The 55,517-nt window shown below is 62.7% G+C and carries 41 protein-coding genes and 1 pseudogene; 16 read left to right on the top strand and 26 right to left on the bottom strand.

The features are described from left to right. A partial coding sequence (locus tag CKW24_RS28045; protein ID WP_143501283.1) for an Ig-like domain-containing protein occupies window positions 1–3,488 on the bottom strand: 3,488 nt, incomplete at its 3' end. Window positions 3,489–3,713: 225 nt separating this feature from the next. Here CKW24_RS28045 and CKW24_RS28040 point away from each other — a divergent pair. From CKW24_RS28040 to CKW24_RS24085, 12 genes and pseudogenes are all read left to right on the top strand, one after another. After that, window positions 3,714–4,019, top strand: coding sequence for a hypothetical protein (locus CKW24_RS28040; protein WP_143501281.1), 306 nt, complete (start codon window positions 3,714–3,716; stop codon window positions 4,017–4,019). 400 nt (window positions 4,020–4,419) lie between these two features. Further along, window positions 4,420–5,583 carry a non-hydrolyzing UDP-N-acetylglucosamine 2-epimerase gene (gene wecB / locus CKW24_RS24135; protein WP_095170894.1) on the top strand — a complete coding sequence of 388 codons (1,164 nt, stop codon included), beginning with the start codon at window positions 4,420–4,422 and terminating at the stop codon, window positions 5,581–5,583. A gap of 355 nt (window positions 5,584–5,938) precedes the next feature. Continuing rightward, window positions 5,939–8,146, top strand: a complete 2,208-nt coding sequence (locus CKW24_RS24130; protein WP_095170893.1) for a hypothetical protein — start codon at window positions 5,939–5,941, stop codon at window positions 8,144–8,146. 18 nt (window positions 8,147–8,164) lie between these two features. Beyond that, window positions 8,165–9,808, top strand: a pseudogene (locus CKW24_RS24125) (glycosyl transferase family protein); the annotation flags it as partial. Between the two features lie 53 nt (window positions 9,809–9,861). Continuing rightward, the gene (locus CKW24_RS24120) at window positions 9,862–12,669 is read left to right on the top strand and encodes a tetratricopeptide repeat protein (protein WP_095170889.1); all 2,808 of its coding nucleotides are present in this window, start codon (window positions 9,862–9,864) and stop codon (window positions 12,667–12,669) included. A gap of 26 nt (window positions 12,670–12,695) precedes the next feature. Beyond that, window positions 12,696–13,691, top strand: coding sequence for a twin-arginine translocation pathway signal (locus CKW24_RS24115; protein WP_095170887.1), 996 nt, complete (start codon window positions 12,696–12,698; stop codon window positions 13,689–13,691). Between the two features lie 3 nt (window positions 13,692–13,694). Next, on the top strand, window positions 13,695–14,810 hold the full coding sequence (locus tag CKW24_RS24110) for a cell division protein FtsQ (protein WP_095170885.1): 1,116 nt from the start codon (window positions 13,695–13,697) through the stop codon (window positions 14,808–14,810). Then, window positions 14,800–16,380: an MBOAT family protein gene (locus tag CKW24_RS24105; protein WP_095170883.1), complete on the top strand. Its 1,581-nt coding sequence runs from the start codon at window positions 14,800–14,802 to the stop codon at window positions 16,378–16,380. Before CKW24_RS24110 ends, CKW24_RS24105 begins: the two co-directional genes overlap by 11 nt. Window positions 16,381–16,405: 25 nt before the next feature. Then, complete coding sequence (locus tag CKW24_RS24100; RefSeq protein WP_095170881.1) at window positions 16,406–16,651, top strand: acyl carrier protein; 246 nt, start codon at window positions 16,406–16,408, stop codon at window positions 16,649–16,651. Between the two features lie 35 nt (window positions 16,652–16,686). Beyond that, on the top strand, window positions 16,687–18,159 hold the full coding sequence (locus CKW24_RS24095) for an AMP-binding protein (RefSeq protein WP_095170879.1): 1,473 nt from the start codon (window positions 16,687–16,689) through the stop codon (window positions 18,157–18,159). Continuing rightward, a complete protein-coding gene (locus tag CKW24_RS24090) occupies window positions 18,156–18,821 on the top strand; it encodes an alginate O-acetyltransferase AlgF (RefSeq protein WP_095170877.1) in 666 nt (221 codons plus the stop codon). Before CKW24_RS24095 ends, CKW24_RS24090 begins: the two co-directional genes overlap by 4 nt. A gap of 8 nt (window positions 18,822–18,829) precedes the next feature. Then, complete coding sequence (locus CKW24_RS24085) at window positions 18,830–19,957, top strand: acyl-CoA dehydrogenase family protein (RefSeq protein ID WP_095170875.1); 1,128 nt, start codon at window positions 18,830–18,832, stop codon at window positions 19,955–19,957. Between the two features lie 18 nt (window positions 19,958–19,975). Here the strand turns inward: CKW24_RS24085 and CKW24_RS24080 are convergent, their stop codons facing one another. The 3 genes from CKW24_RS24080 to CKW24_RS24070 all read right to left on the bottom strand — a co-directional run bounded on the left by CKW24_RS24080 (window position 19,976) and on the right by CKW24_RS24070 (window position 21,657). Then, window positions 19,976–20,980 (bottom strand): DUF4434 domain-containing protein, encoded by a 1,005-nt coding sequence (locus tag CKW24_RS24080; RefSeq protein ID WP_095170873.1) that lies wholly within the window; start codon window positions 20,978–20,980, stop codon window positions 19,976–19,978. A 72-nt stretch (window positions 20,981–21,052) separates the two neighbouring features. Continuing rightward, a complete protein-coding gene (locus CKW24_RS24075; RefSeq protein WP_256585536.1) occupies window positions 21,053–21,337 on the bottom strand; it encodes a type II toxin-antitoxin system RelE/ParE family toxin in 285 nt (94 codons plus the stop codon). 20 nt (window positions 21,338–21,357) lie between these two features. After that, window positions 21,358–21,657, bottom strand: coding sequence for a type II toxin-antitoxin system Phd/YefM family antitoxin (locus CKW24_RS24070; protein ID WP_095170869.1), 300 nt, complete (start codon window positions 21,655–21,657; stop codon window positions 21,358–21,360). Between the two features lie 218 nt (window positions 21,658–21,875). Here CKW24_RS24070 and CKW24_RS24065 point away from each other — a divergent pair, with 218 nt between their 5' ends. Then, the gene (locus CKW24_RS24065) at window positions 21,876–22,448 is read left to right on the top strand and encodes a hypothetical protein (protein ID WP_095170867.1); all 573 of its coding nucleotides are present in this window, start codon (window positions 21,876–21,878) and stop codon (window positions 22,446–22,448) included. Window positions 22,449–22,451: 3 nt separating this feature from the next. Here CKW24_RS24065 and CKW24_RS24060 read toward each other — a convergent pair whose 3' ends face one another. The 14 genes from CKW24_RS24060 to CKW24_RS23995 form a co-directional block, all read right to left on the bottom strand. After that, window positions 22,452–22,631 (bottom strand): hypothetical protein, encoded by a 180-nt coding sequence (locus tag CKW24_RS24060; protein WP_095170865.1) that lies wholly within the window; start codon window positions 22,629–22,631, stop codon window positions 22,452–22,454. 89 nt (window positions 22,632–22,720) lie between these two features. After that, on the bottom strand, window positions 22,721–23,164 hold the full coding sequence (gene pgaD / locus CKW24_RS24055) for a poly-beta-1,6-N-acetyl-D-glucosamine biosynthesis protein PgaD (RefSeq protein ID WP_095170863.1): 444 nt from the start codon (window positions 23,162–23,164) through the stop codon (window positions 22,721–22,723). Further along, on the bottom strand, window positions 23,161–24,519 hold the full coding sequence (gene pgaC / locus CKW24_RS24050; RefSeq protein WP_095170861.1) for a poly-beta-1,6-N-acetyl-D-glucosamine synthase: 1,359 nt from the start codon (window positions 24,517–24,519) through the stop codon (window positions 23,161–23,163). The genes pgaD and pgaC overlap by 4 nt, the downstream gene beginning before the upstream one ends. A 1-nt stretch (window position 24,520) precedes the next feature. Then, window positions 24,521–26,521: a poly-beta-1,6-N-acetyl-D-glucosamine N-deacetylase PgaB gene (gene pgaB / locus CKW24_RS24045; RefSeq protein ID WP_095170859.1), complete on the bottom strand. Its 2,001-nt coding sequence runs from the start codon at window positions 26,519–26,521 to the stop codon at window positions 24,521–24,523. 12 nt (window positions 26,522–26,533) lie between these two features. Next, window positions 26,534–29,002 carry a poly-beta-1,6 N-acetyl-D-glucosamine export porin PgaA gene (gene pgaA, locus CKW24_RS24040; protein ID WP_095170857.1) on the bottom strand — a complete coding sequence of 823 codons (2,469 nt, stop codon included), beginning with the start codon at window positions 29,000–29,002 and terminating at the stop codon, window positions 26,534–26,536. Between the two features lie 235 nt (window positions 29,003–29,237). After that, window positions 29,238–30,749 (bottom strand): YdgA family protein, encoded by a 1,512-nt coding sequence (locus tag CKW24_RS24035; protein ID WP_095170855.1) that lies wholly within the window; start codon window positions 30,747–30,749, stop codon window positions 29,238–29,240. A 198-nt stretch (window positions 30,750–30,947) separates the two neighbouring features. Then, window positions 30,948–31,583 carry an NADH:ubiquinone oxidoreductase subunit N gene (locus tag CKW24_RS24030; protein WP_095170853.1) on the bottom strand — a complete coding sequence of 212 codons (636 nt, stop codon included), beginning with the start codon at window positions 31,581–31,583 and terminating at the stop codon, window positions 30,948–30,950. Between the two features lie 83 nt (window positions 31,584–31,666). Continuing rightward, the gene (locus CKW24_RS24025) at window positions 31,667–33,115 is read right to left on the bottom strand and encodes an efflux transporter outer membrane subunit (protein WP_095170851.1); all 1,449 of its coding nucleotides are present in this window, start codon (window positions 33,113–33,115) and stop codon (window positions 31,667–31,669) included. Then, complete coding sequence (locus tag CKW24_RS24020; RefSeq protein WP_095170849.1) at window positions 33,112–34,002, bottom strand: HlyD family secretion protein; 891 nt, start codon at window positions 34,000–34,002, stop codon at window positions 33,112–33,114. Before CKW24_RS24020 ends, CKW24_RS24025 begins: the two co-directional genes overlap by 4 nt. Next, the gene (locus tag CKW24_RS24015; RefSeq protein WP_095170847.1) at window positions 33,999–34,208 is read right to left on the bottom strand and encodes a DUF1656 domain-containing protein; all 210 of its coding nucleotides are present in this window, start codon (window positions 34,206–34,208) and stop codon (window positions 33,999–34,001) included. The genes CKW24_RS24020 and CKW24_RS24015 overlap by 4 nt, the downstream gene beginning before the upstream one ends. Then, on the bottom strand, window positions 34,205–36,286 hold the full coding sequence (locus CKW24_RS24010; protein WP_095170845.1) for an FUSC family protein: 2,082 nt from the start codon (window positions 36,284–36,286) through the stop codon (window positions 34,205–34,207). The genes CKW24_RS24015 and CKW24_RS24010 overlap by 4 nt, the downstream gene beginning before the upstream one ends. Beyond that, the gene (locus CKW24_RS24005) at window positions 36,283–36,711 is read right to left on the bottom strand and encodes a MarR family winged helix-turn-helix transcriptional regulator (protein WP_095170843.1); all 429 of its coding nucleotides are present in this window, start codon (window positions 36,709–36,711) and stop codon (window positions 36,283–36,285) included. Before CKW24_RS24005 ends, CKW24_RS24010 begins: the two co-directional genes overlap by 4 nt. 302 nt (window positions 36,712–37,013) lie before the next feature. Beyond that, on the bottom strand, window positions 37,014–37,259 hold the full coding sequence (locus tag CKW24_RS24000; protein WP_095170842.1) for a DUF2789 domain-containing protein: 246 nt from the start codon (window positions 37,257–37,259) through the stop codon (window positions 37,014–37,016). A 23-nt stretch (window positions 37,260–37,282) separates the two neighbouring features. Next, window positions 37,283–37,744 (bottom strand): aminoacyl-tRNA deacylase, encoded by a 462-nt coding sequence (locus CKW24_RS23995; RefSeq protein WP_095170840.1) that lies wholly within the window; start codon window positions 37,742–37,744, stop codon window positions 37,283–37,285. Window positions 37,745–37,924: 180 nt separating this feature from the next. Here CKW24_RS23995 and CKW24_RS23990 point away from each other — a divergent pair, with 180 nt between their 5' ends. After that, on the top strand, window positions 37,925–38,497 hold the full coding sequence (locus CKW24_RS23990; RefSeq protein ID WP_095170839.1) for an NfeD family protein: 573 nt from the start codon (window positions 37,925–37,927) through the stop codon (window positions 38,495–38,497). A 2-nt stretch (window positions 38,498–38,499) separates the two neighbouring features. Continuing rightward, entirely contained in the window at window positions 38,500–39,258 is a 759-nt protein-coding gene (locus CKW24_RS23985; RefSeq protein ID WP_095170837.1) for a slipin family protein, read from the top strand. Window positions 39,259–39,274: 16 nt separating this feature from the next. Here the strand turns inward: CKW24_RS23985 and CKW24_RS23980 are convergent, their stop codons facing one another. The 8 genes from CKW24_RS23980 to CKW24_RS23945 all read right to left on the bottom strand — a co-directional run bounded on the left by CKW24_RS23980 (window position 39,275) and on the right by CKW24_RS23945 (window position 50,297). Next, the gene (locus CKW24_RS23980; RefSeq protein ID WP_095170835.1) at window positions 39,275–40,750 is read right to left on the bottom strand and encodes an efflux transporter outer membrane subunit; all 1,476 of its coding nucleotides are present in this window, start codon (window positions 40,748–40,750) and stop codon (window positions 39,275–39,277) included. After that, window positions 40,747–41,817, bottom strand: a complete 1,071-nt coding sequence (locus CKW24_RS23975) for an HlyD family secretion protein (RefSeq protein ID WP_095170833.1) — start codon at window positions 41,815–41,817, stop codon at window positions 40,747–40,749. The genes CKW24_RS23980 and CKW24_RS23975 overlap by 4 nt, the downstream gene beginning before the upstream one ends. Window positions 41,818–41,843: 26 nt before the next feature. Next, window positions 41,844–43,382 (bottom strand): MFS transporter, encoded by a 1,539-nt coding sequence (locus CKW24_RS23970; RefSeq protein ID WP_095170831.1) that lies wholly within the window; start codon window positions 43,380–43,382, stop codon window positions 41,844–41,846. Window positions 43,383–43,511: 129 nt separating this feature from the next. Continuing rightward, window positions 43,512–44,435 carry a LysR family transcriptional regulator gene (locus tag CKW24_RS23965; protein ID WP_095170830.1) on the bottom strand — a complete coding sequence of 308 codons (924 nt, stop codon included), beginning with the start codon at window positions 44,433–44,435 and terminating at the stop codon, window positions 43,512–43,514. Window positions 44,436–44,490: 55 nt separating this feature from the next. Next, window positions 44,491–45,141: a TonB family protein gene (locus CKW24_RS23960; RefSeq protein ID WP_095170828.1), complete on the bottom strand. Its 651-nt coding sequence runs from the start codon at window positions 45,139–45,141 to the stop codon at window positions 44,491–44,493. 249 nt (window positions 45,142–45,390) lie between these two features. Beyond that, window positions 45,391–46,758, bottom strand: a complete 1,368-nt coding sequence (locus tag CKW24_RS23955) for an HlyD family type I secretion periplasmic adaptor subunit (RefSeq protein ID WP_095170826.1) — start codon at window positions 46,756–46,758, stop codon at window positions 45,391–45,393. Continuing rightward, window positions 46,748–48,904, bottom strand: a complete 2,157-nt coding sequence (locus CKW24_RS23950) for a type I secretion system permease/ATPase (protein WP_095170824.1) — start codon at window positions 48,902–48,904, stop codon at window positions 46,748–46,750. The genes CKW24_RS23955 and CKW24_RS23950 overlap by 11 nt, the downstream gene beginning before the upstream one ends. A 40-nt stretch (window positions 48,905–48,944) precedes the next feature. Further along, window positions 48,945–50,297: a TolC family outer membrane protein gene (locus CKW24_RS23945; protein WP_095170822.1), complete on the bottom strand. Its 1,353-nt coding sequence runs from the start codon at window positions 50,295–50,297 to the stop codon at window positions 48,945–48,947. 356 nt (window positions 50,298–50,653) lie between these two features. Between CKW24_RS23945 and CKW24_RS23940 the strand changes: the two genes are divergently transcribed. Further along, the coding region (locus CKW24_RS23940; protein ID WP_143501279.1) for a retention module-containing protein at window positions 50,654–55,517 on the top strand (4,864 nt) is incomplete at its 3' end.

Below are 55,517 nucleotides of genomic sequence, written 5' to 3'. Positions count from 1 at the left end.
GCATCAGCATCAGCATCGGCATCGGCATCGGCGTCGGCGTCGGCTTCGGCGTCGGCATCGGCTTCGGCATCGGCATCCGCATCCGCTTCGGCATCCGCATCCGCATCCGCATCCGCATCCGCATCCGCATCCGCATCGGCATCCGCATCCGCATCAGCATCGGCATCAGCATCAGCATCGGCATCGGCATCAGCATCAGCATCGGCATCGGCATCGGCATCAGCATCCGCATCGGCGTCGGCATCGGCATCGGCATCGGCATCAGCGTCGGCATCAGCATCGGCGTCGGCGTCCGCGTCGGCATCGGCATCGGCATCGGCATCAGCGTCGGCGTCGGCGTCGGCATCGGCATCCGCGTCGGCGTCGGCATCGGCGTCAGCATCGGCATCCGCATCGGCATCGGCATCGGCATCCGCATCAGCATCGGCATCCGCATCGGCATCCGCATCAGCATCAGCATCGGCATCAGCATCAGCATCAGCATCAGCATCGGCATCGGCATCGGCATCGGCGTCAGCATCGGCGTCGGCGTCGGCATCCGCATCAGCATCGGCATCGGCATCGGCATCGGCATCGGCATCCGCGTCAGCATCGGCATCCGCATCCGCATCCGCATCCGCATCGGCGTCAGCATCAGCGTCCGCATCGGCATCGGCATCGGCATCAGCGTCAGCATCCGCATCGGCATCAGCATCGGCATCGGCATCGGCATCCGCATCGGCATCGGCGTCGGCGTCGGCATCGGCATCCGCGTCCGCATCGGCATCGGCTTCGGCATCGGCATCGGCATCGGCGTCCGCATCAGCATCCGCATCCGCGTCGGCATCAGCATCAGCATCAGCATCAGCATCAGCATCAGCATCGGCATCGGCATCAGCATCAGCATCCGCATCAGCATCAGCATCAGCATCAGCATCCGCATCAGCATCAGCATCAGCATCGGCATCAGCATCAGCATCAGCATCAGCATCAGCATCAGCATCGGCATCGGCATCGGCATCGGCATCGGCATCGGCGTCGGCATCGGCATCGGCATCGGCATCGGCATCAGCGTCGGCATCGGCATCAGCATCAGCATCAGCATCGGCATCAGCATCCGCATCGGCATCGGCATCGGCATCGGCGTCCGCGTCGGCGTCGGCGTCGGCATCCGCATCCGCATCCGCATCGGCGTCGGCATCGGCGTCCGCATCAGCATCCGCCTCGGCATCCGCATCCGCATCCGCGTCAGCATCGGCATCGGCATCGGCATCAGCATCCGCGTCGGCATCGGCATCCGCGTCGGCGTCAGCATCGGCATCGGCATCGGCATCGGCATCAGCATCCGCGTCAGCATCGGCATCGGCATCGGCATCGGCATCGGCGTCAGCATCCGCGTCGGCATCGGCATCGGCATCGGCATCGGCATCCGCGTCAGCATCGGCATCCGCATCCGCATCCGCATCCGCATCGGCGTCGGCATCGGCGTCGGCATCGGCATCGGCGTCGGCGTCGGCATCCGCATCGGCATCGGCATCGGCGTCGGCGTCGGCGTCGGCGTCGGCGTCGGCGTCAGCATCAGCATCGGCATCCGCATCCGCATCCGCATCCGCATCCGCATCCGCGTCAGCATCGGCGTCGGCGTCGGCATCAGCATCAGCATCCGCATCCGCATCAGCGTCGGCGTCGGCGTCGGCGTCGGCGTCGGCATCAGCATCCGCATCAGCGTCCGCATCAGCATCCGTATCATCGATGTCCGGAGCAGTTACTTGGGTCGGGCCTGATTCGTTTTCTGCAGCGTCGGTCAGCGTTACCGCGATGGTTTCGCCGTTGACTTGTGGGGTGGTGAGCACGACTTCGAAGGTGCCGTCGGTGCCAACGGTGCCGGTGCCGATGACGTTGCCATCGGCATCCTTGAGGGTGACCGTGGTTTCTGGCTCGCCTTTACCGGTGACGGTGGTGCCATCGGCGCTCACCACCAGGTCGGTCGGTGGTGCAGGGGCGGTGGAGTCGTCCGCGACGACAGTCGCCGGGGCCGAGACGTTGCCTGCGCCATCGGTGAGTGTTGCGGTCAGGGTTTCGCCATTGGTTTGTGGCGTAGTCAGCACAACTGCGAAATTGCCATCGGGACCGACCGTTCCGGTACCAATGATGTTGCCATCGGCATCCTTGATGGTGACGCTGGTGTTGGGTTCACCTTTACCGGTGACGGTGGTGCCATCGGCCATGACAGCCAGGTCGGTCGGGGCATCGGGAGCTGTGATGTCCCGCTCTTCGACGACGACGGTGTGGGCGATGACGTCCGCTGGCGCGGACACGTTGCCGGCGGCATCGGTCAGCGTCGTGGTGAGGGTTTCACCGTGGTTTTTCGGGGTGTCGAGCGTAACCACGAAGGTGCCGTCGGCGCCGACTGTACCGGTGCCGATCACGTTGCCGTCGGCATCCTTGATGGTGACGATGGTGTTGGGTTCGCCTTTGCCGCTGACGGTGTTGCCGTCGGTGCTGACCGCAAGATCAGTCGCGGCCGCCGGAGCGCTGGTGTCGCTGGCGTCGACGCTGGCCGGTGGCGAGACGTTGCCCGCCGCATCGGTCAAGGTGGCCGTCAGGGTTTCGCCGTTGGTTTGCGCTGGGGTCAGGGTGACGACGAAGTTGCCATCGGCGCCGACGGTGCCGGTGCCAATCACATTGCCATTGGCATCCTTGATGGTGACCGTGGTGTTGGGTTCACCCTTGCCGCTGACGGTACTGCCATCAGCACTGACGGCCAGATCGCTCGGTGCGGCGGGGGCCGTGGTGTCGCCCGCGGTGATGGTGCCGGGAGCAGAGACGTTGCCCGAAGCGTCAGTGAGGCTGACCTCGACTGTTTCACCATTGGTTTGCGGGGTGTCCAGGTTGACCTGGAAGTTACCATCAGCGCCGACCGTGCCCGTGCCGATAACGCGGCCACTGGCGTCCTTGACTGTCACCGTCGAACCCGGTTCGCCGCGACCACTGAGTACCGCACCGGTGTTGTCGAAAGCCAGGCCGGTAGGGGCGTCTGGAGGCGTCGAGTCGGCGTCACTGCCACCGCCACCGCTGCCCCCATGTCCACCAAAGAATATTGCTGCGGCACCGCCAACACCCAGCAGGCTCAACCCCCACGCCAGCCAGTCTGGCGTGGTGCTGCCCGCCGCCGTAGCGGCCATCAGGTCTTCAAGGGTGCCGATTTCGCCAAAGGTAAAACCGGAATACGGCGAGGAGTAGCTCCCCAGGAACAGGGTTCCGTCGTTGTCCTCCAGGACCAATTGGTTGGGTTCGCCATCGCTGCCGACCACAAAGAAGTTATGGACCGTGACCGTGCCACCGGACTTCAGGGTGATGACCAGATTCTTGCCCGACTGCTGCATCGACTGGACGCTGCTCGGGCTAATGGGCACTTTTACAATACTGGTTCCGTTCAGGGCGACATTACCGAACGTTTGTTCGGTCGCCGCCCCCGTCGCCTTGTCGACAATTACAATATTCTTCATCGCACACCTGTTTTTTATTTCAGCTAGTCGAATCCCATAACAAAATCGACTCGAACGCGTGCGCAGCTTCTTAAACAGAGGCTGAGCATTCGTATAAGCGAAAGTTATGTAAAAGTTTTAATCCAGAAGTAGTACTCAACCCACACCGGAGCGCTCACTGGGTGCCAGGTGTTTAACCTGGCCAGCACGTGGGAAGTTGGACTTGCACAGGGGAGTTGCAGCGCCATGCTGCAAGGGCATCAAGCGGAGGAACCAGCGCTTGCGGAGGGGGTTGATCACCGTAGACGCTCCCTGTCTTTTGCCCGTCATCGGGAATCGCATCCTTTCGTAAAACGTATCCAGCACGCCTTTGAAAAGCTGCAAGAAGTAAGCAAAAACCGTCGTGATAGAACTTCCCAGCACACTGAAAACGGTTCGCTTACAAGGATACTAACCAGCAAAAAGTTGGCGTCAAAGAAAAAAGTTCACGCCGTCAATACCCACATTAAAACAACGGCGAAGAAGATTGGGCGCGAATGTTTCGAGAATTAAAAGGAGAAAATACTGGGTGATAATTTCATTATCATAAAATATTACTGAAGGAGATTTTCAATACCTTCGAAGAGCAAAATCATGCACAAAGCATTAAGCATTTAGACTTGTTACATTTGGAAATATATTTGTCGAGCGGTTCCAGGCCAGCACAGGACATACACTCGACCGCGCTGGCCGATCAGACCTCGAACCGACTCACCGTGCCCGCCCCAAAAAACCTTTCATGCTGCCTGCGGAACAAAAACCGTCCGGCGACCACCAACATAAGAAGGGCTGCGCAGCTCACGGAAGTAGCAGTCAAGCGCAGCAACAGGCGTCGTTTGCTTCGACCCTGACCATGGCGTACCCCAAGGGACGGCATGCCGGGGGTCATTCCCTGTATGGAGATAGAGAAAACATGAGAGTCCTGTCGTTGTTCGGCACCCGCCCCGAAGGCATCAAGATGGCCCCATTGGTCCATGGCCTGGCCGGTACCGAAGGCATCGAGAGCATTGTCTGCACCACCGGCCAACACCGGCACATGCTCGACCAGGTGCTGCAGTTATTTGATATCAAGACCCACCACGACCTGGACGTGATGCTCCCAGGACAAACCCTCAATGGCCTGTTCGCGCGCTTGATGACCCGGGTCGATGCCCTGCTCGAAGAGGTCAAGCCCGACTGTGTGCTGGTGCACGGCGATACCTCCACGGCAACCGCCTGCAGCCTGGCCGCGTTCCACCGGCGCATCCCGATCGGGCATGTCGAGGCTGGCTTGCGCACCGGCGACCTGACCCAGCCGTTTCCCGAGGAAATGAACCGGCGCGTGGTCGACGTCATGGGCAAATGGCTGTTCGCACCGACCGTGACCTCGCGCGACAACCTGCTCAAGGAAAACCTCGAAGGCCGTATCTATGTCACCGGCAACACGGTGATCGATGCCCTGGAGCTGACGCTGCGCAAACTCGACCACAACCCGGACATGGAGGCCAGCCTGGCCGCGCGTTATGCCTGGGTCGACCCGGCACAACGCCTGGTGTTGGTGACCGGTCACCGCCGCGAGAATTTCGGCGCTGGTTTCATCCAGATCTGCTCGGCCCTGGCGGAGCTGGCCAAGCGTGAGGATGTGCAGATCGTCTACCCGGTGCACTTGAACCCACAGGTGCGCGACGTCGTGATGTCGACCCTTTCCGGCCTGCCCAACATCCACCTTATCGAGCCGCTGGATTACCTGGATTTCGTCTGGTTCATGCGCCGTGCCTACCTGATCCTCACCGATTCGGGCGGTGTTCAGGAAGAGGCCCCGCACCTCGGCAAACCGGTGCTGGTGATGCGCGACACCACCGAGCGCCCGGAAGCGGTGAGTGCCGGAACGGTGACACTGGTCGGGACTCGCAAGGAACGCATTGTCAGCGCCGTGCAGACCTTCCTCGACGACGCCGAGCACTATCAACGGGTGGCTCACAGCGTCAATCCCTACGGTGACGGACACGCCACAACACGGATCATTTCGGCACTCACCGGCCGCCAATTCAGTGAGTTTGATCCACCCATCCCGGCAATCCGCCCGACCATCGGCTAAACTGAATAGTCAAAATTACGGCGCGCCAAACCAAAGGCGCACAAAATAATAAAATTTACACCAAAATATTGACACATGACGTTGCGGCACTCCACAGTGTGGGTGCCAATGCGGGGATGGATCCAAAGCTGCCACAGGGACAACCAATGGCCATTTGCCCCTCCTGCACTGACAGTTACGTTCGAGCTCATGCCGGCCCGTTTGTCAGATCTGTATTCCAGCTTGTGTCCAAGCTGAGCACCGCCACTGAGCCCGTGTACTTCGCTTGCCCGGCACTCACGCCATCTCCCCCGAGGACGTGAATGCGCAGGACAGTCGTGAACTTTCACTTTTCAGATGCGGCCGATAACCACGCATGAATACTCCTACGAATCGCCAGCAGTGCCTCACCCTCCTCAAGCAGGTCGTACTCGTCGCACCTTTCGCCGCGCCGCTGTTCGCCATGGCATCGCCCGGCAGCGATGCGTTGCGCACACTGGCCCAGGACGACTGGGTGCAGCGCAGCGTTTCGCTGGCCGACATGGGCATCACCAACCCGGTGGTGCTGCAGGAAAGCGACAACCACCAGTCGTTCTACCTGCCAGTGCCCAAAGGCGTTGCGCTGGATGCGGCCTCGATCAACATCCAGGGCAACTTCATCAAGGGCGAAGAAGCTCCCGCGGCCCTGCGCCTGTCGGTCGACGGTCGCCCGTTGCATACCCAGAGCGTGACCGAACGCGCAGGGGACCTGGCTAGGCTGCTGCCAGTCGAAGCCCGGCGTCATGAGTCCGGTTTTGTCGATTTCACCATCGACTGGAGCTCGCCCAGCGGCCAACGCCTGTGCGAGCCCACCCGCCAGAGCAGCAATGTACTGACCCTGTCGCCCGACACTGCGCTGACCTATCGCTATTCGATGCGTGGCCTGAATACCCTGGCCGATGCCTGGAGCACGCTGCCGGGCAAACCGGTGATCCTGATCGCCGCCGGCAAGCTGGAGCAAGCCAGTTTCGACAGCACCTGGCGCCTGGGCGTGGCCCTGGAACGCAACGCCAAGCGGGCCCAGGTCAAAGCCTTCCCGGCCGTGGGCGACGTGGTCGCTATCGACCAACTGAACATTCCCGGCGCCTTGAGCACGGTCGCGCCGTTCTCTGCGCTGACGGGCAAAGACCGCCACACCCTGGCCAACGCCGCCGAACTCGGCGCCTTGCTGGTGCTCGACGCACCCGCGACCCGGGCTGACCTGGCAATCGCCGACGCCGCGCTGGTCGGCCAGATCAACACCGCGCTGGATGCCCTGCGCGATCAATTGCAAAACGATGAAGACGCGGTCAAGGCCCTGGGAGAATGGCGTAGCCGGCATGCCAGCGCCGCCCAGAAAGTCCCCGGCAGCCAGCAGATTCAACTGACCAGCCTCGGCCATCAAGCCGTGATCAGCGTGGCCGCCGACGCCGGGGCCAAGGCCGCTGGAGTATTCGATTCGCACTGGCGCAACGTGCTTGTTTCCGCCGAGGCAACCATTCACCAAGCCGGTGAAACCGGGGACGGCAGTGACCGTGAACTGCGTGTCGGCACACTCGGTGGCTCGACCACCGCGTTTGATGTGGTGACCCGTGGCGAGTGGAACGCCGTATTCCCGCTGAGCGCGGTGGCCGTCCAGGGCCGGATGCCCGGCGAGCTGATTCTGGATGTGGCCGCCGCACCAGGGGCGTCGATCACCCTGCCGGTGGCTTCGGTGCTGTGGAACGGGGTCCTGCTCAGTGCCAAGCAACTGAAGGCCGACGGCAAACCCGAGCGCCTGACCGCCCGTGTCCCGGGCTATGCCCTGGGGGTGACCAACAACCTGCAGGTGCGCTTCCAGCGCCAGCCGGTCTCGCCGAACTGCGCCGAAATTCCCCAGGGATATCCGGTCAACGTGTTGCCGAGCAGCTACCTGCGCTCCTCCGATGCCGAGCCGGACGGCACCTTCGTCGGCCTGCTGCCATTGCTGGCAGGCAATGCCCAGGTAATCGTGCCGAAGACCGCCCTGGATACCCCGGCGGCCAACCTGCGCCAGATCATTCGCCTGGCCAGCGCCGCATCGATATCACCGGTCAATGCCGAACTGACCCTGGCCGACAGCAGCCAGCCGTTCAAACCAAGCAAGCCATTCCTGTCACTGGATGTGCCGCTGGAAGGGGCCAAGCCGCTGATCGATGTCAAAGACCTGCAGCGCTTGCGTGCCGGTGGTGACGACAAACGCCTGCTTGACCTGACCGGTCCGCAACCGCTGAGCGCGGCGTCGGTGGTCGACTCGAACAGCCAGCACGGGGTGGTCTGGTATGCCTTGGGCGACCAGGTGCTGACCCCGGGGGCACCGTTCGTGTTCAACCAGGGCAACGCCGTAGTGCTGGGTGTGGACGGTCCGCTGACGTGGGTCGATACCTCCGAGCCTGGGCTGGTCCAGTCGATGGGCCTTGGCGAATCGCCGTTCCATCAGTGGCGCAAGTACCTGGCGTGGGCCCTGCCGCTGTTTGCTGCGGCCCTGCTCGGTTTGCTGGTACTGGGTGTTCTGGCGCGTCGCCACAAAAAGAAACAAGGCTTGTAACGACCACGGGAACAGCTCATGTCCTCGCTCTACCTGCCGTATCTGCTTGCGGACTACTACCACATCCTGGAGATCGTGACGGTCATCGTGGGCGTGCTGATCATGCTCTCCAGCCTTGATGACCTGTTCATCGATGTCTGGTTCTGGGCACGCCAGGCGTACCGTTCGCTGATGGTCAAGCGCCGCTACAAGGCGCTGACGGCCGAACAACTGCGCTCCAAGCGCGAGCAACCGCTGGCGATCATGATCCCGGCCTGGCTCGAGTACGACGTGATCGCGCCGATGCTCGAGAACATGGTCGGGTCGCTGGAGTACAAGAATTACTCCATCTTCGTCGGCACCTACTGCAACGACGCACGCACCATTGAAGAAGTGGAACGCATGCGTCGGCGCTACAAGCAGTTGATCCGCGTCGAAGTCCCCCACGATGGCCCGACCTGCAAGGCCGACTGCCTGAACTGGATCATCCAGGCGATCTTCGCCCAGGACCTGCGCCAGCCCGAGCCGTTTGCCGGGGTCGTCCTGCATGACAGCGAAGACGTGCTGCACCACCTGGAGTTGCACTACTTCAACTACCTGCTGCCGCGCATCGACTTCATCCAACTGCCAGTCACGTCCCTGGAACGGGATTGGTATGAACTGGTGGCCGGTACCTACATGGATGAATTCGCCGAGTGGCACACCAAGGACCTGGTGGTGCGTGAAAGCATGTCGAAAATGGTCCCGTCAGCAGGCGTCGGCACCTGTTTCTCGCGCAAGGCCCTGCTCGAACTCTCGGCGGAGACCAACAACCAGCCGTTTAACACCGCCACCCTCACCGAGGACTACGACATCGGTGCGCGCCTGGCACGGCGCGGCATGAAGCAGATCTTCGGCAAATTCCCGGTCGACTACATCGCCAGACGCGCCAAGTGGTTCAGCCACGGTGAAGCGAAGATGGTCGCGATTCATATGCCACTCGGCGTACGCGAGTACTTCCCCGACACCTTCCGCACCGCCTATCGGCAGAAGGCCCGCTGGACCCTGGGGATCGGCCTGCAGGGCTGGAGCCAGGTTGGCTGGGAAGGTTCGCTGGCGACCAAGTACCTGCTATATCGCGACCGCAAAGGCCTGGTGACTTCCTTCGTGGCAATTGTTGCCTACATCCTGCTCGCCCAGCACCTGCTGTTCATGGTGATGACCTCGATGGACTGGTGGACGACCTACTACCCATCGGTGTTCAGCCCCCACAGCGGGCTGATGCAGTTGATGTGGGCCAACGGCATCCTGTTGAGCCTGCGAGTACTCCAGCGCGGCTACTTCGTCGGTCGCCTGTATGGCTGGGAACACGCGCTGTTGTCGGCACCGCGGATGATCATCGGCAACTTCATCAATGCCATGGCCGCCGCGCGGGCCTGGCGCTTGTACCTGGGCCATCTGTTCCTCGGCAAGCAGTTGGTCTGGGACAAGACCATGCATGACTTCCCGTCCTCCGATCAACTGGTCCAGCAACGCCTGCGCCTGGGGGATCTGTTGATGTCCTGGCGGGCGATCGACCAGGAATCCCTGAACAAGGCACTGCAAGCCCAGGCCGCCGAACACAAGCCCCTGGGGCAGATCCTGCTCGAGCACGGCTACCTCGACCAGGCCACCCTGAGCGAAGCGATCTCATTCCAGAACGACACGGGCCAGCCAGTTGCTGCCGGTCCCACTGAACAACGCTCCTCAGAGACGCCATGATCCCTACTTCGCGTTTACTTCTGCTCACCGCGGCCTTGCTCTGCAGCTCGACGCTCCTGCCGCTGCCGGTGTCGGCCGCCGCCTATGAGGCGCCCCTGGAGGGCGAAGCCTGGCAACAGGCGGACCTGGCGTACAAGAGTTACCAGGCCGGCCGTTACCGCGATGCGCTGGAGCAGGTGAATGCCGCGCTGAAACTGCGGCCCGATGTGGTGCGCCTGAACCTGTTGCAGGTCTATACCCTGCAAAAGCTCGGACGCATCACTCAGGCACGCCAGGCCGCGCAGGCGGCGATCAAACGCGGCGTTGACGACCCGGCACTGCGCGCCACCGTGAAAAACCTGCAACCCAAGACAGCCGCCGCCACCGGCCGCGGACCGTCGGCGGCCTATCAGCGTGGCTTCCCGCTGGCGACCAAAGGGTATGCCGCCTACAACGCCGGCGACATGCCCGCCGCCGCCCGGGATGGCGAGCAAGCCTTCCGCGCTGACCCTAGCCAGGGCACGTGGGCCCTGCTCTGGCTCGACGCGCTGGAGGCCCAGGAGAAATGGCCCGAGGCGGTGAGCGCCGCCGACCAGGTGATCGCCCTGAACCCGCCGAACAAAAGCGACATCGAGGCCCGCCGCGCCATGTTGCAGCGGCGCATGGCCGTACGGCCGACCCAACTGGCCTACCAGGCACTGATCACCAACCAGCCTGCCGAAGCCGCCAGGCTGGCCCGCGACGCCGTGAACCTCGCGCCGGACCTCACCAGCCAGCGCCTGTTGCTGGTCACCGCGCTGCTCCAGGATAAACAGCCCGCCGCCGCCGAGCAGGCGGCCACTGAGGCCCTGGAACAGAACGACGAAAACACCGTGATGCTGGTGATGCGTGCCTACCTGCGCCAGCTCCAGGGCAAGAAAGACTCAGCCCGTGGCGACTTCGACGAGGCCATGGCCCAGGACTGGCTGGACGACGATCAACGCCGCAACGTGCGCCTGATCGCAATCGACGGCGCGCTGGCTTCCGGCGACACCGCCCGCGCCGAACAACTGCTCGGGCCGATGGACGCCAGCGACGAAGCCGTCCTCAAGCGCCGGGAAATCCTCGCCGAGGACAACAAGCCAGCGGCCAAGCTGACCACCACGCTCTACCCCGCGCCTGCCCAGTCGTGCCATGACACACCCTATGGCACCCAGTGCGAATTGTTGCCCTCCGACCAGGTCACCGGTCCGGCTGGCCCTGCCACCGAAGCCTACGCCGCCTATGGCCGGCAGGACTATCAGGAAGCAATCAAGCAATCGCGCCTGGCCGTGGAACAAGCACCGGAAAACCCCGACTATCAGCGCCTGTTGACCACGTCCCTGGCCTCGGGCAACGCGGCCCAGGCCGCCGAGGCCGAGCAGCGCCTGACCCGCGCCCTCGCCGCTTCGCCAAACGACGCCGACCTGTTCATGCAGCGCGGCTACGTGCGCCAGCGCAATCGCCAGCCGGACCTCGCGCTCCAGGACTTCAGCGCTGCACGGGCCACCGGCAAGGCGCCGCCGACGGTGATCCTCAACGAGGCCTATGCCCAGTCGGCCATGGGCGACAACCCGGGAGCCGTGAAGAAACTCAAGAAAGCCATCGACATGGCCGACGCCAACCAACTCGAACTGGATGACCAACAGCGCTACAACACCCGTGGCGCCATTGCCGGACTGGATCGTGAATGGGGCGCGACCGTGTCGCTCGGCTATCGCGGGGCACAACCCACCACCAACAGCAGCGGTGCCGGCTTGAGTACCGCAGGTGATTCGCTGTTCAGCACCTCCGAGCTGTACTGGCGACCCACCCAGTTCAATGACCAGAACGGTATTCTCGAGATCTACGGGCGGCTGACCAACACCCTGTATGACGAAGGCAGCGAGTTCGAGTCCAGCCAGTTCGTCGACCCCTGCAGTGGCAGGACTACCCTCGACAACCGCGACAGCAATGACCGCACCAACGGCTCAAGTACCACCTCCGGCTTCCCGAGCACCATCGGTTCACTGGGGGTGCGCTACATGCTGGCCGATACCGGTTTCACCTTTGGCCTGGAGCGCCGGTTTTTCCTCGGCTCGGCGACCCGTGAAGGCACCGTCTACCCGTCCAAGCGCGGCGACCAATGCGCGATCCAGAATGCGATCCAGGAAGCCAACGCCACCAACAGTCCGGCAATCAACGGCATGCTCACCCGCTATCAACTGGACAGCGATGCCGGCGGTTGGCTCTCGTACATCACCTACGGGTTCTACAAAGGCACTGAGCTGCGCACCAATGAATCCAACTGGTTCACCATGGATGGCTACGCACAGCTGGGGTATGCCTGGGAAGACAACGACGCAACCTTCACCGCCTATGACGTGGACAACCAGGGCAGTCGTACCCGGCAACTGGCCAAGACCGACGGCCAGCTCAAGCGCCAGCAAGTGTTCGCCAGCAGTGAGCTGCGGGTCGGCCGCAGCCTGCGGTTCGACGAGCTGGGCCCCAACGTGGTGGTGTTCCCGCACATCGTCGGGGCCGTGGACTGGATCTGGCAGAAAGACCAGGCCACCGGCCTGGACTTCGGTAAAAACGATCAGATCGACCTGAGCAACGTCAGCCAGGACTGGTCACTGACCAATGACGCCACCTCGTGGTCCATGGGGGTCGGCCCCGGCGTCGCGGTTCGCTACTGGTTCCGCGAAGACCACTACAACGCTCCACGCTCCTCCCTGAGCTGGTCCATGCAGTACCGCTACCCAATTGGCGGTGGTGCTACGGAACGGGCCAAAGGGCTGTTCATGAACCTGATTTTTTCCTATTGAGCCCCCTAGTCATAAGGACCTTTGCCATGTCACTTGCACGCCTGGTCACCCAACCACTCAAACGCCTGGGCGCCCCCTTGCTCGGCATGACGCTGGCACTGTCGATGGCTACCGCGCACGCCGAAGACTCCGCGCTGGTGATTCGCGGCAGCGATGGCTGGCTGTTTCCGGGCTGGGGCAGCCTGACCGTGGTCGACAACAAGGCCATCGACGCCAACACCGCGCTGATCAATGACGCGCGCCAGGCCCTGGCCGCCCGTGGCGTGAAACTGCAGGTCCTGCTGCTGCCGGACAAGACCCTGTTCTATCAAGACAAGCTGCCGGCCGACAAAGCCCTGAGCCCGCAAGTCAAACAGCGCTACCAGACGATTCTCGGCAAGCTCAAGCAGGCCGGTATCTCGACGTTCGACGACGCCGCCGTACTGAGCCAACTGAAGAACTCGGGCAAGGACGTGTTCTACCGCACCGACCAGCACTGGACCCAGCCCGCCGCCGACGCCACCGCCGTGGCCACTGCCGAGCAGATCAAGCGCGACGTGCCGAACCTCAAGGGCAATCCCGGCACCGGCATGGCCCTGGGCAGCGAGTTCAAGGAGCGTCGCTATGGCGACCTCGCCGAGCGCTTCCTGACCGAAGAGCAACGCAAGGCCACCGGCCGCGAAACCTTTGTCGTGCGCCGCCAGGACACCACCGGCGGCCTGCTGGATGCCGCACCGGCACCGGTGCATGTCACCGGGCACAGCATGGTGCAGCCGTACTTCGGCTTCCCGCAGAAACTGTCGAATGCCCTCGACCGCCCGGTGTCGGTGAACTGGAAGCCGGGCAACATCGGCCACTGGACCATGCTCCTGGAATACCTGGAATCAGCCGACTTCAAGAAAAACCCACCGCAGGTGCTGGTGTGGCAAATGTTCGAGCCGAGCTACGCCTACGGTCCGCAAGCGTCGGGCATGTGGGACAACGCCTCGATCATGAGCGACAGCGCCTGGCGCCAACGCCTGCATGGCGCACTGGGACGCTGATCGATGGCAAACGAGCAAAAGCCAGTCTCGCACCGCATGAGCGCCGCCGCGATCATCGGCCTGCTGCTGGTCGGGCAGGCGGTCGGCATCTGGATGCTCCTGCACGCCAAGCTCGAGCCAGGACAACTCAAGCCCTCGGCCTGGGTTGACGGTTCGGCCGGCCAGGTGCTCGGACACGTGATGAAACTGCCGCTGCAGGACGAGGCAGACACCATCAGCTCGGCGGTGCGTTATCGCTTCCTCGGTAACTTGGGCGCGCAGGTGGTCCAGGGTTGCCCGAACTGGCTGTTCTATCGCGACGGCCTGCGCGCGCAACCCGGGGTGCACGACGCCTATGAAGCCCGGGTGCGCCTGATGCAGCACTGGGTCGGCGACTTGCGTGCACACGGCCTGCAAGTGCTGGTGGTGACGGTGCCAGACAAGTCGCGGGTGCAGACCGAAGGCCTTTGCGGCCTGCAACAGAGCACCCAACTGCAGGCCCGCCTGCAGGGTTGGCAAGCCCGCCTGGCGCGTGCCGGCGTACCCCACAGCGACCTTTTTCCCGCACTGGCCCAAGGCAACGAGCCGCGCTTTTTCCACACCGATGTACACATGACGGCAGTCGGCGCTCAAGCAGCCGCCGAAGTGGTTGGGACGCAGGCCGTGGAACTGCTGGGGAGCAAGGGCAGCCAGGCGTTCAACGTTTCGCCCCCAGGCCCCGCCGTGCCGCGCATGGGCGACCTGATCAGCTTGGCCGGCCTGGAACAGGCCAGCCCGACCTGGCGCCCCGCCCTCGACATGGCGCAGCCGGTGAGTATCGAACCGCTGCGCAGTGGCGGCCTGCTGGATGACACGCCCCCTGTGGAAGTGCTGCTGGCCGGCAGCTCCAACGGCCGGCGCAGTGAGTTTGCCGAACGCCTGGGGATCTCCCTGGGCCGCCAGGTGTGGAACCAGAGCATGGACGGTGGCCAGTTCTCCGGCGCGTTGCTCGCCGCCCTGGCCAAACGTGACAAATGGCCTACCAGCCTCAAGTTGGTCATTTGGGAGTTTTCCGAGATGGCCCTATCCCTGCCGCTGACGGCCGACGAACGCGCCGTGCTGGCCACATTGCCTAAGCAACAGGACGACCATGCTCTTTAACTCCTATCTCTTCCTCTTCCTGTTTCTACCGGTCACCCTGGCGGCCCACTACCTGTTCAGCGCCATCAGCCCGCGGATGGCCGCCGTATGGCTGTGCATCACCTCGCTGGTGTTCTACGGCTGGTGGAACCCGCAGTTCGTGATGTTGCTGATCGGCTCGATCGCCTTCAACTATGCAATCAGCCAGGTCATCCTCAGCACCGCCCACCGACCGCGCCTGCAACTGGCCGTGGCCACAATCGGGGTGGCGGCGGACATCGCCCTGCTGATCCACTACAAGTACTTCGTCACCTTGATGAACTTCGCCCACGACTGGGGGTTTGGCAGCGGTCGCCTGGACGACATCATCCTGCCGCTGGGCATCTCGTTTTTCACCTTCACCCAGATCGGCTTCCTGCTCGATTGCCGCGCCGGCATCGTCAAGGAACGCAGCCTGCTCAGCTACGTGCTGTTCGTCACCTTCTTCCCGCACCTGATCGCCGGGCCGATCCTGCATCACAAGGAAATGATGCCGCAGTTCGCCAAGCGCGAAACCTACCGTTTCAACGCCGAGAACCTCAGCGTCGGCGGCATGCTGTTCGTCATCGGCCTGGCCAAGAAAGTGCTGTTGGCCGACCCGATCGCACCCTACGCCGATGCCGGTTTCGCCCAACCGGGCGAGTTGCAGTTCTGGGCCGCCTGGGGCACGGGCCTGGCCTATGCACTGCAGCTGTACTTCGACTTTTCCGGCTACTCGGACATGGCCCTGGGGTTGGCGAAGATGTTCGGCATCCGCTTCCCGCTGAACTTCAACTCGCCGTACAAGGCCAGCAGCATCATCGAGTTCTGGGCGCGCTGGCACATGACCCTGACCCGCTACCTGACCGCCTACCTCTATTACCCGGTGGCCATGGCGGTGTCGCGCTACCGCACCAAGCGCAACCTGCCGGTGGGCACCCAGGGCGTGTCGAGCCTGGGCGGGTTTGCCGCCACCATCATCCTGCCAACCGCCTTCACCATGGGCCTGGCCGGCATCTGGCACGGCGCCGGGTTGCAGTACCTGATTTTCGGCCTGATGCACGCCGCCTACCTGTCGATCAACCACGCCTGGCGCATCTTCGTGGTGGGCCGCACACCGGTCGCCGCGCGCAAGGACAACCGCCTCAAGGAAGCCGGCTACGTCCTGCTGACCTTCGCCGTGGTGATCATCGCCCAGGCATTCTTCCGCGCCGAGGACACCCAGGATGCGCTGCGGCTGGTGGAGGGCATGCTGGGCTTGCGCGGGTTCGACAGCCTGCCGAACGTGGTTTACCCGGCGCAGATCGCCTGGGGCGACGCCTGGCGGATGTTCATGGGCCGCCACCTTGCTATCTTCCATATCATCGCCCTGCTGTGCGTGGTCTGGTTCCTGCCCAACTCGCACCAGATCATGGGCACCTTCTCACCGGCACTGGCCAAGGCGCAGCCGAACGGACCGGCCTTCCTGCGCTGGGCCCCGACGTTCAAATGGCTGGTGATCCTGGCGGCGTTGCTGTTTCTGTGCCTGATGAACCTGCACAAGGAAGCGCGCTTCCTGTACTTCCAATTCTGATCAATGACTAGCGGAGCATGACCTCGTGAGCACACCCAATGCAGCACTCGTAACCCAACTCGGCGAGATCGTCGCCAACGTGATCCAGTCCACCGTTGAACCGGACGATCTGCTGATCGAATCCGGCCTGGTCGACTCGCTGACGGCCGTGGATATCGTGCTGGCGGTGCAAAAGGCCTTTGGCTGCAAGGTTCCACCAACCGAAATCGAAGAACACCTGGAGTCGGTCAACGCTCTGGCCGCCTTTGTCGAGGAAAACCAGAAAGCCTGACGGCCCGCGCCGTCCCTCACTACTCAGGGGGCTGTATGTATTTTGACTTTGATCGATGTGATTTCGCCGAACAGGATCAGGCCACCACAGCGCCCGCGCTGAGCGACGCCCAGCACCAGATCAGTTGGGCCGGGTTGCTGGCGGCTACCGATGCCTGGCAGCACCGCGCACGGGCGGCTGGCGTGCTGCCGGGCCACGCGCTGGTGATCAGCGGACACAAGGAGATCGAGTTTGTGGTGGCCATGCTCGGCTGCCTGCGCCTGGGCATCACCTACGTGCCCGTCGACAGCATCAACCCACCTGAGCGCCTGAAGCTGATCACCGAACGGGTCGCCGCCGCCCAGTGCTACAACGCCACCCTCAATCGTTTTGAAGCAGGTGCCGCAGTCTGCGCGCCGCTGGCGGAGCCGGGCATCGCCTACATCATGTTCACCTCGGGCAGTACCGGTGAACCCAAGGGCGTACAGATCGGTCGTGACAGCGTCGCGCTGTTCGCCAGCTGGATCCGCGACTGCCTGGCATTGGGGCCGCGTCCGGCGTTCATGAACCAAATGCTGTTCAGCTTCGACTTCTCACTGTTCGACCTGTGTGGCGCGCTGGCCCTGGGTGGCGCCTGCGTACTCTGCCCACGGGAGACCATCGCCGCGCCCGACGCCTTCGTGCGCTACCTGGCCGATACCGGGGTGCAGGTCTGGGCGTCGACGCCGGCCTTCGTCCGCCAGCAGTTCCTCAATGACGATTTCAACCAGGCCCACCTGCCACAGCTGGGGGTATTCGTGTTCGGCGCCGAGTCGCTGTCGCCGGCCATGGCCGAGCAGCTCTGGGCGCGCTTTCCCGACGCGCGCATCATCAATTCCTATGGCCCGACCGAAGCGACCTGCTCGACCACCTGGGTCGAAATCAAGCGCCCCCTCGACGGCGCGCGCAATCCGCTGTCGATCGGCCGGGCCAAGCCCTATGCCGAGGTATTCCTCGACGACGGGGAGATCTGCATCGCCGGCGACCACGTCATGCGTGGCTACCTCGGGCGGCCTGACCTGACCGCCAAGAGCCTGTTCCTGCACAACGGCAAGCGCGCCTATCGCACCGGCGACATTGGCGAAATCGACGAGCAGGGCCTGGTGTACTTCCATGGCCGGCGCGACGACCAGATCAAGCTCAATGGCTACCGCATCGAGCTGGGTGAGATCGATGCCGCGCTGGCCAGCCTGCCTGGCGTCCACGCGGCCGCCACGATTGCCCTGCGCCGTCCCGATGGCAGCCTGGTGCGCATGATCGGCTTCGTCTCCTCCCCCGAAACCCTGGAGCCCGGGGTGATCGGCCCCTTGCCGGAGCAGTTGCACGACTGGAAACAAACCCTAGGTGAGCGCCTGCCGCACTACATGGTGCCCTCGGAACTGGTGGCCTGCGGACTGTTCCCCACCAACGTGTCCGACAAGGTCGACCGCAAGCGCCTGGAGTCCCAATACCGGGAAACGCGCATGAAACCCACCAAGGAGCAACCATGAACCCGCGTGCCTTTACCCTTCGCGCCACCCTGCTGCTGGGCACTTGCCTGGCAGGCCCGGCCATGGCCGAAGGCGTCCTGGCCCAGCTGTACGCCCCTCGCCCTCCGGCGGGCTCAGCCTTTGTCCGGGTGGTCAACCCGAGCGCCGAAAGCCTCAAGGTGCAAATCAGCAACGGCACCGTGCAAGCGATCGGTCCAAGCCAACTGGCCAGCAGCTATGCAATCGTCAAGGGCAACGAAGCCTTCAGCGTGACCCTCGACGGCAAGCCCGCAGGCCAACTGCAAGTGGCGCCGGACAGCTTCAACACTCTGGTGCCGCAGGATGGCAAGTTGCAGGTGCTGGACGACAGTGCCGGCAGCGAAGACGCCCTGAAAGCCGAACTGCGCTTTTATAACCTGGCGAGCGATTGCCCCAAAGGCAGCCTGGCAGTGGCTGACGGCGGCCCGGTATTGTTTGCCGACGTAGCCCCACTCAGCACTGCTGCGCGTGCCATCAACCCGGTGAGCGCGTCACTGAGTGCCGGCTGTGGCAAGGCCACGGCCGAGAAACTGGCGTTGCCGCAACTCAAGCCCGGTGATCACTACAGCCTGCTCCTCACCGGCAGCGCTGCGGCGCCCGTGCTACGCGGGCAACTGAGCAGCACCGACCTCTACGCGAAATAGGCCTCCCCATGCGCAAGATATTCCGCGAAGACCACCTGCTGTTTCGCGAGCAGGTGCAACGCTTCATCGCCGAGCGCATCGTGCCGCGCTACGACCAATGGGAAACCGCTGGGGTGACCCCGCGCGAACTGTGGCGAGAGGCCGGCGAGCAAGGCCTGCTCAATTCAGCGCTGCCGGCACCCTATGGCGCCGACGGTGATTTCGGCCACGCCGTGGTGGTCATCGAAGAGCTGGCGCGGGCCAATTGCCTGGGCATCGGCTTCTCGATTCACTCGGACATGGTCTCGCCTTATCTCTGGAACCTCGGCACCCAGGCGCAGAAAGACCGCTGGCTGCCGGCAATGGCCAGCGGCGAGGTCATCGGCGCGATTGCCATGACCGAGCCCGGTGCCGGCAGCGACGTCAAGGCGATCCGCACCCGTGCGGTACGCGATGGCGAGGACTTCGTGCTCAGCGGGCAGAAGACCTTCATCACCAATGGGGTCAACGCTGGCCTGGTGATCGTATTGGCCTGCACCGACCCCGAACTGGGCGCTCGCGGCCTGTCGTTGTTCTGTGTCGAAGAAGGCTTGCCCGGCTTCAGCAAGGGCCCGGCCATGCGCAAGATCGGCCAGCACGCCCAGGACACTTGCGAGCTGTTCTTCGATGAAGTGCGGGTGCCGGTGGATTGCCTGCTCGGTGAATTGAATGCCGGATTCCAATACATGAGTCACGAGCTGTCCCGTGAACGCCTGGCCATCGCCCTGCGGGCCGCGGCGTCGACCGAGGGCATGCTCGAACAGACCAAGGAGTACACCCGGGGTCGCAAGGTGTTCGGCAAGCGCGTCATCGACTACCAGAACAACCGCTTTGTCCTGGCCGATGCCAAGGCTCGCCTGACCATGCTCCGGGTATTCCTCGACGACTGCGCGCTGCAACTGATGGAGGGCAACCTGGACCCGGTGGTCGCGGCCATGGCCAAGCTCAATGCCACCGAGATGCAGGGGCAGATTCTCGACGAGTTGCTGCAGTTGTATGGCGGTTATGGCTACAGCGCCGAGTACGGGATTGGCCGCGCCTGGGCCGATGCGCGGGCGCTGCGGATCTTCGGTGGCACCAGTGAAATCATGCGCGAGATCATCGGGCGCTCACTCTGAGCCCTGCTGGCGCCAACCTCAGGAGCGCGCCTTGAGCCACTGCTGGCGCAAGCGTTGCGCCTGGGGGTCGGTACCGGTCGCCCAGGGATCGACGGCAAACGCGATGATGCGTTCCGCGCCCGTGGTCTGGGCCCACTCCAACTGACGCTGGACCCGCGGGTAGTCTGCCGAAACTGCCTTGAAGTCAGTGCCGTCGTTACGCGCTGACGGCAGTTGCTCGAACAGTTCGACAATCACCTCGAACTTCACCCCACGCTGACGCAGGTACTGCAGCAGCGGTTCGATCGCCTTGAGGTTGTTCCAGCCCGCCACCCCCACGCCGTCCTGCACCATGGGCCGCAGCTGGGTGCGGGCCAGCAGCGATTGCCACAGTTGCACCAGGCTGCCGTCGGTCTGCAGGGTGCTGTAGTAGGTGGAGATGGCCGGGACACCATGACCGGCGTTCTGCGACACCCCCGACAAGGCCGTCAGCCATTTGCCCAGGCGCTCCTGTCGGGCGGGTTCGGTCCAGTGGTACTGCTCGATTTCGTACGGGATGTACCAACCGGCAAACTGCTCATGCGCGGACCACGGCGCCTCGCGCATGTAGCGACTCGCCGCCTGCAAAGACCCACTGAAGAACGCGGCCTGGGTCGGCTCGTCAGTGGCCGACAGCGCCTGCCACCAACCATTGTCGTAAGGCAGGCCGATACGCACTTTCATCCCATGCTCGCCGGCGGTGTCCAGCAGGTCCTGCATCACCGGGTCTGGGAGCATCCAGTCCGGCTCGTCCCCGCCGAGCAACCCCACCCACTGCAGCACCAGCTCATCACAGCCCAATTCAGCCATGGCCGCCATACGCGTCGCCCACTGATCGCGGCTGAGTTCGGCGTGGCTTTTCCAGATCTGCAGGAAAGTGGCGTCCATCTGCGGCTTGCGCGAGCAGCCTGCCAGTGGACCGAGCAAGGCCAACACCGGTGCACAAGCCGCCAGCCGCAAGAGCTGCCGCCGACCTTGGCATGGCGGGTTCAATGGATTGGGCATTGAGGTCTCACTGACTGGGGCTGTGGGAGCATCTGCATGCAGGGGACTTCATCATAGCGACTTGCGTGTGCGCTAAAGGTTCTGGTCGTCGATTGCGAACTGACGCCCGAGGTCCCGCGCGCTGTGTAAAACACGCTCTATCAGGATGCCTTGCCCGCTCACGCTATAAAAGATCAGGTAGCGTCCATGGGTAAGCATGCGCAGACCTTTGGCGCAGTCTTCACGCGCAACGCCCAGATCCGGCTGCTCAATCAGTAATAGACTGCGCTGGCGCAGCTCATCAACAAAGGTTCGAGCGCGGGTGCGATTGTCTCGAGCGATATAGCGGGCAATGTGTTGTAGATCGTCGCGCGCCATGGCGCTGAACGACAACTGCCTCACGGACGGCCTGGTTCAGCCGTGACCTGCTCAACGATCGCGTCGAGCTCGGCGAACATCGTGTCCGCGTCTATTGCCGGCCGAGGGTCAGTCCGGCTGGCCGCTATCGCTTCGCGTATTTGCGCGGCATGCAAGCGCTCCAGCAACGCCTGATAAGCCGCATGGGGTAAAAGATAAGCTGCGGGGCGGTTATGATTGAGTATTGCCACAGCCTCAGACCCCGCCAGCTCGATTACAGTACTCGGGCTGCGCTTGAGTTCGGTGATGCTGACTGAGCGGCTAGCGAGTAGTTGCTCCATGAGCAAACTCCAAGGTACTAAAAAAGGTACCTGATAGTGCTCGATTTAGCGCGAGCGGGTCAACGCACATCTGACCGGCTGCGCGCCACACAGAGGGGCCGGATCCAGTTTCGCCCGCAACCCAGGAGGCGAAAATGTTTAGACCCCCCTTTCAACCAACAAGGATTGGCCCGTCGCCAATTGAGTGATTTTTGCACGGACGGTTTTTCGCAGTACTCATGGCCCTGGCCCTGCTGGCCGGCTGTTCGACCACGCCGCCGCGGGACCAGGGCAACATTTGCAGCATCTACCGCCAGTACCCCGACTGGTATGAAGACACGCTGAAAATGGAGCAAGCCTGGGGACTGCCGCCTCATGTGGCGATGGCGATCATCAAGCAGGAAAGCAGCTTCGTGGAGGACGCCCTGCCCCCTCGTGACTATTTCCTGTGGGTGATTCCCTGGGGTCGGGTCAGCTCGGCCTATGGCTATGCCCAGGCGCAGGATCCGGTGTGGGGCGAGTACAAGAGCGCAACCGGCAATGGCGGCTCGCGGGACAATTTTGACGACGCGGTAATGTTCGTCGGTTGGTACGCCGCCGGCACTCAGCGCCAGCTAGGGATTTCCAAGTGGGATACCTACAGCCAGTACCTGGCCTACCATGAGGGGCGTGGCGGGTTCAGCCGCCAGAGTTACCGGCAAAAACCCTGGCTGATGCAGGTGGCGCGCAAGGTTGAGCAACAGGCGAAAAACTACGGCTGGCAACTCAAGCAATGCCGGGCCGAACTGGAGAGCAATCGCAGCTGGTGGTAGGGGTCAAGCCTGGGGGTCGGGATCATCGCCAGCGTCCGGCGCGCAGGATGGCTCGTCGTCATCCTCCTCATCGTCGTCATCCAGCAGAGAGTCCTTGCGGGCTTCAGTAATTGCCCGGCGCATTTCTTCGCCCTTGACCGGGCAATTGAGCAATTGGGCAATGCGGTCGATACGTTGTGTCACAGCTGGCCTCCAACTCGCCAGGATTTGCCTCGATAGTGCGCGCTTTCACCGATCGACGCCAATCCCTGTACGTTCAGTTGCCCGGGTATCTATTGGTAATTGCACTGATCGAGCCGTAAATAACCCGTGACCACCTGGCTGATATCACCGGCCTCGTCATTGTGGATCACCATGACCCCGGGCCGACGCAGCTGCATCAGGAGCTCGTTGCTCAGGCGAAAGCTTGCCTGCAAGCCATGGTCACCTACCACCGGTGCCGCTTTTCGGCGACGCGCGAAGCCTTTGCTCCTGCGCTGCTGGTAACGGGCCCAGGCAATCAGCAGCACGGCATTGAGCAGGGCGACCCAGACGTAGAGTTGCAACGTACCGAGGGCGTCGAGCACCGAGACTTCAATGCGCGGTCCCGTGTGTGTATTGAGCAACGGCCACAGGCCGCGCACCAACAGGTAGCTCAGGCCGACCCAGGCCAGCAGCGTGAAAAAAGCGTCGAGCACGACCAGGAAAGGCCGTTGCCGGGTTCTGATGATTTTCATTGTTCGAGCACCTCGTCATCGTCGTCGTTCAGCGGTTTGATCCCACGATCCGGGCTGACCCAGCGCGCGCGCTTCTGGTGTTGACCAAACAGCACCTTGGGGAAGCTCACCAGGGTCGTCAGCAGGCTGATGAACCAGAACACCAGGGGATACCAGACCACCCAGAACATGGTTTTCCACAGGCCCCGCTCGTAACGCCGGTCGATCAGAATGCTGACCGCGAACTGCAGCAGGCAGACCATCGCCAGCACCAACCCGGTGAAGGCCGGTGGCAACAAGTGATGCACGGCAATGGCTTCGGGCATTTCGACGAATTTGCCGACGGCCCAGAAAATCACCGAGAGCAGGAAGGTGAAGGCCCAGCCGGTGGACAGGCAGTACTCGAACAGCAAGGGCCAGAGATAACGATGGCGGTATTGCCAGATGCCGCGGATGTTCTTGAACAGCACCTCGGCACCGCCCTGCGCCCAGCGCAGCCGCTGCTTCCACAAGCCTGCGAGAGTTTCCGGCATGAGGATCCAGCACAAGGCGCGCGGTTCGTAGAAGATGCTCCAGTGATCCAGTTGCAGCTTCCAACTGATGTCGATGTCTTCGGTGATCATGTCCGGGCTCCAGTAGCCAACCCGATCCAGCGCCGAACGACGGAATGCGACAATCACCCCGGACACCGTGAAGATCCGTCCGAACACCCGCTGCGTGCGCTTGATCAAGCCGATGATCGACGAAAACTCACCCACCTGGACCCGTCCCACTAGGGTCGAGCGAGTGCGAATCCGCGGGTTGCCGGTCACTGCACCGAGCCGGGCGTTGTCCAGCATCGGCGCCACCAGGTAAGCCGCAGTGTCCGGTGCGAGCAACGCATCACCGTCAATGCACACCAGGTACTCGCTGCGCGCAGCGATCGCTCCCATGCGCAGGGCCACTGCCTTGCCCTGGTTCTGCGCCAGATGCAGTACGCGCAATCGCGGGTCCTGCAGCGCCAGGGCATCGAGGACGGCAGCGGTGTTGTCGCTGGAACCGTCGTTGATGGCGATCACTTCGATGTTCGGGTAGTGCTGGCCTAATGCGGCATGAATGGTATCGGCCGCATTGTCACCCTCGTTGTAGCAAGGGATCAGGATCGAAATCAGCGGTTCACCGGTCAGCGGCGGTGGCAACGTGTCTTTGCCCCAGGGCCAGTGACGTTCCCAGTGCAGCCAGAAATACAGGCCGCCCGCTATCCACAGTCCGGACATGAACAGCGGATAGAAAAACACGAAGTCCATTAAAAATTGCCCGGTAACCAGGAAAATCACGCCCAGGGGAATCCCCAGCACGATCGCCAGTACCAACACAGCTAGCAGTCTGTCCAGCATGTCAGCGATTCCACTTGTTGGAGAGCGCGGGGCGCACGGTTTTCAGGTCCGGCTGGTTCTCGAGGAAGTTGTCGGGGTAGTAGCCAAAACTCGTGGCACCCTCGCGCTTGAGACGCGCCATCCAATCCGCCAGTTGTTGACCGCTCAGCGGCGCGGACGCATCGCTGCGGTTCCAGTCGCGGGCCTGCAGTTCGAACACCGTGCGCTGCAAGGCGCCGGGGCGGGACTTGACCGTGGCCACCAGGGATTCCAGCCAGGCACCGGACTGCTCATGGGTCTTGCCCTCCATCAGCGGCATGGCCATGGGGGCGGTCCAGTCGTAGGCGCCGAGGAAATCATCGAGGTTCTGCGCGAACCAGGCTTCGCTCGGCGGATTGAGCATCGGCTCGGCGAACAGGTTGCGCGCTGTGCGCACCTGCGGCCCGCGGATGGCGCGGACCCTGGCGGTGAGTTCGTGGGTGAAGTCGATCAGGTAGCGACTCTTGAAGCGCGTCCAGCGCTGCATCGTGGCCGGATCGCCACGCAGTTGGGTGATCGATCCCGGCAAGCCGTTGGCGGCATAGGCCTGCAAGGCATGTGGACTGGCGTCTTCGAAATCCGAGAGCAAGGCGTCATCGTGGTAGAGAATGCCGTCGACCGAGGTCAGGCGCGCCACGTCCTCATAGAGCTCGCCGATGATCCGTCGCACGTTGGGATCGAACGGCGACAGGCGTTGGTACTGGCCAGGATCAACCGAGGCCTGGCCGCTGTCGGGATCCCAGCGGGTCACCCGAGGCAAGGCGGGATCGAGGGCAAAGCTGAGCACCGGCATCCAGGCAAAGACTTTGACGTTGGCCCGGGTACGCAACTGCCAGGCAACACGATCGAAGAGGTCGGCGCGCACCGGCAGATGGCGGTTGGGGAAGTACAGCGAGTGCACCAGCCCATCGCCCTTGGGATCGGCGAACGCTTGCAGGAACACCGTGTCCGCGCCCATGTCGGCCATGCGCTGGATCAGTTTGCCAAGGTTGCTGTCCTGCTGCGCCGGGTCAGGGTCGTAGACGTTGTCCAGATCGACATGCACCACGCGCATCGGCGCCTTCGATTGCACGCCGACGATGCTGTTGGCGAAATGCTCGCCGTCCGGGTCCGAGGCCACCAGATAACGCGGGCTGCTCATCAGGTCAGCCAGGCTGTCGAGACCGTCGTCAAGGGTCAACGCCATCTGGTAGCCCTGCTCGTCCACCACCTGTAGCGCGCTACCGTCGGCGGCGCCGTACGGCCAGACCCAGACCCGTGGCGCGTAGCCGGTGACCGCGCGAATTTTCGCCGAGATAGCAACCACGTCACTGCGCAAACGAGCCTGGAACTCGGCCTCTGTCTCGTAACGCTGAGTCAGCGCGTCGTAGCGACGGGTCGCCGCCGCTGGCTGCAGGTTTCCTTGCGGGTTGGCCAACACGCCCTTGTGACTGGCATCGGTGTGGGCGGCAATTTCCACCAGACCGGAACGCGAGACTTCGCGAATCTGCTCCCAGGTCAGGAAGTCCGAGCGCTGGCGCGGAGTACCGGCAAAATCCACCGGTTGATTGAGCGGTGTGTCGATCCAACTGCCGACCGGAGCCAGCAAGGCAGGCCAGCGATAAGCACGCAGCACCGGCATGACCCGGGTATAGAAGCTCGAATAGCCGTCATCGAAACTCAGCAGGATCGCCTTGGCCGGCAGCTCGGGGCCACCCTTGCGGGCCGCCATGATCTGGTCGACGGTCACCGCCTGATAGTGATTTTCCCGCAGCCAGGCCAATTGCTCGATCAAGCGTTCGGTGCGCACAGCGACCACCGCCTGGTCGGGATCGCGGTCCTCGACATCGTGATAGGCAATGCCCAGCACATGGTTTTTCGGCCAGGGCTGTTCACTGGCTGCCAGCGGTCGTTGTGAGGGCGGCACAAATGCTGGGGCCTGCTGGGCGCAGGCGGTGAGCAACAGGACCCCCTGCAGCAGGATGCAACGTGTGATTGCAAGCATGAGCAAACTCTTCTAGAAGCGGTAGGTGAGGTCGATGATCAGGCGCAGATCGCTCTCGCGATCGCCGTCATAGGGCCGGTTGAGCCAGCTCAACGCGGCACCCGCCTCGAATACGTCGTTCCAGCTGACGCGCTGGCCGTAACTGAGCAGACCGATGGCCCCCGTGCCGTAATCACGCTGGCTGTAGGTACCGGCACCGGCCTGGAACTGCTGGCTCCAGGCGGTTTCGTAACGGTGATAGAGCACGTGATTGGCGCTCAGCGTCGGCAGCACGCTGAGGTCGGACTTGGGATTGAAATACGGCACATCGGCGTTCTTCGAGTTGTGGCTGCTGCCCACTTCCAGACCCGCATCGACTTGCAGGCCTGGCGTGCTGTACACGCCCTCGCGCCCCGTCAACAACGCCTCTAACCGGCGATTGCCATCACTGAAGCGCGACGGGCTGAGCGCCAGCTGCCACTCACGACTTTCATTGCCACGCCAGCGCAGGAAAGCACTGCCGCCATTGGCCGTGATGTCACTGTTCAGGGCCCGTAGCGGCGTATTGGCCGACAGGTAGTCGAGGCTAGCGCCGTACTGCCAGTGATCGTCGATGTCACGAGCCGCCGCCAGGCGTGCACCGGTCTTGTTGCCATAGCCGTACGAGTGATTGGAGATTTCCGCTTCCAGGGTCATGTCGCGCGTCCGCCGCTCCACACCCACGCGCTGCCAGCGATGGTGACCGGTGCCTTCCTGGAAGTCGCCGGTGGCGTAGCCGGCACCACCGAACAGTCGCCAGTCCTCATCGATCGGTGGGCTATAGAGCACTGTTTCAATGCCCAGGTCGCGGCTGCCGTTGACCGCGCCGGCACCGCTGTCTGCGCCGCCGTAACTCTTGCCGCCATAGGCCGAGACCCGCAGTTCAGCCATGTCATGAACTTCACGCAGACGCTGCAGACGCTGGACCTGGCGGTTGTCCGGGTAGCGCGCCACCACGTCGTCGGTCAACGCATCCAGTTGCCGCCACTCCTGCAAGTCCAGTGCGGTATAGCCCTGCCCGACTTCCAGGCCAACGTCGCGTGGCGCCATGCTTTCGGTTTCCTTGAGCTGGGACTCCGCACGACGCGGCCAGTCACGGGCGCGGTACAGGTCTGCCTGGGCCAGGTGCAGGCCGATATTCCCCGGGCCCTGTTCGACCAAGGCCGCCAGGCGCTGCTCGGCCCCGGGCAAATCCGCCCCATAGGTGCCGGCCTGGGCCGCCAGTTGCTGCGCATCCATCCACTCATCATTGGGGTTGCCCACCGGCAAGCCCTTGAGCTCGACCCGTGGGTTCTGGCTCTGGGCCAGGCTGTCGGCGAGCTCGCGCGCTTGTTCCGGTTGATCGTTTTCCAGCAGGGCGTAGTACAGCGCCGTGCTGTCTTCCAGGCGATCACCCTGGTCGGCATCGGGTGCCGCCAGAACCTGGCGGTACATATCGACGGCCACTTCCGGCTGACGCTGATCCAGATAGGAGGCGGCCACCCAGCGCAGCGCATAGGTGGGAATGGGCACACCTTCGCCAATCAGTTGTTGGTAGTCATGGATAACCTCGGCGGTACGCGCACGCGCCTTGAGCGCACCCAAGCGGTCGATACGCCAGCGCCGCACGTCATCGCGTGCCTGGGCGTCGGCGCTCCAGGTTCGGATGAGTTGGTCGTAGTCGACCAGGGCACGATCGGCAATAACGTAGCGCTCCTTCTCGCTGCGCGTGGCCAGCTCCGCCAGGCGCACCCGCTCGGCCGCCACATCGCCCTCGATACGCCGCAACAGTGTCGGTTCGATTAACCCCGGGCGCTGACGCGCCAGGCGTAGCGCCGGTTCCGGTAAACGCGCACGCTGCAGGGCGAACACATATTCGCGGGCGACTTCAGGCGTGCTCCCGGCACGGACGAACGCCTGGTCGTACTCGAACAAGGCGTCGTAGGTCGCCCCGGCGCGAGTCAGGGCATAGGCCAGTGCCAACCGGCGATGCGGATCCCCGGGCTTGGCGGCCACCAATGCTTTGGCGCGGTTGACCGCGTCACCCGGTTGACCGGCATCGGCCTGAACCAGCGCCAGCCCCAGCTGCACGTCGGCGTTATCGGGGTCGCGCTCCAGCGCCCTGCGATACAGCGCGGCGGCTTCATCCCAGCGCTGTAGATTGCGGTAGGCACGCGCGGTGGCGGTCAGCGCCTGGAGGGGCAATTGCCGCTGGCGGGCCTGGGTTTCATAAACCTTGACGACTTCGCTGTCGAGGCCCGCCCAACTGGCGATCTGCAGATGATCGCTGAGCTGGCCTGTGGATAACTGCTTGCCGGGAACCTGGCGCAGCACGCTCAATACCGGCCCGTAGTTGCCCGCACGGGCCTGGCGCACCAGGTCATCGTATGCCGTGTTGGCAACCGCCAGGGTCGGCCAGAGCAACTGGCTGCACAGCGCTACGCGAACAATCGGGCGCAGGTGGGGATGGAGGGTACGCAACATTCGCAGGTTTCCTGTACGAGGAAAGCTGGAGCGATGGGTTTTCCCCCTGATGGCAACACCATCAGGCGGCCAGTGCCTGATGACACGGCCAAGCTATCCTGCGATGCAGTCTTCCATGGCGAGGGTAGGCAAAAGACGAATCCGCATATTTCTTCAGAATCGTCCTACAAAACAAAACGCCCGACCGTGCGTAAGCACAGGCCGGGCGTTTGGGTGAGGCGGTGGTGCCAGTGGCTTACTGGACTTCGCCCGGGGTCCCGAGCTTGCTCATGACGAAAGCGACAAACTCCTCGACGGTCATTTTCTGGCCGTTGAACTCCACCTGGTTGTTGGCGTAGTGCAGCTTGGACACGACGTTGTTGCCTTCCAGCGTCGCCAGTTGGGTGCCGACCGCCATGCTGCTGAACATATCACTGGTGGCCAGGGCTTCTTCGGCAATGGCCTTGGCGTCTGTCTGGCCTTCGACCAGGGCCTGCACACTCACAAGGTCAGTGATCATCGGCTTGGAGACCTGCAGGTTGAAGTCCAGCAGGGCAATCAGCTCGCGCACCATCTGATCGGTCGGTTGGTCCATCGACTTCGGCTTGGTCAGGTCCAGCACCAGGCTGGCCTTGCTTTCACCGTTGGCGGTGGTGAACGAGAGGTTCTCCAGGGCGATTTGCGGCTGGGCGGCCAGCAGTTTTTCCAGGTCAGCCTTGGCCTGGGCCTCCTCGGCTTCGCTCAGTTGCAACTCCGGCACGGGTTGCCCTGCCGCAGCGGCTGCGGCGGCGGCTTCCTCGTACGGCTGCAGTTTGGATTGATAGATCTGCACCAGCGACAGCGTCGACGGGATGTCGAGGTTCTTCATGCTCCAGGCCATTTTGGCCGAGCCGAGCGCTTTGTCGTTGAGGGTGATCTCGGCAATCTTGTAATCGGCACGGCCCGCCGCGTTGCTCCCGGATTCGCTGGTGGCGGTCTTCATTTCCAGTTTCTTCAGGTGCAGCACCGCCTGCTTGTCACCGAACGTGGTTTTGCTGCTGCTGACCTCGACGGTGTTATCGCCCAGGTAATAGCCGAAGCTGCTTTTAGTCAGGTTGCTGGCCAGGGTCAGGCCGTTGAGTTCGACTTTGACCGGCGACTGGTCCTCGGCGACGCTGGTCAGCGTCAGGCTGTCCATGTAACCGTTGGCCTTGACCTTCTGCGCCTCGGCGCTGGCCGAGACCTCAAGGTTGAGCCCGGAAAACTTCAGCGTCGACTGGTCGTCGAGCACGGTGTCGACAGGCAACAACTCAAGGGTGCCGCTGGTGGCGCGGTCATAGCCAAGGTTGATCACCCCCTTGAGCGGCGACACGTCCTTGGTGGCGGCGAACCATTTGGCGGTCAGCGGGGTTTTTTCCAGGGAGTAGTGACTGGTGGCCATGACCGGCAGCCATTTCAGCGATACCAGCCGCGAGAACGGCAGCGGGCCGTGTTCGATATGGTCGGTGAACAGCAGCTCTACGCCATCGGCGTGTTCGCCAAACATCTCACCCTGGCCCTTGAGGCGGTAATGGGCGGTGCTGCTGAACAGCTGGCGATCCAGCGACACCAGTTCCAGGGTCGCGGTGCCGTTGGAACCGACCATGGCCGCTTGCAACTGCTGGTTGGCGTCGGCGATGGACGTCTGCAACACCCCTTCCAGCTTGGTGCCGGTGTACCACGCGCCGCCGGCACTGATTGCACCAATGGCCACTACGATTCCAAGAAGCACACCTGCTGATTTATTCATGAAATACCTGTTCATTGTCCGTTGTTGAAAGGGTCGTCTTCCCTGAACCCATGACAGGCCGTGGCGCGACTTCGTTCAAATTGCGCAGCAGATTAGCATTAGCGGTCTATGGCAACCCAATGAATAAGGGTTAAAGAGTGTCCAGTGACCACGACCAGTCGCGGCCACACCCCAACCGTTGAAGGCGCGGCTTGTGCCTCAGGAGTACTCCGTTTCCATCTCGTCGAGCTGATGATCAAAGCTTTTCAGGCGCGCGGTCCAGGTGTACACCAGCACCTCGAAGTCACGATTGATCACCGTGCCGTCGGGTGAATCGAAGCGTGGGTCGCAGACATCCAGCTGGTAGCGTTCGCGGGCCATGGCGGTGGCGACGTCAGCGAGTTCCCGGGCGTTGTTCAGCCAGTGCCAGCCTTCGCCGGTCACTTGCTGGTCGAGGGCCCGGCATTGCACCTTGAGCGCTTCGAGGCTTTTTTCCAGCGGGGTGCCGGTCAGTTCGCCCATGACCTCCTGGAAGGTGCGACCCGGCTGCCAGTAGCTGCCCCAGAAATACCGGTCGAACACCGTTTCGACCCGACGCAGCGCCACCTTGGTGTCCCAGATCTGCACCAGGGTCTTGCCTTGTTCGAGTTGTCTTTTCTTGATCCGCTGGCCTTGCAGGGAGGCCCAGGCGACCACCGCGATCGACAGCACGCCGATCATCGCGCTGGCACTGTCGAGAAAGAGTAGGGCCTCGTCGAGCTGGTGAGCCAGCATGACGCCATAAAAATAGGTAGCAGACAGCAGCACCAGTGCGGCGATCGCGCACCAGAAGCCGGGAGCATAAGGGTTTTTCATTATTGGAATCCCCATGACCTGTGCGAGCCTTGATTGGCGGATTCGCCCGCGCGGATCCGACATCTCAAAGCATAGCAACGGCCTCAGGGTTTCGTCGGTTTTGCCGCTTGCGTTCGTCCGCTTTCCCAGCCGCCGCCCAGGGCCAGGAACAGATCGATCTGGCTCATGGCAACCTGGGTGTTGGCCATGGACACTTGCGCCCGTACGTCGGTGTAGGTGCGGGTGGCCTGCAGGTCGGCGAGGAACGATGCCCGACCGGCCTGGAAGAAGCGGTGCGTCTGGTCTGCCGCCACTTGCGCCGACTGCTCGGCGTCGGCCAGCGCATCGCGGCGCTGCAACAGCGCAGCGTATTGCGTGAGGCCGGTCTGGGTTTCGCGAATGGCGTTGAGCACCACCCCGTCGAAGTGCGCCAGTGCGCCCTGGCTCACCGCCTCGGCCTCATGCACCCGCGCGCGGGCGCCGTTGGTCGGCACGCTCCAGGTCAGCAACGGGCCGAAGCCCCAGCGATTGGTCTGGGACTCGCCCAGGTGATCGAGGATGCCGACGGTGCCCACAGTCGCCCCGATGCTGATGTCCGGGTACAACTGACCGGTGGCCACGCCAATTTCCGCAGTCGCCGCCGCCAGCCGGCGCTCGGCCTGGCGCACGTCCGGCCGCCGTTTGAGCAGCGTGGCACCGTCGCCCACCGGCAACAGTTGGGCGATCCTGGGCAGTTCGTGGCAACTGGCAGTGCCGGCCGGTAACTGGTCGACCGGCTTGGCCAACAGCATCGACAGGCGGAACAACCCGGCCTGGCGCGCCGCTTCATAGCGCGGCATTTCCGCGCGCAGGGACTTGAATTGGGTCAACGAACGAGTGACCTGGGTTTCGTCGCCGCGCCCGGCATCGCGCAGGCGCTGGATCAACTGGGTGCTCTGCCGTTGCAGGTCGAGAGAATGCTCGGCGATCTCGCGCTCTTCGTTGGCCGCGCACACCTGGGTGTAGGCACGCACCACATCGGCGACCACGGTGATGCGTGCGGTATCGGCCGCCGCCTGGGTGGCATCGGCATTGGCCTTGGCCGCTTCGATACCGCGCTGCAAGGTGCCGAACAGATCGAACTGATAGGACGTGGTCAAGGCCACGTCGCCGACGTTGGCCACCGGGACTTTTTCCGGCAGCAAGAAAGCTTCCCCGGATTCCTGCAAGCGTTGGGCGCCAAGCTTGACCCCACCACTCCAGCCACCGGCCGATTCGGCCTGCTCGACTTGCGTGCGAGCGCGAGACAGGTTGGCCGCCGCCACCCGCAAATCGGTGTTGGAGGCCATGGCCTGTTGCACCAATTGATCCAGGCGCGGGTCCTGGTACAGGCGCCACCAATCCGCCGGCACTGGTGCCGAGACCACGTTGTGCGCGTCGATTGGCAGCTCGCCCTGCAAGTCCGCACGCTGCACCGCCGCGTCCTTGGGCACCTGGTAATCCGGGCCGACCACCTGGCAGGCCGACAGCAGCAGGCCCAGGCCCACCGTGACTAATCCGCCAGCGGTCTTCATTGGGCTGGCTCCTGGGCGGGCTGGTCGGCGATGATCGACACAGTGGCGGTACGCCCGGCGATCATGCGGAAGTCCTGCGGTACCTCGTCAAAGGCAATGCGCACGGGAATCCGCTGGGCCAGCCGCACCCAACTGAACGCCGGGTTGACGTTGGGCAGCAGGTTGGCGCCGCTGCTGCGGTCGCGGTCTTCGATCCCGGCGACGATGCTTTCGACGTGCCCACGCAGGCGCGCGTTGTCACCGATCACCCGGATGTCGACGCGCTGGCCAACATGAATGCCACCTAGCTTGGTCTCTTCAAAATAACCGTCGATGTGGAACGAGTTGCTGTCGACCACCGACAACACCGGGCGCCCGGCAGTCACGAACTCCTGCACCCGGGGCGCGCGGTCGTTGACGTAGCCGTCGACAGGGCTGCGGATCACCGAGCGGTCGAGGTTGAGCTGGGCGCTGTCCACCGCGACCTGGGCCTCCATCAGCGCCACCTCGGCACGGGCCACGCGCGACTGACTTTCTTCCAGTTGCTCACCCGGCACCAGGTTGCCCAGGCCGCGGTTGCGCTTGGCTTCGCGCTGGGCCTGGGCCAGGGTTTCCTGACGGTCGGCAACAGCCGCCTTGGCCTGGCGCAGCGCCAGCTTGAAGCGGTCCGGGTCAATGGCGAACAACACCTGGCCACGCTTGACTGGCTGGTTGTCGCGCACCTCCACTTGCTGGATCAACCCGGAAACGTCCGGGGCGATCTGCACGATGTCGGCGCGAATGTGTCCGTCACGGGTCCACGGGGCGAACATGTAGTACGCCACCATGCGCCACACCACGAACACGGCCAGCGTCACGATCAGCAGGGTCAACACCACACGGCCAAGGGTCAAAAAAGGTTTTTTCATGTCATCAGGTATCGACTGATTGAGTCCACGGCGCCGAGCAGCAAGGCGTACAGACCCACGTTGAACAACGCCCGGTGCCAGACCAGGCGATAAAAGTGCAAGCGCGTCAGCACCCCGTGCACCAGCAGGTACAACACATAGGTAATGCCCATCAGCACCAGCAGGGTGGGCAGGAACACCCCGCTGACGTCCAGGTCACCGATCATAGAGGCGCTCCATCAATGCCATGGGGTAGCGGTTCTTCCAGCTCGCCCGTGCCGAGGAATTCCACGCCCGGCAACAGCGCCAGGCGCAGGCCACTGAGGGCATGCAACAGGTTCAGGCGGGTGTCATCGTCGCCTTGCAGGCCCTGGCCATTGAGCGCACGCCGGGCGCGGTCCATGGTCATCTGCAACGAGGCCGGGGCCGGCAGGCGTTCGCCGGCCTTCAGGCACGCCTTGAAGTATTCGCCGACCTCGGCCACCACCTGACGCAACTGCACATTGGGCACCCCCAGCACCCGTGGCGCGTAGGCCAGGATGTCCAGCAGGTTGAGCCCGACCCGCACTTCGCGCAGGGCGATGCCGGTGTCCTGGCCCGTCATGGCCAGGCGTGGCAGGTGCTGCATCAAGCGGTCGAGCATTTGCACCCCCAGTTTGCGGCTTTCGGCCAGGTTGGCCGGCTCCGTCATGCCGACGATGTCGTGCCAACTGAAGCGGGTCAGGCGCTTGGCCGCCAACTCCGAACCAAATGGCCGCGCCACCAGGGTCCAGACAAAGGCAAACAACAAGCCGATGGGACCGGCCAGGTTGGAGTTGACGAAGCTCAGGAAGTCCGCGTCGTAGACGCCTTGCAGGCTGATGAACGATGAGGTGTTGACGATGGTCAGCAGCATGCCCAGGTAAAACGCCGGCTGCACCGTCAGGGTACCGACGACGATGTAGGGCACGGCGAACGCCAGCACCAGCATCGGGAAGTCATGCAGGTTGGGCAGGATCAGGAACAGGTAGAGGCTGGCGAATACCACTGACAATGCGGTCCAGAAGAAGAACCGGTAGATCTGTGGCGCCGGGTCGTCCATCGCCGCAAAGAAACTGCACGCCACCGCCGCCAGGATCACCGCGCTGCCGCCGTCGGGCCAGCCCAGCGCAATCCACAGCAGCGAGGCGACAATGATCGCCAGCACGGTGGAGGTCGCCGAATACAGCATCAATCCCCGGTCGAGAAAGGGCGTCAGGCGCCCGAGACGCCAGTGCCGGTACACCGCCCGCCAGTTGTCCTGGTTATCGGTGTGAATCGCGTATTGCAGGCTGCGCAGGTCCTGCCACAGGTCGATCCACTCGCCCAGGCGGTACAGCGCGTTGGAAAACAGCAGTTGCTTGCGATCATCCAGGGCTTGCGCGCTAGGTTGCAGGGCCTGGAGTTGCGCGCGCAGGGCCTCCCAGCGCGCGACCGAGGCATCGCTGTACTCGAGCCATTGCAGGGATGAACTGAGGATCGGCGCAAACTTGTCGACCAACTCCGGGGTACGTCGCTGCAAGGCGTAGAGCGCATCGTCCAGGGCATCGATCACCGGCAGCAGGTGGATCATCCGCCCGCGCAGTTCCTTGATGTTGCGCACGGTTTGCGGCCGGGCACCTTCGTGGGGCAGTTGGCCGATCATCAGCTCCAGGGAGTTGAAGGTGGCAACCATCGAAGCCTGCAGCGCGCTGATTTCCCCAGGCTCGACCTCACGACTGAGGAAGCGCTGGCTATAGGTCACGGCGCTACCGAACCACTTGCTCACCGCGTCATCGAACACCGGGGCCAGGCGCCGGGGCCAGAACAGACTGCCCACCACCGCCGCGCAGACAATCCCGAGAAAGATCTCCTCAGTGCGCGCCTCTGCCACATCCCACACCGCCAACGGGTTATCCACCACCGGCAGGGCGATCAGCGGCAAGGTGTAACCGGCAAGCATCAGCGCGTAGCTGTTGGCGGTGCGCAGGTGCATGGAGAGGAACAACAGGGTGCCGGTCCACAACGCAATCACCACCACCAGCACATAGGGGCTCTGCACGAACATCGGCACGAACAGCAAGGCCGCCGCCGCACCGGTAAAGGTGCCGATGGCGCGGTACAGGGCCTTGGAACTGGTAGGCCCGACGAACGGGCTGGAAACGATGTAGACCGTGGCCATCGCCCAGTACGGCCGTGGCATCTGCATGAGCATGGCGATGTACAGCGCAATCATCGACGCCGAGAAAGTCCGTACCCCGTAGAACCAGTCGCGAGCCGGCGGCATCCCAGAAAAAAATCCGCTCAAGATGGGCTCACCGCTGCCTGCTCTGCGGTCTCGAACGCGCGAATCACCCGCAGCGCCGCTTCCAGGTCCGCCGCATCGATCCCTTCAAGCACCTCGCGGCGCAGGCGCACCAACTCCACCTCCACCGCTTGCACCAGCTCGCGACCGGAGTCGGTCAGGCTCAGGCATTTGGCGCGCCGGTCGTGGGTATCTTCGGTGCGGCAGACATACCCGGCATGGCATAACTGGTCGAGCAGGCGCACCAGCGAAGGACTCTCCATCCCCGCGGCCTGGGCCACGGTCACCTGGCGCACACCCTCACCCAGGCGCCCGATCATCAATAACGGGACAGCACAGGCTTCGGAGATACCAAAGTTGACCAGCGTGGTCTGGCAGATTTTGCGCCAATGCCGCGCGGCCACCACCATGGCACTGCTGATGTTCATTTGAAGGGCGTCGAGGGTCTGGGGCACAGGAGAATTCGCACACTGTTAGTTTGCTAACTATCAATATCGCACTGGAAGGGAAATCCAGTCAAGTTTTGAAACAATTTGCTGATCGGCAGCCAATTCACTCGTCCGCGTTCACCTTCACCCTCGCATTCGCCTGTAGCAGCTGCCGAGCTCCGCGAGGCTGCGCCCGAGGACAACGTCCTCGCTCGGTTCATGAGTAGATAAACTCTAGTCGACTTCTGCGACTGCTTCGCAGTCGAACGCAGCCTCGCGGAGCTCGGCAGCTGCTACGGGGGTTATACCCCGCGGCCTTTGCGCAACAGCACGTTCAACTGGTCGACCACTTCTGCCCAGTCGGCGTCCTCGCGGATTTCTTCGCGCAGGAACTGCGCCTGGCTTTTAGTCCAGAAAAACGCGTCGGCCAGGTGCAGTTCCGGTTTGAGCGGCGAATGAGTGGCGATGAATTTATCGATGCTCTCGGCGTCATGCTCCAGGCCAAGTTGCTTGAACAGGTTGGGCAGGCTGTGGGTCGGTGCTTCCATGGGGACTCTCCTGGTGAAGGGGGTTAATGGCTCAGTTCGCAGATTTGTGCATGGGGCACCATTTTCAGGTACTGCACCATGCTCATGTGCAGCAGGTTGTTGTGGTTGCCGGCTTCAACGTAGATCTCTTTCTGACGAGTCAACAAGGGGTCGATGACCATGTCCAGGCCATAGGATTCGCCCAGGGCCGGCACAGCGCCGCGTTCACAGTCATTGAACAGGTGGGCCAGGGTGCTTTCGCGGGTGACCTGCCATTCGCCACTGCCGCGCACTTTGCTCAGGTCCAGGTGCCGGCTGGCCGGCAATACCGCCATCAAATAGTGCCCGTGATGGTCGTCGAGGATCACTGACTTGGCCACGCGCTCGGCCGGAATACCCGAGACGCGGGCGGTTTCCAGGCTGCTGGCCGAATGTGGGTGAGCCACCACGTCAAATTCACAGTGCGCCTCTTCCAGGCTGCGCTGTACGGTTCTTGCCATACGCATGATGCACCTCGGTGTCCGCAGCCCAGGCTGGCGGACCATGGTTAAACCTTCTGTTGTCACTTCAAAGTCTAGGCCGGCTGTTCAGCGGCGAAGGAAAATCTGCCCACTGGAGCAGTCGACCTGCACTGATCAAATTTCGTTCAACCCCAGGCTCAACTAGACTGTAGACAGGGCCTGCGTATGGCTCGCAGACGGACGACTCTCCCGGAGGGTCAAGTGAACATCGGTGGCTGGTGTGCGGTTGTGGTGTTGTCGGGTGTGAGCGCTTCAGTGTTCGCGGCGGACACGGTCATGCTGCTGGTGACCAACCCGTTCGCCGTCTGGCTGATGATGTTCGGGATCGCCTTTCTGGTGGCCGAAGCGCTGCTGCCCAATTACGGCGTGATCGGCCTGGGCGGCATCCTGATGTTCGTGGTCGGCGCGGTGATGTTGGCCAACAACGACGTGCCGACGCCACTGATCATCGGCCTGGCACTGATCAGCGCCCTGCTGTTGCTGGCCTTGCTGATCCACGCCCTGAAAACCCGTCCGCGGCACACGGTCAGCGGCGATACCGAACTATTTGGCAGCATCACCCAGGTGCTGGCCCTGCAGCCCGGCAGCGTCTACCACGGCTGGGTCCATCTGCAGGGCGAGCGCTGGCAGGTGCGCAGTACGACGCCGCTGCAACCGGGGCAATGGGTCCAGGTGGTGGCGCGCAAGGGGCTGATGCTGGAAGTGGCCGCGACTGACGCGGCGCCGCAGGGAGAATGACCATGGGCCTGCAACTGGGTTTTGCCGCGCTGCTGGTGCTGCTGATTGCATTGGCGGGGTCGACTTTTCGTATCCTGCGTGAGTACGAACGCGGGGTCGTGTTCCAGCTCGGACGCTTCTGGCAAGTCAAGGGGCCGGGGCTGATCCTGCTGATTCCGGTAGTCCAGCAGATGGTCCGCGTGGACCTGCGCACCGTGGTGCTCGATGTGCCCGCGCAAGATGTGATCACCCGTGACAACGTCTCGGTGAAGGTCAACGCGGTCCTGTACTTTCGTGTACTCGACCCACAGAAAGCCATCATTCAAGTCGAAGACTTCCTCATGGCCACCAGCCAACTGGCCCAGACCACCCTGCGCGCGGTGCTCGGCAAACATGAACTGGACGAGTTGCTGGCCGAGCGCGAGCGCCTGAACGTCGACATCCAGCAGGTGCTGGACGCGCAAACCGATGCCTGGGGCATCAAAGTGGCCAATGTCGAGATCAAGCACGTCGACCTCAACGAATCGATGATCCGCGCCATCGCCAAGCAGGCCGAAGCCGAGCGGGAACGCCGGGCCAAGGTGATCCACGCCGAAGGTGAACTGCAAGCCTCGGAAAAACTCATGCAGGCCGCCGAAATGCTCGGCCGGCAGCCGGGCGCCATGCAATTGCGCTACATGCAGACCCTCAGTTCGATTGCCGGGGACAAGAGTTCGACCATTGTCTTCCCGCTACCGATCGAGTTGCTCAAGGGCATGGCGGACTTGTCCTCCAGAGACTGAGGGCAACGGCTTTGACTCAGCCATGCCCCTGACCGGCAGCCTCGACCTGCGCCAGCGGATACACCGACTGCCAGCCGCCGCCCAGCGCCTTGTACAGCCCGACCATGGCCAGTGACACGCTGGTCGCGCTGTCCACCAGTTGTTCCTGGGTCGCCAGCAGCTCACCTTGCACGGTCAAGACGTTGACGAAGTCCACCACCCCTTCGACGTACTGCTGTTGGGCGGTGCGCAGGGCGATCTGGTTTTGCCGTACCGCTTCGGCGAGGCTGTCGCGGCGCAGTTGGCTGGCGTTGTAGCGGGTCAACTGGTCGTCGATTTCATGCCAGGCGCGCAACACGGTTTGCTGGTAGGCCAGCGCCGCTTCCTGTTGTTGTGCCTCGCGCAACTCAAGCATGCCGCGCAGGCGACCGCCATCGAACAGCGGCACGCTGAATTGCGGCCCGATGCCAAACTGGCGTGAGCCCCAGGAACCGAAATCGCTCAATTGCATGGCCTGAGAACCGAAGTTGCCGGACAGGGTGATACGAGGGTAAAAATCGCCCTTGGCCACGCCGATGCTGGCCGTGGCAGCGTGCAGGCGGGCCTCGGCCTGGCGGATATCGGGGCGACGCTCGGCGAGTTGCGAGGGCAAGCCGATCGCCACCTGACGCGGGGTCTGCGGCACCGGGCCGTCTTGCGCCAACTCGGCCTGCAGGGCTTGCGGCCGCTCGCCCAGCAACAGGCTCAAGGCGTTGATCAGTTGCGCCTGGCGCTGCTGCAATGCCGGCAGGCGTGCTTCGATGGCGGCCACCTGGGCAGCCGCTTCAGCGACGTCCAGGTCAGTGGCCACGCCGTCGGCCAGGCGCAGTTGCGACAACTTCAAGCTATGCCGGGCGACCTCGAGGTTTTGCTCGGTGACCGCACGGGTGCTCTGCACGCCACGCAACTGGATGTAGTCCTGGGCAATTTGCGCCAACACCGAGAGCAGCACGCCACGGCGATCGTTTTGCGCCACTTCCAGGGTGGCGTCGGCGGCTTCGGTCTGGCGCCGCACGCGGCCCCAGAAATCCAGCTCCCAGGAGGCGGAGAAACCCGCCTCCCACAAACTGAACGCTGAGTTGCCATTGCGCCCGGACGGGTCGTTCAGCCCTTCGCCGCTGTTGCGTTTACGGGCGTAACCGCCCGTGGCAGCGGTGCTGGGGTACTGCTCGGCCGTGACCACCTGGCGCACCGCCAGGCTTTGTTGCAGGCGACTGCTGGCCAGTTGCAGGTCAAGGTTGTCGGTCAACGCGCGACGGCTGAGGGCGGACAGTTGCGGGTCAGCAAACACCTCCCACCAGCGCTCATCCATTTGTGTGCTCACCGCCTCGCTGGCCGCTGCCTTTTGCGCTTTCGACCACTGCTCGACCTGGGGTGCCTGCGGCCGGACAAAGTCCGGACCCAGGGTGCAGGCGCTCAATGACAGCAGGCCCAGGGCGAGCAACAGGAGTTTGTGGGGAATGCCATGGCTCATCGCTGCGTCACCTCGCGCACGCTGCTCTGCGAGCTTGTGGTGTCAATGCTGGCTTCCACCGACATGCCGACACGCAACCGCTGGGCCAAAGGCTGGCCCGGGTCGAGGATGATTTTCACCGGTATACGCTGCACCACCTTGGTGAAGTTACCGGTGGCGTTGTCCGGCTTGACGGCGGCAAAGGTCACCCCGGTCGCCGGCGCAATGCTCTCGACCCGCCCGGTCAGGGCTTCGCCGCCCAGGCTGTCGACGTGCACCACGACGTCCTGCCCCGGCTCTACATCGGTCAGTTGGGTTTCCTGGAAATTGCCCAGCACATAGGCCTGCGCCAGCGGCACCACGGCGAGGATCTTGCTGCCCGGGGTGACGTAGGCGCCAACCCGCACTGCACGCTCGCCGACCATGCCGTCCACGGGGGCGACGATGCGCGTATAGGACAACTGGAAGCTGGCCATTTCCAGTGCCGCCTGCGCCCGCTTGAGCCCGCCTTCGGCGGCGTCGCGCTGGGCCGTGAGGATCTCCACTTGCTTGCGTTCCGCCGCCAGCACCGCCGTGGCATTGGCCAACCGAGCGCCCGCCTGGTCGATCCGGGTGCGCGCCTGCTGGGCGTTCTGCACGGTGCCGGCGCCGACACCCGCCAAGTGGTTGTAGCGATTCAGTTCATGCTCGGCGAAGGCCTGCTCCGCCTTGGCGGCCACCACCGTGGCCTGGGCCTGGGCGATCACCGACGCCTGGCGCTCAAGGGTCGCCCGGGCGTTTTGCAGTTGCGCCCTGGCCACCAGCGTATCAGCATCGGCGGCTTGGGCGGCGGCGCGAAAGTCGCGGTCATCGATCAGCGCGAGCAATTGCCCGGCCTGGACCCGCTGGTTGTCTTCGACCAGCACCTCCTTGATGAATCCGGCCACGCGTGGCGCCACCAGGGTGAAGTCGGCACTGACAAACGCGTCATTGGTGCTCTGCTGCGGCTTCTTGCCGAATACCCCGGGGGCCAGCAGGTAGACCAATACGCCCACCGCCAACACCGCGGCGGTGGCGCCGGTGAGTTTTTGCTTGCTAGAGATCGTCATAAAAAACCTTCTGTTTCAGTCAACATTCAAGTGGGCGCGCGCGGCGGATACATCCGCGTCGGCAGCCAGAAAATCAGCAGGATCAGCGCCAGCGCGATCCCGGCCATGCACAGGTACAAGTCCGCAGAAGTCAGCACCACGGCTTGCTGGTGCAGGCGCCGCGCCAGGCTGGCGCTATCGCCACCGACCAGGGGTGAGTTGCCAAGGCGGTCCACCAGCATCGTCGAGTGAAAATGCAGGCGCACCGTGGTCAGGGTTTCCAGCAAGCCGGTGGCGAGCACCGCCGAGAGGCCTTTGACGGTGTTGAACCAGGCCGAGGCGAAGGGGCCTTCCATCGGGCTGATACTGCCGGTCGCGAGCATCAGCAACGGCAGCACCGACATCGGCTGGCCGAAGATCTGCAGCAATTGCAGCAGGTAGAAATCGTCGCGGATCCACACCGAGGTCAGCTGCGAACCACCGATGCAGGACAGCGCCAGCATGCCCAGGCCGATGCCCAGTACCCAGCGACAGTCGACCCAGCGCTGGTTACACAGCGCCGCGACCAAGGGCAGCGCGATCAGTTGCGGGGCGGCCATCAACAGCATCACCGGGGCGGTCTGGATCGGCCGGTAACCCTGGACCTGCGCCAGGTAACTGGAGGGGATGATGATCACCGCCAGCAGCACCACCAACACCCCGGCCAGGGTCAGCAAGGAAAAGCTCAGGTTGCGGATGCCGAGCATCTGCAACTTGAAAAATGGCACCGGCTGCGACCATTCGTTGAACAGGAACAGCACCAGCAACACCACGCCCGCACCCAACAGCCAGCAGATCAAGCTCGACTCGAACCAGTCCAGGCGATTGCCTTGCAGGATGCCGATCACCAGCATGCAGATGGCCGGAAACCCCAGCAGCAGGCCACGCCAGTTGAACTGCTTGAAGCGCTCCAGGCGCAGCGGGTCCTGCGGCAAACCGTAGGCCACCGCCGCCATCGCCAGCAGGCTCGGCACGATGATCTGCCAGAAGGTCCAGTGCCAACTCACATACTCAGTCCACAGGCCCGCCAACGGCGTGCCCAGGCCAGGGCCGAAGGTGGCCGTCAGGGCATAACCGGCCAGGCCGTAGAGTTTGATGTTGGCCGGCAGGAACCGCAGGGCGACGGTCATCAACATCGGCGGCAACGCGCCACCGGCCAGGCCTTGTACGGTGCGTAGCAGCAGCAGGCTTTCATAGGTGGGCGCGAACGGGATCAGTAACCCCAACAGGGTGAACAGGCCAATTGCACACAAGGTGAAACGACGCAGGGAAAAGGTCACCGAGCACCAGGGGGCGAACGCCATCGCGGCCACGGAGGTCGCGGCGTAGCAGGCGACGAGCCAGGTGCCCTCGTCGTAACCGATCGCCATGGCTCCGCGGATATCGGCCAGGGCGACCTTGGTCACCATTTCATTCAGGCCCGAGACCAGCACGGCCAGCAACACGCCAACCAGGCCGATGATGATGCGCGGCCCGAACGTCGGCGGCGCCACCACCTTGGGGGTGCTGGCCGCCTCGATCGGGGCAGGGACAGCGAGGGAAGTCATGGCAGGAACAGCTCCAGATATCAGAAATACCGGAGCAGTTTAGAAAGACCGACAGCTGACGAAAACTGACTTATTGACAGCTTATAAGTGCGTCGGACGCAGCAATGCCATGACCCCTATCACACACTCCTACCCGGGCGGCTGGGCTGCCTGCCAGGTCTCTGCGCAACTGCTCTTGACCATTTCGCGCAACCAGCGATGGGCCGGGTCCTTGTCGTAGCGCGGGTGCCAGGCCTGGGTCAGCATCAGCGTGGGAAGCGCGATCGGCAGGGTAAACGAGCGCAGGCGCAATCCCAGGCGCGCGACACTGAGCAATGCTTCCTTGGGTACCGGCAGGATCAGGTCGGAATCGGGCAGCACGAACATCGCCGCGTGGAAGCTCGGTGCGATCAAGGCCACCCGCCGCTCCAGCCCCAGGGCATTGAGGGCGGTATCGATCGGCCCGCGGGCGATACCGCGCCGAGACATGCTGATGTGGGAAAAACTGGCGTAGCGCTCGGCGCTGATCTCACCCTCCAGCAGCGGATGACCTTCGCGCACCAGCCCGACAAAGTGCGTGGTGAACAGGTTCTGCGCTTTCACTTCCGGGGTGCGCGGGCGGGTGTTGCTGATCATCAGGTCGATCCGCCCCTCGCGCAGCGCCTCATCGTCGCCATCGCCTTCAGGCACAAAGCGCAACTCGCAGTGGGGTGCCTGGCGATTCAGCGTATCGATCAAACGCCCACCGTAGACCCCGACGAAAAAGTCGTTGGCGCGCACGCTGAACCGCCGACGCAGGGTGCTGAGGTCCACCTCATCGGCCGAGCGGAACAGCAGTGCCGCCTGCTCGACCAGGTCCCGCACCTGGGCCCGCAACTCCAGGGCCTTGGGTGTCGGCACCAGGCCACGCCCCGCACGCACCAGGATCGGGTCGCCGAGCGCTTCGCGAACCCGGGTCAGGGTCCGGCTCATGGCCGCCGGGCTCAGGTTCATCCGTCGCGCGGCTCCCACCACGCTGCCTTCGTCGAGCAAGGCATCGAGGGCGACCAACAGGTTCATGTCCGGTAGCTGCATGCTAAGCACTCATGGCTGATCAGAATTGACTCAGACGCAATGCTAGCAGCCTTTGCTACCCGGGTATGCCAAAGACCTTTTGCAGCTCTTTGGGCAGCACACTGCTGTACATCCTTGCCGGCTGCGCCTCACAGCGACGAACGATGTCGGGCAAGGCATCGATCAACTGGTGATTGAGCGTCATGCCCTTTTGCGAATCGGGCTGGCTGGCGAAGACCGGGAGCAGCAGCGCCGCGCTGGTCTTGGCGAACGTCGGCGCGCTGCTCAAGGGCTGCTTGGGGTAGCTCTTGCGAAACAGCGCCAACTCCTCGTTCAGCGCGCTGCACGGCTGGAACAGCATGTTGTGCACGACTTCCTGCGCATTGAGGAACTGATTCGGCGCAGACGCGGGCGAGAAGATCATGGTGTTCTGCGCGTCGATCACCGCTGGCGCGTCCGCCGTGACCTCCCAGGGCTCGAACCGCCAATGCTCGGCCGCCGCTTTCGCCGCCACAGCAAACGCTTCATGGGTGGCACTGAGGACTTTAACGTCGGTGACGGAACCATCGTTATGAATGTTCAGGCTGATCCGCGCATCCCCCACCACATCGACCAGCTCCGCCGGATACCAGGGTTTGGGCATATAGGCCGTGTCTGTAGACGGAGGGAATGCCGCCAGCGCGTTGAACGAGCACAGCAGGGCTGCACCGAGCAGAAGTAGACGCATGGAAAGTCCTTTTAGAGGCGCCGAAACAGGGGCGACGATTGTCGCGCACCTCCCCGACAAAGGACAACCGTTCTCATCTTCATCCACGGTGATGGGGTGGGCGATCGAAAATCATTGTAGGAGCGAGCTTGCTCGCGATGGACACAAGGACGGCGTGGTGCACCAGGCTTAACGCGTCATCGTTGACGCCCATCGCGAGCAAGCCGCAAGCGGGCGCTCGCTCCTACAGGTCAAGCGCAAGCCTGGCGATCAACGCTCGTGCAACGCCTCCGCCCGGGCCTTGATGATCGGCTTGAGCAGGTAGCTGAGGATGGATTTCTTGCCGGTGATGATGTCCACCGAGGCCACCATGCCGGGGATGATCAGCAAGGGCTTTTCATCGGTGCCCAGGTGGCTGCGATCGGTGCGCAGGGTGATCATGTAGTAGGTGTTTTTCTTGTCTTCGTCGGTGATGGTGTCGGCACCGATCTGCTCCAGCTTGGCCTTGAGGCCACCGTAGATGGTGTAGTCATAGGCAGTGAACTTGACGATGGCTTCCTGGCCCGGATGCAGGAACGCGATGTCTTGCGGGCGAATCTTCGCCTCCACCAGCAGGGTGTCGTCCAGTGGGACGATTTCCACCATGTCGCTGCCGGGCTGAATCACCCCACCGATGGTGTTGACCAGCAGTTGCTTGACGATACCCCGCACCGGCGAGGTCACCAGGGTGCGGCTGACACGGTCTTCCAACGCCTTGCCGGTTGCCTGGGCCTTGTTCAGGTCGGTGCGTGCTTCGTTGAGCTGGGTGAGCGCCTCACTGCGGAATTTACCGCGGGTTTCATCGATCTTGCGTTGTACTTCCTTGATCGCCGACTCGGCACGGGGGATCGCCAGGGTGGTGGCATCCAGTTGGCCGCGGGTTTCGACTTCCGCCCGCTTGAGTCGCAACACTTCCACCGGAGACACCGCGCCCTGCGCCACCAGCGGCTCGGACATGTTGATTTCCTGGCGCTGCAAGCCCAGGGCCTGGCGGTACTGCGCTTGTTTGGAGCTGAATTCGCGCAGCTCTTGCTGACGCTGGATCAGTTGTTCCTGCAACCCGCCAATTTCATCGTGCAGTTGCTGGCGACGGCTGATGTACAAGGATTCTTCGCTGGCGGCCTGCACTGGCACGGCTTTCATCACGTCATCCGGGAAGGCCAGCGGGCGGTCATCGACCTCGGCGCTCAAGCGCTCCACACGCAGCAGCATGGACAGGCGGTCGGCTTCGGTTTCGCCGACGTTGGACACAAACCGCGTGTCATCCAGGCGAATCAGTGGCGCGCCGGCCTCGACGATCTGCCCTTCGCGAACGAACAATTCGGCAACGATCCCGCCCTCGAGGTTCTGGATTTTCTGCAGCTTGGACGAGGGAATCGCCTTGCCGTCGCCACGGGTGACCTCATCGATCACCGCAAAATTGGCCCAGACCAGCATGAACACGAAGAAGCCGATGATGCCCCAGATGGTCAATCGCACCACACGCGGGGCGTCTTCGATCAGCGCCTTCTTGACCTCTGGCAGCGGTTGCCCATCGAGTGAGTCGGAGCCTTTGAAATAACGACGGATCGAGTCGCGCATACCGGACTTAAGCAACACTGATCTGCCCCTTCTTCAACGCTTCCATGACCACGGCTTTTGGACCATCGGCGAGAATTTGCCCACGATCGATGACCAGCAACCGGTCGACCAGCGACAACAGTGAGGCCCGGTGCGTGACCAGCAACACGGTCTTGTTCTCGATAACGGCTTGCAGGCGTTGTTTCAAGCGTTCTTCACCGGTGTTGTCCATGGCGCTGGTCGGTTCGTCGAGCAGCATGATCGGCGGATTGAGCAGCAGCGCACGGGCCATGGCCACGTTCTGCCGCTGGCCGCCGGAAAGGTTTTGCCCACGCTCGCCGACTTGCAGCTCGTAACCCTGCGGGTGCAGGCGGGCAAATTCGTGCACGCCCGCCAGCTCGGCAGCCTGCAGGACCATTTCGTCTTCCACGTAGCGGGCACCGGAGACCAGGTTATCGCGCAGGGTCCCGGCCAGCAGCTGGATGTCCTGCGGCACGTAGCCAATGTTGTGGCGCAGTTCGCTGACGTCGATCTGGCGAATGTCCACACCGTCGACCAGCAAGGCACCGTCATCCGGCTGGTACAGGCCGACCAGCAGCTTGGCCAGGGAGCTTTTGCCCGAGCCGCTGCGGCCGATGATGCCGATCTTCTCGCCCGGCTTGATCACCAGGTTGATGTTTTTCAACGCCGGGTTCTGTTGCCCCGGGTAGGTGAAGTTCAACTGGCGGCATTCGATAGCGCCTTGCACCACCCGGCGGCTCAGCGGGCGCTCTTCGAAGTTGCGCTCTTGGGGCAGCTCCATCATGTGGTCGACCGAACCCATGGTGACCTTCGCCTGTTGATAGCGGGTCAGCAGGCCGGACAGCGAGGCCAGCGGGCTAAGTGCCCGGCCACTGAGCATGTAGCACGCGATCAGGCCGCCCATGCTCAGGTTGCCGGCGATGATCTGGTACACACCGAAGGCGATCATGATCACCCCGGCCAGTTGCTGGATCAGCAAGGTGATGTTGATCGACAACCCGGAGAGCATTTTTACCCGCAGTTCTAGCCGGCTGAGGGTGCCGATGGTCTGCTCCCACTGATACTGGCGCTCGCTCTCGGCGTTGTTGACCTTGACTGCGTCCAGGCCAGCGAGGGTTTCGATCAGGCTCGACTGGCGCTCTGCGCCCAGGGCCATGGTGCGTTCCATGGTCGCCTGCAACGGCTTCTGCAAGACATAGCCGATCAACAGGGCGATCGGGAAGGCCAGCATCGGAATCCACACCAGATGCCCACCCAGCAGGGCGATCACCAGGAAAATCAGGAGGGTGAACGGCAGGTCGATCAGGCTGGTGAGTGTCAACGAGGCGAGGAAGTCGCGCAGGCTCTGGAACTCATGGATGTTCTGCGCAAAGCTGCCGACCCGGGCGGGTCGGTATTTCATCGACATGCCGACGATCCGCTCGAACAGGGTGGCGGAGATGATCAGGTCGGTTTTCTTGCCAGCCAGGTCCAGGCACAGGCTGCGCAAACTCTTGAGGATCAGGTCGAACATATAGGCGCCGGTAATACCAACCACCAGCACCCACAGGGTCGCTTCAGCCTGGTTGGGCACCACGCGGTCGTAGACGTTCATCACGAACAGCGGCGCGGCCATGGCGATGATGTTGATCAGGAAACTGGCGGCGATGGCGTCGGCGTAGAGCCAGCGCGAACGCTTGAGGGTGTCGCGGAACCAGGAACGCGCACGCGGGATCAGGGTGCCGTGGTTCACATCGAATTTATGCTGGGGCTGGGCGAAGAACGCCTGCCCGGTGTAATCGTCCGCGAGCATCTCGCGGCTGACCAGGACTTCGCCACCGTCGCTTTCGCTGAGCAGCAAGCGTGCCTGGTCGTCGCCCTGCCAGCCCAGGAGGACCGCACTGCGATCGTCCTTGAGCAGCAACAGCGCCGGCATGGCAATCGCGGGGATCTTGTCCAGCTTGCGTTGCAGCACCCGCCCTTGCAGGCCGGCACGCGCCGCTGCACGGGGCAGCAGATCGATACTCAGGCGCTGCTTGGGCAATGGCAACCCGGTGGTTAGCATTGCTGCGCTGGCGGGTTTCTGGTGCAGGGCGCATAGCGCCAATAATCCGTCGAGCAACGGATCATCGTGCATCGCGCGTGGATCATGACTGAGATGAACTCGACTGGCTTCTGATTCCACGCTCGGTACTCTTGGCTATCAATTGAACATTAAATAAAGCTCAATTCATGCCAGGTAGCTGGACTTTTGGCTTCACGTCGTTCTGCACGACGGAGGCCATCGGTGCGACCACTCCCTGGCTTTTGAGCAACTCGCCCATGGTCGCCTTGATTCGATACTGAGTAAATAACTGAATGTTCTTGATTTCCGCCAGGCGGCGGGAAGCGCTGAACAATTCGTTTTCACTGTCGAGCAAGTCGAGCAGGGTCCGCTCGCCAAGACTGAACTGCTGCTGGTAGGCGCTGCGCACGCTGGTGCTGTAGTCGACATACTTCTGGGCGATCGGCACCTGGGCGTTGGCGTTGTTCAAGGCGTTCCAGGCCAGGCCCAGCTCCTCGTTCAGCACCCGCAGGGCATTGTTGCGGATATCCAGCGCCTGGTTGGACTGATAGGCCTTGGATTCCAGGTCAGCCTTGTTGCTGCCGCCGGCATACAGGTTGAAGCGCATGCGCAACATCGCCTGCCATTCATTGCTGTGACCGTTCATGCCATCCAGGTCGTTGTCGGCGGTGCGGCCCAACTCGGCATCAAAACGCGGGTAGAACGCCGACTTGGCGGTGTCGTACTGCTTCTCGGCGGCAACGATGTCCGATTCTGCGGAACGCAGGATAGGGCTGTTGTCCAGCATCTGCTGGCGCGCCTCATTAAGGTTGGCCGGCAGCATGGCCATGAACGGCGCAGGACGCTCCAGTTGGTCCGGCAGTTGGCCCACGGCGCTCAAGTAATTGGTCTGGGCATCGGCCAGGTTGGTCTGCTCGGTGATCAGGTTGTTGCGTGCCTGGGCCAGGCGCGCCTCTGCCTGGTCACGGTCGGCGGTACGGCCTACGCCGCGCTCGGTGCGCAGCCTGATCTGATCGAAGATGCGTTCGTGATTACGCAGGTTGTCTTCGGCCAGTTGCACGAACTCGCGACGGGTCAGCACATCGAGGTAAACCTGGGCCACGGTCAACGCGGTGCGCTCGGAGGTCCCCAGCAAGGAATAGGCGCGAGAATTGACGGTGGCTTGTTGACGCCCGACTTCGCTGGATGTCGCAAAACCGTCAAAAACCATTTGTTGCAGGCGCAGACTCGACTCGCCACGGCTCAAGGTTTCCCAATCGTTCCTGCCAGTACCCGCGCGGGTGCTCGGGCTGTCGGTACCTTCGCGACCATATCCGCCGAGCAAATCGACCTTGGGCAGGTACCCCCCTTCTGCTGCTCTGAGTTGATAATCAGCAGCCAGGCGATTGTTCACGCCGGCCTGGATTTCCGGGTGGACGTCCAGTGCCTGTTGCATGGCTTGAGGCAGGGTTTGAGCGTTTACAAAACTGGCGGCGAGGGCAAACGGTAGAGCCTTGAACAGGTGCGAAAGCATAAAAGGATTTCCCAGGACTTCATGTCTCAAATCACAGCAAAAAGGAGCTGCTGCGGCGGAAAATGGCAACCGAAATGGCCGTATGTCAGATAGCTCGAAACAGGAACTGGATCACACGCTGCAGGACAGGTCGCCGCGTAAATATCAATGTGACATTACCGGGGCAATTGTTTAGGATGCCCTGCAGAAGGTCAATAGTTTGGCATTAAGTTAATCGCGAAAAGTTATTGCCAAATTATTGACGGAAAAGCGCGTCATTTGTACGTCTATTATTTTTATGTACGTCCAGGCTGAATCGGCAAAATGCCCTTTCAGGTCTATGGAAGCCTACTGAACGGAACACCGGAGAGTCCTTAATGAGCAGTGTTGTTGCCATCGTCAAAAGCATTGTCGGTCAAGTTTTTGCGGTGTCCCCAGAGGGCATCCGCCGTATTTTGATTGAAGGCGATCGGCTGTTCGTAGGTGACCAACTGGACACCGGCCCGGCGGGCGCCGTGACCTTGGAACTGGCTGACGGTCGCATGCTGGACCTGGGCCGCGACAGCCAATGGAGTGGCAGTGCTCCGGACTCCAGTACCGACTTGGCACAAGCCACCGCGCAGGCCGCACCGTCGGTAGAAGAACTGCAGCAAGCCATCGTCGCGGGCGCCGACCCGACCACCGAACTGGAAGCCACCGCAGCCGGCCAAAGCGCCGCAGGTACCGGGGGCGCCGCCGGAGGTGGTCACAGTTTTGTGATGCTGGACGCCACCGCTGGCCGGGTTGACCCGACCATTGGTTTCCCGACAGCGGGCATCAATTCCGCCTTCACCGCCGTGGAAGACACCACCGGCGGCCAGGACAACCGCAGTAACGACAACCTGCTGCGCGGCTCGACCCTGAGCCTGAGCGCCACGCCGACCATCACCGAAGCGGGCGGCGTACTGGTCTACACCGCGAACGTGACCCAGGCCCCCCTGAGTGACCTGACCATCACCCTGTCCAATGGCGCGATCATTGTCATCCCTGCCGGTCAGGTCACTGGCAGCGTCAACGTTCCCCTGGCCCCGAACGACAGCGTCTACACCGACCCGTCGCAAATTACCGTCACCGTAACCGGCACCACCGGTGGCGGCGGCCTGGTACTGACCGTCGACCCGACACCTGCCGTCACCCAGATCACCGACACCATCGACACCACCACGGTCACACTGACCGCGGAGCCGACGATCACTGAAGGCGGCCAGATCACCTACACCGCCACCTTGACCAACCCGGCACAGACGCCGGTGACCGTGACCTTGAGCAACGGCTCGGTCATCACCATCGAAGCCGGTAAATCCACCGGCACCGTGGTGGTCGATACTCCGGTCAATGACGTCTACAACAATGGCAGTACTGTCACTACCACCATTACTGGCGCTACCGGTGGCAACTTCGAGAACCTGGTGCCAAGCCCTACTCCGGCTGTCACCACCATTACCGATTCGCCTGACACTACCGGTCTGACCTTGACCGCTACTGGCGGTATTACCGAAGGCGGCCAGATCACTTACACCGCGACCCTGACCAATCCGGCGGGTACGCCGATGACTGTGACCTTGAGCAATGGCTCGGTCATCGTCATCGAAGCGGGTAAAACCAGCGGTAATGTGGTGGTCGAGACTCCGGCCAATGACGTCTACAACAATGGCAGTACTGTCAGTACCAGCATTACCGGTACTACCGGCGGTAACTTCGAAAACCTGGTGCCGGACACTACGCCAGCCGTTACCACCATCAGCGATTCGCCAGATGCCACCGGCCTGACCTTGACCGCCACTGGCGGTATTACCGAAGGCGGGCAGATCACTTACACCGCGACCCTGACCAATCCGGCGGGTACGCCGATGACTGTGACCTTGAGCAATGGCTCGGTCATCGTCATCGAGGCGGGTAAAACCAGCGGTAATGTGGTGGTCGATACTCCGGCGAACGATGTGTATGTCAACGGCAGCACCGTTAGCGCGACGATTACGAGTACCACTGGCGGTAACTTTGAGAACCTGGTGCCGGACACCACACCAGCTGTCACCACCATTACCGACTCGCCGGATGCCACTGGCCTGACCCTCACCGCCACCGGCGGTATTACCGAAGGCGGTCAGATCACTTACATTGCAACCCTGACCAACCCGGCGGGCACGCCGATGACTGTGACCTTGAGCAATGGCTCGGTCATCGTCATCGAGGCGGGTAAAACCAGCGGTTCTGTAGTGGTCGATACCCCAGCGAACGATGTGTATGTCAAAGGCAGCACCGTTAGCACGACGATCACAGGCACCACTGGCGGTAACTTCGAGAGCTTGGTGCCAAGCACTACTCCGGCCGTTACCACCATCTCCGATAGCATCGACACCGTTACCGTCACCATCGAAAGCAACGGCGACGTCCTGGAAAACACTGCACCGAAGTTCACCGTCAAGGTCGATCAGGTCCTCAAGCAGGACCTGACCGTCACCCTGAGCAACGGTGACACCGTGGTCATCAAGGCCGGCACCAGCAGCACGCCGTACGAGCTGAAAGCCCAAGGCGACGACGTCTACAAAGACGGTCAAGTCGTGGAAGTTGGTGTCAGCAATGCCACCGTTGACGGCAAGTCTTTCGAGAACCTGGTACTGGGCGACAAAGCCCAAGTCACCATCGACGACACCCTCACTGAGGTGAAAGCCACCCTGTCTGTGGACAAAACCACCGTCACCGAAGGCGGTTCCGTCACTTACACCGTGACCCTGACCAACGCCGCTGGCCTGCCGATGAGCAACCACGGCGAACTGACCTTCAAGCTCTCCGACGGCACCACCATCACCGTTCCGGCCAACAGCACCACCGGCACGGCTACCGTGGTCACCAGCAACGACATCTTCACCGGTGGTCAGCCGGCACTGGTCAACAAGCTGGAAAGCGTATCTGGCGCCGATCAGTTCGAGAAACTGACTCTGGGCAAAGACCAGTTCACCACCACCGTCACCGACCAACCGTCGGGCGAAGGCGACAAGATCACCGTCACCATCGAAAGCAATGGCGACGTGCTGGAAAACGCTGCACCGAAGTTCACCGTCAAGGTTGATCAGGTTCTCAAGCAGGACTTGACCGTGACCCTGAGCAACGGCGACACCGTCGTCATCAAAGCCGGCACCACTAGCGTGCCGTACGAGCTGAAAGCCCAGGGCGACGACGTCTACAAAGACGGTCAAGTCGTGGAAGTTGGTGTCAGCAATGCCACCGTTGACGGCAAATCCTTCGAGAATCTGGTGCTGGGCGACAAAGCCCAAGTCACCATCGGCGACACCCTGTCTGAAGTGGTTGCCACTCTGTCTGTGGATAAAACCACCGTCACCGAAGGCGGCTCCGTCACCTACACCGTGACCCTGACCAACGCCGCTGGCCTGCCGATGAGCAACCACGGCGAACTGACCTTCAAGCTCTCCGACGGCACCACCATCACCGTTCCGGCCAACAGCACCACCGGCACGGCAACCGTGGTCACCAGCAACGACATCTTCACCGGCGGTCAGCCAGCGCTGGTCAACAAGCTGGAAAGCGTATCTGGCGCCGATCAGTTCGAGAAACTGACTCTGGGCAAAGACCAGTTCACTACCACCGTCACCGACCAACCGTCGGGCGAAGGCGACAAGATCACCGTCACCATCGAAAGCAATGGCGACGTGCTGGAAAACGCTGCACCGAAGTTCACCGTCAAGGTTGATCAGGTTCTCAAGCAGGACTTGACCGTGACCCTGAGCAACGGCGATACCGTGGTCATCAAAGCCGGCACCAACAGCGTGCCGTACGAACTGAAAGCCCAGGGCGATGACGTCTACAAAGACGGTCAAGTCGTGGAAGTTGGTGTCAGCAATGCCACCGTCGACGGCAAATCCTTCGAGAATCTGGTGCTGGGCGACAAGGCCCAAGTCACCATCGGCGACACCCTGTCTGAAGTGGTTGCCACCCTGTCTGTGGATAAAACCACCGTCACCGAAGGCGGTTCCGTCACCTACACCGTGACCCTGACCAACGCCGCTGGCCTGCCGATGAGCAACCACGGCGAGCTGACCTTCAAGCTTTCCGACGGCACCACCATCACCGTTCCAGCCAACAGCACCACCGGCACGGCAACCGTGGTCACCAGCAACGACATCTTCACCGGCGGTCAGCCAGCGCTGGTCAACAAGCTGGAGAGTGTCTCCGGCGCCGATCAGTTCGAACAGCTGACCCTGGGCAAAGACCAGTTCACCACCACCGTCACCGACCAACCCTCGGGCGAAGGCGACAAGATCACCGTCACCATCGAAAGCAACGGCGATGTGCTGGAAAACGCTGCACCGAAGTTCACCGTCAAGGTTGATCAAGCCCTCAAACAAGACTTGACCGTCACCCTGAGCAACGGTGACACCGTGGTCATCAAGGCCGGCACCAGCAGCACGCCGTACGAGCTGAAAGCCCAAGGCGATGACGTCTACAAAGACGGCGAAACCATCAAACTCGGCGTCACCGACGCTGCAGTAGACGGCAAATCCTTCGAAAACCTGGTACTGGGCGACAAAGCTCAGGTCACCATCGGCGACACCACTTCTGAAGTGGTTGCCACTCTGTCTGTGGATAAAACCACCGTCACCGAAGGCGGCTCCGTCACCTACACCGTGACCCTGACTAACGCTGCTGGTTTGCCGATGAGCAACCACGGCGAGTTGACCTTCAAGCTTTCCGACGGCACCACCATCACCGTTCCGGCCAACAGCACCACCGGCACGGCTACCGTGGTCACCAGCAACGACATCTTCACCGGCGGTCAGCCAGCGCTGGTCAACAAGCTGGAAAGCGTTTCTGGCGCCGATCAGTTCGAGAAACTGACTCTGGGCAAAGACCAGTTCACCACCACCGTCACCGACCAACCGTCGGGCGAAGGCGACAAGATCACCGTCACCATCGAAAGCAATGGCGACGTGCTGGAAAACGCTGCACCTAAGTTCACGGTGAAAGTCGATCAGGAACTCAAGCAAGACCTGACCGTGACCCTGAGCAACGGCGACACCGTGGTCATCAAGGCCGGCACCAACAGCACGCCGTACGAGCTGAAAGCCCAAGGCGATGACGTCTACAAAGACGGCGAAACCATCAAACTCGGCGTCACCGACGCTGCAGTCGACGGCAAATCCTTCGAAAACCTGGTACTGGGCAACGAAGCCATCGTTACAGTCG

Source organism: Pseudomonas sp. Irchel 3H3, assembly GCF_900187635.1.
In the GTDB taxonomy this organism is placed as follows: domain Bacteria; phylum Pseudomonadota; class Gammaproteobacteria; order Pseudomonadales; family Pseudomonadaceae; genus Aquipseudomonas.
The sequence above is the reverse complement of the archived record's forward strand: the minus strand, read 5'-3'. Positions and strand labels throughout refer to the sequence as shown.

Excerpts from the sequence above, each read along its gene's own strand:
- CKW24_RS28040 (WP_143501281.1), top strand. The coding sequence starts at position 3,714 with ATGCTGCAAGGGCATCAAGCGGAGGAACCAGCGCTTGCGGAGGGGGTT.
- wecB (WP_095170894.1), top strand. The coding sequence starts at position 4,420 with ATGAGAGTCCTGTCGTTGTTCGGCACCCGCCCCGAAGGCATCAAGATG.
- CKW24_RS24130 (WP_095170893.1), top strand. The coding sequence starts at position 5,939 with ATGAATACTCCTACGAATCGCCAGCAGTGCCTCACCCTCCTCAAGCAG.
- CKW24_RS24120 (WP_095170889.1), top strand. The coding sequence starts at position 9,862 with ATGATCCCTACTTCGCGTTTACTTCTGCTCACCGCGGCCTTGCTCTGC.
- CKW24_RS24115 (WP_095170887.1), top strand. The coding sequence starts at position 12,696 with ATGTCACTTGCACGCCTGGTCACCCAACCACTCAAACGCCTGGGCGCC.
- CKW24_RS24110 (WP_095170885.1), top strand. The coding sequence starts at position 13,695 with ATGGCAAACGAGCAAAAGCCAGTCTCGCACCGCATGAGCGCCGCCGCG.
- CKW24_RS24105 (WP_095170883.1), top strand. The coding sequence starts at position 14,800 with ATGCTCTTTAACTCCTATCTCTTCCTCTTCCTGTTTCTACCGGTCACC.
- CKW24_RS24095 (WP_095170879.1), top strand. The coding sequence starts at position 16,687 with ATGTATTTTGACTTTGATCGATGTGATTTCGCCGAACAGGATCAGGCC.
- CKW24_RS24090 (WP_095170877.1), top strand. The coding sequence starts at position 18,156 with ATGAACCCGCGTGCCTTTACCCTTCGCGCCACCCTGCTGCTGGGCACT.
- CKW24_RS24085 (WP_095170875.1), top strand. The coding sequence starts at position 18,830 with ATGCGCAAGATATTCCGCGAAGACCACCTGCTGTTTCGCGAGCAGGTG.
- CKW24_RS24080 (WP_095170873.1), bottom strand. The coding sequence starts at position 20,980 with ATGCCCAATCCATTGAACCCGCCATGCCAAGGTCGGCGGCAGCTCTTG.
- CKW24_RS24075 (WP_256585536.1), bottom strand. The coding sequence starts at position 21,337 with ATGGCGCGCGACGATCTACAACACATTGCCCGCTATATCGCTCGAGAC.
- CKW24_RS24070 (WP_095170869.1), bottom strand. The coding sequence starts at position 21,657 with ATGGAGCAACTACTCGCTAGCCGCTCAGTCAGCATCACCGAACTCAAG.
- CKW24_RS24065 (WP_095170867.1), top strand. The coding sequence starts at position 21,876 with ATGGCCCTGGCCCTGCTGGCCGGCTGTTCGACCACGCCGCCGCGGGAC.
- pgaD (WP_095170863.1), bottom strand. The coding sequence starts at position 23,164 with ATGAAAATCATCAGAACCCGGCAACGGCCTTTCCTGGTCGTGCTCGAC.
- pgaC (WP_095170861.1), bottom strand. The coding sequence starts at position 24,519 with ATGCTGGACAGACTGCTAGCTGTGTTGGTACTGGCGATCGTGCTGGGG.
- pgaB (WP_095170859.1), bottom strand. The coding sequence starts at position 26,521 with ATGCTTGCAATCACACGTTGCATCCTGCTGCAGGGGGTCCTGTTGCTC.
- pgaA (WP_095170857.1), bottom strand. The coding sequence starts at position 29,002 with ATGTTGCGTACCCTCCATCCCCACCTGCGCCCGATTGTTCGCGTAGCG.
- CKW24_RS24035 (WP_095170855.1), bottom strand. The coding sequence starts at position 30,749 with ATGAATAAATCAGCAGGTGTGCTTCTTGGAATCGTAGTGGCCATTGGT.
- CKW24_RS24030 (WP_095170853.1), bottom strand. The coding sequence starts at position 31,583 with ATGAAAAACCCTTATGCTCCCGGCTTCTGGTGCGCGATCGCCGCACTG.
- CKW24_RS24025 (WP_095170851.1), bottom strand. The coding sequence starts at position 33,115 with ATGAAGACCGCTGGCGGATTAGTCACGGTGGGCCTGGGCCTGCTGCTG.
- CKW24_RS24020 (WP_095170849.1), bottom strand. The coding sequence starts at position 34,002 with ATGAAAAAACCTTTTTTGACCCTTGGCCGTGTGGTGTTGACCCTGCTG.
- CKW24_RS24015 (WP_095170847.1), bottom strand. The coding sequence starts at position 34,208 with ATGATCGGTGACCTGGACGTCAGCGGGGTGTTCCTGCCCACCCTGCTG.
- CKW24_RS24005 (WP_095170843.1), bottom strand. The coding sequence starts at position 36,711 with ATGAACATCAGCAGTGCCATGGTGGTGGCCGCGCGGCATTGGCGCAAA.
- CKW24_RS24000 (WP_095170842.1), bottom strand. The coding sequence starts at position 37,259 with ATGGAAGCACCGACCCACAGCCTGCCCAACCTGTTCAAGCAACTTGGC.
- CKW24_RS23995 (WP_095170840.1), bottom strand. The coding sequence starts at position 37,744 with ATGCGTATGGCAAGAACCGTACAGCGCAGCCTGGAAGAGGCGCACTGT.
- CKW24_RS23990 (WP_095170839.1), top strand. The coding sequence starts at position 37,925 with ATGGCTCGCAGACGGACGACTCTCCCGGAGGGTCAAGTGAACATCGGT.
- CKW24_RS23985 (WP_095170837.1), top strand. The coding sequence starts at position 38,500 with ATGGGCCTGCAACTGGGTTTTGCCGCGCTGCTGGTGCTGCTGATTGCA.
- CKW24_RS23980 (WP_095170835.1), bottom strand. The coding sequence starts at position 40,750 with ATGAGCCATGGCATTCCCCACAAACTCCTGTTGCTCGCCCTGGGCCTG.
- CKW24_RS23975 (WP_095170833.1), bottom strand. The coding sequence starts at position 41,817 with ATGACGATCTCTAGCAAGCAAAAACTCACCGGCGCCACCGCCGCGGTG.
- CKW24_RS23970 (WP_095170831.1), bottom strand. The coding sequence starts at position 43,382 with ATGACTTCCCTCGCTGTCCCTGCCCCGATCGAGGCGGCCAGCACCCCC.
- CKW24_RS23965 (WP_095170830.1), bottom strand. The coding sequence starts at position 44,435 with ATGCAGCTACCGGACATGAACCTGTTGGTCGCCCTCGATGCCTTGCTC.
- CKW24_RS23960 (WP_095170828.1), bottom strand. The coding sequence starts at position 45,141 with ATGCGTCTACTTCTGCTCGGTGCAGCCCTGCTGTGCTCGTTCAACGCG.
- CKW24_RS23945 (WP_095170822.1), bottom strand. The coding sequence starts at position 50,297 with ATGCTTTCGCACCTGTTCAAGGCTCTACCGTTTGCCCTCGCCGCCAGT.